This is a genomic window from Rhodoferax sp. (assembly GCF_030646845.1).
Taxonomy (GTDB): Bacteria; Pseudomonadota; Gammaproteobacteria; order Burkholderiales; family Burkholderiaceae_C; genus Rhodoferax.
This window is the reverse complement of the sequence record NZ_JAUSLE010000074.1, coordinates 1-57,671: the sequence shown is the minus strand read 5'-3', so window position 1 is coordinate 57,671 and position 57,671 is coordinate 1. Positions and strand designations below refer to the sequence as shown.

General features: G+C 60.9%; 47 protein-coding genes (1 of these 47 running past the window's edge). 25 read left to right on the top strand and 22 right to left on the bottom strand.

What is annotated here, in order from left to right:
* The 20 genes from Q7T10_RS18650 to gspG form a co-directional block, all read right to left on the bottom strand.
* On the bottom strand, positions 1 to 1,315 hold the 5' portion of the coding sequence (locus Q7T10_RS18650; RefSeq protein WP_304751095.1) for a putative porin. It extends 245 nt beyond the left edge of the window; only the first 1,315 of its 1,560 coding nucleotides appear in the window; it begins with the start codon at positions 1,313 to 1,315; its stop codon lies beyond the left edge, outside the window.
* Positions 1,316 to 1,340: 25 nt separating this feature from the next.
* Positions 1,341 to 2,012, bottom strand: coding sequence for an energy transducer TonB (locus Q7T10_RS18645; RefSeq protein ID WP_304751092.1), 672 nt, complete (start codon positions 2,010 to 2,012; stop codon positions 1,341 to 1,343).
* Positions 2,009 to 2,419 carry a biopolymer transporter ExbD gene (locus tag Q7T10_RS18640; RefSeq protein ID WP_304751091.1) on the bottom strand — a complete coding sequence of 137 codons (411 nt, stop codon included), beginning with the start codon at positions 2,417 to 2,419 and terminating at the stop codon, positions 2,009 to 2,011. Before Q7T10_RS18640 ends, Q7T10_RS18645 begins: the two co-directional genes overlap by 4 nt.
* A 2-nt stretch (positions 2,420 to 2,421) precedes the next feature.
* A complete protein-coding gene (locus Q7T10_RS18635; RefSeq protein ID WP_304751090.1) occupies positions 2,422 to 4,143 on the bottom strand; it encodes a DUF2341 domain-containing protein in 1,722 nt (573 codons plus the stop codon).
* A gap of 94 nt (positions 4,144 to 4,237) precedes the next feature.
* On the bottom strand, positions 4,238 to 14,494 hold the full coding sequence (locus Q7T10_RS18630) for a filamentous haemagglutinin family protein (protein ID WP_304751088.1): 10,257 nt from the start codon (positions 14,492 to 14,494) through the stop codon (positions 4,238 to 4,240).
* A 22-nt stretch (positions 14,495 to 14,516) separates the two neighbouring features.
* Complete coding sequence (locus Q7T10_RS18625) at positions 14,517 to 16,082, bottom strand: ShlB/FhaC/HecB family hemolysin secretion/activation protein (RefSeq protein WP_304751085.1); 1,566 nt, start codon at positions 16,080 to 16,082, stop codon at positions 14,517 to 14,519.
* Between the two features lie 179 nt (positions 16,083 to 16,261).
* The gene (locus Q7T10_RS18620) at positions 16,262 to 17,737 is read right to left on the bottom strand and encodes a hypothetical protein (protein ID WP_304751083.1); all 1,476 of its coding nucleotides are present in this window, start codon (positions 17,735 to 17,737) and stop codon (positions 16,262 to 16,264) included.
* A gap of 113 nt (positions 17,738 to 17,850) precedes the next feature.
* A complete protein-coding gene (locus Q7T10_RS18615) occupies positions 17,851 to 18,855 on the bottom strand; it encodes a PEP-CTERM sorting domain-containing protein (RefSeq protein WP_304751081.1) in 1,005 nt (334 codons plus the stop codon).
* 270 nt (positions 18,856 to 19,125) lie between these two features.
* Positions 19,126 to 19,905 carry an XrtB/PEP-CTERM-associated transcriptional regulator EpsA gene (epsA, locus tag Q7T10_RS18610; RefSeq protein WP_304751080.1) on the bottom strand — a complete coding sequence of 260 codons (780 nt, stop codon included), beginning with the start codon at positions 19,903 to 19,905 and terminating at the stop codon, positions 19,126 to 19,128.
* Positions 19,902 to 20,393 carry a type II secretion system protein gene (locus Q7T10_RS18605; RefSeq protein WP_304751079.1) on the bottom strand — a complete coding sequence of 164 codons (492 nt, stop codon included), beginning with the start codon at positions 20,391 to 20,393 and terminating at the stop codon, positions 19,902 to 19,904. The genes epsA and Q7T10_RS18605 overlap by 4 nt, the downstream gene beginning before the upstream one ends.
* Positions 20,380 to 20,736: a type II secretion system protein gene (locus Q7T10_RS18600; RefSeq protein WP_304751078.1), complete on the bottom strand. Its 357-nt coding sequence runs from the start codon at positions 20,734 to 20,736 to the stop codon at positions 20,380 to 20,382. The genes Q7T10_RS18605 and Q7T10_RS18600 overlap by 14 nt, the downstream gene beginning before the upstream one ends.
* A gap of 1 nt (position 20,737) precedes the next feature.
* Entirely contained in the window at positions 20,738 to 21,214 is a 477-nt protein-coding gene (locus tag Q7T10_RS18595; RefSeq protein WP_304751077.1) for a type II secretion system protein, read from the bottom strand.
* Positions 21,211 to 23,202, bottom strand: coding sequence for a secretin N-terminal domain-containing protein (locus tag Q7T10_RS18590; protein WP_304751076.1), 1,992 nt, complete (start codon positions 23,200 to 23,202; stop codon positions 21,211 to 21,213). Before Q7T10_RS18590 ends, Q7T10_RS18595 begins: the two co-directional genes overlap by 4 nt.
* Positions 23,199 to 23,663: a hypothetical protein gene (locus Q7T10_RS18585; RefSeq protein ID WP_304751075.1), complete on the bottom strand. Its 465-nt coding sequence runs from the start codon at positions 23,661 to 23,663 to the stop codon at positions 23,199 to 23,201. The genes Q7T10_RS18590 and Q7T10_RS18585 overlap by 4 nt, the downstream gene beginning before the upstream one ends.
* Before the next feature lie 15 nt (positions 23,664 to 23,678).
* Positions 23,679 to 24,221, bottom strand: a complete 543-nt coding sequence (locus Q7T10_RS18580) for a hypothetical protein (RefSeq protein ID WP_304751073.1) — start codon at positions 24,219 to 24,221, stop codon at positions 23,679 to 23,681.
* Positions 24,218 to 24,742: a PilN domain-containing protein gene (locus tag Q7T10_RS18575; RefSeq protein WP_304751071.1), complete on the bottom strand. Its 525-nt coding sequence runs from the start codon at positions 24,740 to 24,742 to the stop codon at positions 24,218 to 24,220. The genes Q7T10_RS18580 and Q7T10_RS18575 overlap by 4 nt, the downstream gene beginning before the upstream one ends.
* A gap of 5 nt (positions 24,743 to 24,747) precedes the next feature.
* Positions 24,748 to 25,557, bottom strand: a complete 810-nt coding sequence (locus tag Q7T10_RS18570; protein WP_304751070.1) for a hypothetical protein — start codon at positions 25,555 to 25,557, stop codon at positions 24,748 to 24,750.
* Positions 25,544 to 27,226 carry a GspE/PulE family protein gene (locus Q7T10_RS18565; RefSeq protein ID WP_304751068.1) on the bottom strand — a complete coding sequence of 561 codons (1,683 nt, stop codon included), beginning with the start codon at positions 27,224 to 27,226 and terminating at the stop codon, positions 25,544 to 25,546. Before Q7T10_RS18565 ends, Q7T10_RS18570 begins: the two co-directional genes overlap by 14 nt.
* Positions 27,223 to 28,410 (bottom strand): type II secretion system F family protein, encoded by a 1,188-nt coding sequence (locus Q7T10_RS18560; protein ID WP_304751066.1) that lies wholly within the window; start codon positions 28,408 to 28,410, stop codon positions 27,223 to 27,225. The genes Q7T10_RS18565 and Q7T10_RS18560 overlap by 4 nt, the downstream gene beginning before the upstream one ends.
* Before the next feature lie 2 nt (positions 28,411 to 28,412).
* Positions 28,413 to 28,844 carry a type II secretion system major pseudopilin GspG gene (gspG, locus tag Q7T10_RS18555; protein ID WP_304751065.1) on the bottom strand — a complete coding sequence of 144 codons (432 nt, stop codon included), beginning with the start codon at positions 28,842 to 28,844 and terminating at the stop codon, positions 28,413 to 28,415.
* Between the two features lie 180 nt (positions 28,845 to 29,024).
* Here gspG and Q7T10_RS18550 point away from each other — a divergent pair, with 180 nt between their 5' ends.
* Complete coding sequence (locus tag Q7T10_RS18550) at positions 29,025 to 29,699, top strand: lytic transglycosylase domain-containing protein (protein ID WP_304751063.1); 675 nt, start codon at positions 29,025 to 29,027, stop codon at positions 29,697 to 29,699.
* Positions 29,700 to 29,712: 13 nt separating this feature from the next.
* Here Q7T10_RS18550 and phoB read toward each other — a convergent pair whose 3' ends face one another.
* On the bottom strand, positions 29,713 to 30,405 hold the full coding sequence (phoB, locus tag Q7T10_RS18545) for a phosphate regulon transcriptional regulator PhoB (protein WP_304751062.1): 693 nt from the start codon (positions 30,403 to 30,405) through the stop codon (positions 29,713 to 29,715).
* A gap of 211 nt (positions 30,406 to 30,616) precedes the next feature.
* On the opposite strand from phoB, the gene Q7T10_RS18540 reads away from it, so the two are divergent.
* The 8 genes from Q7T10_RS18540 (at position 30,617) to epsG (ending at position 39,819) form a co-directional block, all read left to right on the top strand.
* Positions 30,617 to 32,158: a PhoX family phosphatase gene (locus Q7T10_RS18540; protein WP_304751060.1), complete on the top strand. Its 1,542-nt coding sequence runs from the start codon at positions 30,617 to 30,619 to the stop codon at positions 32,156 to 32,158.
* Positions 32,159 to 32,234: 76 nt separating this feature from the next.
* Positions 32,235 to 32,846, top strand: a complete 612-nt coding sequence (locus tag Q7T10_RS18535; protein ID WP_304751058.1) for a PEP-CTERM sorting domain-containing protein — start codon at positions 32,235 to 32,237, stop codon at positions 32,844 to 32,846.
* 172 nt (positions 32,847 to 33,018) lie between these two features.
* Positions 33,019 to 34,440 (top strand): undecaprenyl-phosphate glucose phosphotransferase, encoded by a 1,422-nt coding sequence (locus tag Q7T10_RS18530; protein WP_304751057.1) that lies wholly within the window; start codon positions 33,019 to 33,021, stop codon positions 34,438 to 34,440.
* Positions 34,441 to 34,443: 3 nt separating this feature from the next.
* Positions 34,444 to 35,652, top strand: a complete 1,209-nt coding sequence (epsL, locus tag Q7T10_RS18525) for an XrtB/PEP-CTERM-associated polysaccharide biosynthesis outer membrane protein EpsL (protein ID WP_304751056.1) — start codon at positions 34,444 to 34,446, stop codon at positions 35,650 to 35,652.
* A gap of 12 nt (positions 35,653 to 35,664) precedes the next feature.
* Entirely contained in the window at positions 35,665 to 36,624 is a 960-nt protein-coding gene (locus Q7T10_RS18520; RefSeq protein ID WP_304751055.1) for an EpsD family peptidyl-prolyl cis-trans isomerase, read from the top strand.
* A 57-nt stretch (positions 36,625 to 36,681) separates the two neighbouring features.
* Complete coding sequence (gene epsE / locus Q7T10_RS18515) at positions 36,682 to 37,500, top strand: polysaccharide export protein EpsE (RefSeq protein WP_304751054.1); 819 nt, start codon at positions 36,682 to 36,684, stop codon at positions 37,498 to 37,500.
* Positions 37,501 to 37,528: 28 nt separating this feature from the next.
* Positions 37,529 to 38,932, top strand: a complete 1,404-nt coding sequence (epsF, locus tag Q7T10_RS18510) for a chain length determinant protein EpsF (RefSeq protein WP_304751053.1) — start codon at positions 37,529 to 37,531, stop codon at positions 38,930 to 38,932.
* Positions 38,929 to 39,819, top strand: coding sequence for a chain length determinant protein tyrosine kinase EpsG (epsG, locus tag Q7T10_RS18505; RefSeq protein WP_304751051.1), 891 nt, complete (start codon positions 38,929 to 38,931; stop codon positions 39,817 to 39,819). Before epsF ends, epsG begins: the two co-directional genes overlap by 4 nt.
* A gap of 1 nt (position 39,820) precedes the next feature.
* Here epsG and Q7T10_RS18500 read toward each other — a convergent pair whose 3' ends face one another.
* Positions 39,821 to 40,231: a VanZ family protein gene (locus Q7T10_RS18500; RefSeq protein WP_304751049.1), complete on the bottom strand. Its 411-nt coding sequence runs from the start codon at positions 40,229 to 40,231 to the stop codon at positions 39,821 to 39,823.
* Here Q7T10_RS18500 and xrtB point away from each other — a divergent pair.
* The 16 genes from xrtB to Q7T10_RS18420 form a co-directional block, all read left to right on the top strand.
* Positions 40,224 to 41,126: an exosortase B gene (gene xrtB, locus Q7T10_RS18495; RefSeq protein WP_304751048.1), complete on the top strand. Its 903-nt coding sequence runs from the start codon at positions 40,224 to 40,226 to the stop codon at positions 41,124 to 41,126. The two genes, Q7T10_RS18500 and xrtB, sit on opposite strands and share 8 nt — an antisense overlap.
* A complete protein-coding gene (gene epsI, locus Q7T10_RS18490) occupies positions 41,127 to 41,816 on the top strand; it encodes an exosortase-associated protein EpsI, B-type (RefSeq protein ID WP_304751047.1) in 690 nt (229 codons plus the stop codon).
* Positions 41,817 to 41,892: 76 nt separating this feature from the next.
* Positions 41,893 to 43,398, top strand: a complete 1,506-nt coding sequence (locus Q7T10_RS18485; RefSeq protein WP_304751046.1) for an O-antigen ligase — start codon at positions 41,893 to 41,895, stop codon at positions 43,396 to 43,398.
* A complete protein-coding gene (locus Q7T10_RS18480; RefSeq protein WP_304751044.1) occupies positions 43,395 to 44,534 on the top strand; it encodes a glycosyltransferase family 4 protein in 1,140 nt (379 codons plus the stop codon). Before Q7T10_RS18485 ends, Q7T10_RS18480 begins: the two co-directional genes overlap by 4 nt.
* Positions 44,531 to 45,805, top strand: coding sequence for an O-antigen translocase (locus Q7T10_RS18475; protein ID WP_304751043.1), 1,275 nt, complete (start codon positions 44,531 to 44,533; stop codon positions 45,803 to 45,805). The genes Q7T10_RS18480 and Q7T10_RS18475 overlap by 4 nt, the downstream gene beginning before the upstream one ends.
* A 65-nt stretch (positions 45,806 to 45,870) precedes the next feature.
* Positions 45,871 to 46,929, top strand: a complete 1,059-nt coding sequence (locus tag Q7T10_RS18470; protein WP_304751042.1) for a glycosyltransferase family 2 protein — start codon at positions 45,871 to 45,873, stop codon at positions 46,927 to 46,929.
* The gene (locus Q7T10_RS18465) at positions 46,926 to 48,080 is read left to right on the top strand and encodes a glycosyltransferase family 4 protein (protein ID WP_304751041.1); all 1,155 of its coding nucleotides are present in this window, start codon (positions 46,926 to 46,928) and stop codon (positions 48,078 to 48,080) included. The genes Q7T10_RS18470 and Q7T10_RS18465 overlap by 4 nt, the downstream gene beginning before the upstream one ends.
* Positions 48,077 to 48,541 carry a serine O-acetyltransferase gene (locus tag Q7T10_RS18460; RefSeq protein ID WP_304751039.1) on the top strand — a complete coding sequence of 155 codons (465 nt, stop codon included), beginning with the start codon at positions 48,077 to 48,079 and terminating at the stop codon, positions 48,539 to 48,541. The genes Q7T10_RS18465 and Q7T10_RS18460 overlap by 4 nt, the downstream gene beginning before the upstream one ends.
* On the top strand, positions 48,531 to 49,988 hold the full coding sequence (locus Q7T10_RS18455) for a hypothetical protein (protein WP_304751037.1): 1,458 nt from the start codon (positions 48,531 to 48,533) through the stop codon (positions 49,986 to 49,988). Before Q7T10_RS18460 ends, Q7T10_RS18455 begins: the two co-directional genes overlap by 11 nt.
* Positions 49,989 to 50,035: 47 nt before the next feature.
* Complete coding sequence (locus Q7T10_RS18450; RefSeq protein WP_304751035.1) at positions 50,036 to 51,049, top strand: glycosyltransferase family 4 protein; 1,014 nt, start codon at positions 50,036 to 50,038, stop codon at positions 51,047 to 51,049.
* On the top strand, positions 51,046 to 52,998 hold the full coding sequence (locus tag Q7T10_RS18445; RefSeq protein WP_304751033.1) for a heparinase II/III family protein: 1,953 nt from the start codon (positions 51,046 to 51,048) through the stop codon (positions 52,996 to 52,998). The genes Q7T10_RS18450 and Q7T10_RS18445 overlap by 4 nt, the downstream gene beginning before the upstream one ends.
* Positions 52,999 to 53,091: 93 nt before the next feature.
* On the top strand, positions 53,092 to 54,201 hold the full coding sequence (gene wecB, locus Q7T10_RS18440; protein ID WP_304751031.1) for a non-hydrolyzing UDP-N-acetylglucosamine 2-epimerase: 1,110 nt from the start codon (positions 53,092 to 53,094) through the stop codon (positions 54,199 to 54,201).
* Positions 54,198 to 54,941 carry a WecB/TagA/CpsF family glycosyltransferase gene (locus Q7T10_RS18435; RefSeq protein WP_304751029.1) on the top strand — a complete coding sequence of 248 codons (744 nt, stop codon included), beginning with the start codon at positions 54,198 to 54,200 and terminating at the stop codon, positions 54,939 to 54,941. The genes wecB and Q7T10_RS18435 overlap by 4 nt, the downstream gene beginning before the upstream one ends.
* A gap of 51 nt (positions 54,942 to 54,992) precedes the next feature.
* Positions 54,993 to 56,276: a nucleotide sugar dehydrogenase gene (locus Q7T10_RS18430; RefSeq protein ID WP_304751028.1), complete on the top strand. Its 1,284-nt coding sequence runs from the start codon at positions 54,993 to 54,995 to the stop codon at positions 56,274 to 56,276.
* Between the two features lie 119 nt (positions 56,277 to 56,395).
* Positions 56,396 to 57,247, top strand: coding sequence for a D-hexose-6-phosphate mutarotase (locus Q7T10_RS18425; protein WP_304751027.1), 852 nt, complete (start codon positions 56,396 to 56,398; stop codon positions 57,245 to 57,247).
* A gap of 30 nt (positions 57,248 to 57,277) precedes the next feature.
* Positions 57,278 to 57,671 (top strand): SDR family NAD(P)-dependent oxidoreductase (locus Q7T10_RS18420; protein WP_304751025.1); only part of this gene is annotated, 394 nt, incomplete at its 3' end.

Genomic DNA, 57,671 nt, shown 5'->3' with positions numbered 1-57,671 from the left:
GCATGGTGGGCATGCCCACCGCCACGCGGGCCAGGTAACCGGTGGTTTCCGGACTCACGTTTTGGCCGGAGCGTGCCAAGATCTTGCTGCTGCTATAGCCCACGTTCTTGACAAAGTCGCCCGCAAGAATCACATGAACCGGGTTGTACAGGTTGAAGTCGACCATGCCGGTCAGATTAACAAGCTGGTAGTCGGCGGCCAATGCGTACAAATTGGTATTGATATCGCCGTCATTGTCAATATCAAACAGTGTGTTGCCTTTTTGCCTGAAGGCGGGGGCAGTGTCGTTGTAGATCGAGCTTTTGTAATCGTTGCGGATACCGCTGATGTTTTTGTAGTCATACACACCCAGGCCCACTTTGGCGCGGGTCGCATTACTCGGCACCCACTCCAGGCCGATCTGCGCGCCAGCCAGCCACTTTGACTTAGCCTGGTTACTAATAGACCTCTGGATGTCCTCCAGCGGGAAAATTCCTATGGTGCCGAACGGACGCCACACCTTGGCTGAGGCAACACTGTCTTCGAACTGCAGAGCCAGGCCCTCAAAGTTCAGGTCGTCATCCCAAAGCAGATCGGTACTGAAGAATGGATTGGGAATACGCCCAGCAGAGGCGGTAAGCCAGGGCAGAAAGGTGGGCGAATGCGCCTTGAGATAAGCGCGGTCCAGCACAAAACTGTACTTGTTGCCGGTTTGGCCTAGTGTCTGATTGGTAGAAACAGGCTCAGTCGTGTTGCCAGTTGACAAACGGAACGCGGCCGAAACATCGGGCGTGACCTTGGCGGTAATGCCCAGGCGCGCGCGCAGGCGGGTGCGCTGCCGGTCTTCGGTGGTGTTGGCTATGTTTTGCCCCGTCACCTGAAAGTAGGGCTCGGGCGCATTTGAGTCGGAAAAACTGTCCACCTGGTAGCCCAAGCGCAGGTCGCCATCGAACTTGAAGCGGTCAACCCATTCAGGAATGGCGTTGGCGTCGCCCCAGCGCTCCACCTTGGCCTGGGCAACCACTTCTTCGCGCACCTCGTCGGCAATCTGCTTTCTCACCGATTCCGGTATGTACTGAACCCGTACGACACCAGCATCGGCCTTCTTTTGCGCTGCCACGGTTTCCTGTGCCTTGACCTCGGCCTGCTTGACTAGCTGGTCAGATTTTTCCTGGGTTAGCACACCTTGCTGCACCAGAATCTGGATCAGGTTCTTCGTCGTCTGGCGCAGTGTTTCCAGTTCAGCGCGCTCGTCCGCCTGCGCCGTGGTTGCGCCAAATGCCATCGCCACAGCAAGGCTTGTCGATGTCAGGCGGGTCTGAAAATTCTTTTTCATTTATCTTCTCATCAAAGTTCGCTCATCAACGAGCAGTAATCCGCAATTTGATCGGTTGCGGCATATCGCTTGGCGCACCTTCCCTCAGCGGCGGCAAATTGCGCAGGGCTACCTTGAGTGCACTGTCCAGTTCCCCATCGTTGGTGGAGTCAATCAACTCCGCCCGAGTCACCGTGCCGGTGGCATTGACCCATACATTGACCATGATCCGGTAGTCCGACTTGCGCAACTTCTTGTCCTTGGACATCATTTCCTGTATGCGCTCCTGAATGCGCTCCTTGATCAATGCGCCGTACCAGGCAAAGCGGCTCCCGCCGCCACCGCTGCCGATCAAGTCACTGCCACCCTTTCTACCCACCAACCCAAAACCGTCGCCACCCGCACCACCTGCCGCATCCACGGCCAGATCAGGGCCGGGCGGTGGTGTATCTGCCGGCTTGTCGGGCTGCTGATCCGGCTTGGGCACGTCTATTTTTTCCTGAACATCCACCTTGGGAGGTGGAGGCGGCGTCTTGGGTGGCGGTGGTGGTGGCGGTGGCTTCAGCAGAGAGATCTCCTGCACCGCTCGTTTCTTCTTCACCTCACCGGGGGTAGCCAGCTTCTTGACCAGCAACCCCAAAAGCACCACAGCCAGCACCAGCCCGATGCCCACTGCAGCCCGGCGCCAACGCCGGGAGGATTTGCCCTCTGCACTCACTTGACCAACCGCTGCGTCACAAGGCCAATCTGGGTCAGCTCAAGTTTGCCGAGCAAGTCAAGCACCTCAACCACCTTCTCATACTGCACAGTGGAGTCGCCTTTCACCACGATCGGAAACTCCTTGAGGCTGGCCTTGTACCCCGCCAGGCGTGACTCCAACTCTGCCAGTGAAGCAACCGGATAGGCATCCAGATACAGCGTGCCGTTCTGGGTGATGGTGATCGCCTTGGTTAGCGGCTTGGCCAGGCTCGGCGTGTTGCTCGCCTTGGGTAAATTTACCTTGATACCCTGCACTGAGGCCGTGGTCAACAGGATAAAAATAATAAGCAATACATAGGACAGGTCCAGCATCGGTGTGATGTTGATGTCATCGTAGACTGCGCCGTCATCTTGGACTTTCGACATGATCAGCCTCCGTAGTTCTCGGCCATTTTGGTGACGAACTCATCCACAAAGACATGCATGTCGTTTGAAACTGACTTGATCCGCGTTGTCAGGTAGTTGTAGCCAAACAGTGACGGAATCGCCACCCCCAGACCAGCCACCGTCGCGACCAGTGCCGCAGCAATACCGGGCGCAATGGCGTTCACGTTGACGTCGCCCGCGGCAGCAATTGCCGCAAAGGTAATCATCACTCCGACCACGGTGCCCAGCAGCCCAAGGAAAGGGCCGCCAGAAATTGCAATGGTGAGCAACACCATGCCGCTATTCAAACGGCTTCCTTCACGGATTAACTGGGTGTCAAGACTGGCACGCACTGCGTTAAAGGAGCGGGAAGAGATGACAGGCAAAGCATGCTCCCCTTGGCTTGCGGGAAAACGGTGCTTCAACTCCGTCACACCGACGTGATAAATCCTGTACAACGGCGAGTGCTTGAAGGTCTCAAACATGGTGGCCAACTGATCCATCTTGCCCGTATGGGCCGCTGCGCTATCGTCCAGCTCAGCCAGTCCGCGTGACATCTTGCTGAACTCTTCGGCAAAGACCCGGTTTGATTTTTCGATCCGCCCCAGCAGCCTGACTTTGCTTGCCATCACCCAAATCGCAACAAAGAACATGAAGACACAGATGATGACCACCACCCAGCCGTCCACCGTCAGGTTGTTCATCGTGGAGGCGAAGTAGTTGGCACCCTCGGCGCTTTGGGTGGTCTTGTCTTCGCCGTACTTCACCAGCCTGCCGGCCTGCCCCTGCGACTCGAATTGTGCCGCCAGCCATGCGCCAGAACGCGCCACCGTTGAAACCTGCACTTCATCCATTTCCCCGACCAGGCCGCCGCCAATGCGGAGACTGGCCGCTGGCGTAAATGCACCCGCCACCGTGGCCACCGACTTGCCATCTACATACACGGTAAACCCCGCTCCCCCCGTGACTGCGATGTGATGCCATGCGTTCACTGAAACAGGTGCGGCAGCCCGCGTCTGCACCCCGTTGACGGCCAGCACCGGCACACCGCCAGACAGCCCGAACGTCAAGCCGCCCACTGCCAGCAATTCACCATCAAGCTGGGCAGGCTTGATCCAGGCAGAAAAAGTGAATTCCTTGGCTGCCTGCAGCGCCGCATTGCCAACCACAATGCCGCCATCGCCAGCGAGCCTGGCTGAGCCGGCTATCAAGCCACCGGTCACGTAAGCGATATTGGCCTGATTGGCATGGATGGCATTGACGGTGGCATCCTGCGGCATGCCCTGCGTCTCACTCAGGTGATAGACCAGCAATTGCGCCGCGTCATAGCGGCTTGTGCTGTCGGCAGCAGTGGGCGCAGTTTCATTGCCGTAGTAGAGCCAGATATGCTGAGAAGCGTTGTTACCCGCCACTTTCGGAACTTGCACCCAGACGAAAGCCAACTCGTTAATTTTGTCAAAGCGCTCGACATGAAACTCAAGCGGTGTGATGTCGTCTTCCGCCATGAAGCGGATGTCGGAGCCATCCTCTTTGGCAGAAAGAAAGTCGAAATTTCCGGTAGAAAGCCGTACCAGAACCGGCACGGCATTGGCCTCGATCGGCACACCAGCAGCCGTGGTATCGAGCGTGATCTGCTTGCGCATCGTCCAGTCCGTGTTCCACCACGCCTGGGCTGACGCGGGCAATACCAATAAAAAAGCAACGAGAGCGATGAGACGTTTCATATTATTTGAGGAAGATGGTTGGCAGATTTGGACCGCCAACATAGAAGGTTACAAAATGTCTGTGGCAAAACAGTGACAAAGGGTCGAGGCGAAATCATTCTCCAAACCCAAGTACATCCACACGCACAAATGACGGTTTCAGGGAGTCAGCCAATGACTGCGCGTTCTTGGCGGAATCAGCGGCAGACTGACTCAACGCAGCGGTGGTTTTGGAGAGGTCATCGCCCGCCGAAGTTGCCCCTGACGCCGATGCAGTGACTGCGCTGGTGTCTGCTACTGGCGTACCAGCCGACTTGCCCGACACCGAGATGTTTTCCGACCCAAGTACCACCTGCGCGGCGATGTTCAAGTTGCCCGCACGAATACCACCGTCGCCTGCGTTGACCGTACCCTTGGGCGCGATCAGGTCCACGTCGCCGGCGGTGATGCCGTTGGTGGACAGGGCCCCGATACCCGAGCCTGCCGCAGCGGCCTGGATCTCCTGGGTCACATTGCCATCGCTGTCTGTCTTGATCACCGGGGGCGGCACCGCCGTGGCCGTCTTCTTGCCCTTGCCGGCATCGATGTCGCCCTCGCTGGACCAGATCAGGATGTCGCCACCGGCAGCCGTCAACACGCGCGACTGGTTGACGAGCACATCGTCGCGCGCCAGCATGCGGATGTCACCAGCCCCCACGGTGATGATGCCCAGCGGGCCCGTGTCCTTGCCGCTGCCCAGCGGAGTGACCAGCGCCTCGGGCGTGTTGCTCAGACCGACCACCACCCCGCCGCCGGGCACCAGCAGCTCGATGTTTCCCCCCTGCTCCGTCTTGATGCGGCTGGCGAACACGTCGATCGTGCCCTGGTAGGCACCCGTGGCCAACGAGGTCCCCATGCCTGGAAACACCATTTCCAGAGCCAAGTAGGCGCGAGAGAAATTACCCGCGTACGGGTTGGGTTTCTCCGGTTTGTTCGGTATGTTGGCGATCCGACCAGTCTGCCGGATGCCGTTGAACAGCATCTCGCGCACCCGGGTTCGCTGCACATCGGGGGCCGCCGCAGCGACCTCCTGCACCCGCTGCAGGGCCTGCTCGCGTGAGAGCGTGTCGTCGCCCGTCAGCCAGCGCGCCAGCCACAACGTCGCGTCGCTGAACACCCCATCGGCCAGTTCATTGGCGAGCCGGTTCACGGCACCTGCAGGGTCCAGGCCTGCGGCGCCCACACCCGCTGCCAGATGCAGGTCTGCACCACCATCGGGCAAAGCCGGGTTGTCCAGCGTGCCCCGGCTGAGCACACCGGCAGAAGCGCCGAGGTCAATGTCATGCCCCGCAGTCATCTCCAGTCGGCCGGGGCCCGACACCGCCACGTAGCTGTTGCTCGATCGCACAGGACTCAAGGCAATGTCGTTCCCGGCCTCCACCACGCTGATGTCGTTGGCCGACACATGCTGAATGTCCATCGGCAGGTTGAGAATGTCCTCCCCAGCGCGAACACTCACCCGCTTGGCCGACTTGAGCACCTGATTGTTACCAAGGATCGACCCGTTCACTGCGTAGAGCCGCACCGGATCGGCGTCGTTGGCGTGCACCGGCACCGCAGCATGGGCCTGCGTCGATTTGGCGCTGTACGCGTAGCTGAAAACACCCGCGGCCTTTGCATCCGAGCTGGGATTCACAGCATTGGGCAGGGGCACGGTGTCCGACAGCGTGATCCTGGCCGGCACATTCAGGTTCTCGCTGGCCAGCAGCTCCAGCTTGCCCTGCGCCGCCGGGCTGAGCAGCGCGCCGGACAGCAGCGATACATCTCCGGAAAGCGCAACGGCCGACAAGGAAGGCGGCAAGACCGCCAGGAGCACCTCATCCGCGTAGGCACCCAACGACAGGTTCACCGGTGCCTTGTAGGCGTTGGCCAGCGACTGCACCTGCGCGCTGCTGCCAACGCCACCGCCGAAGAGCCGGACGTCCCCGGTCGCACTCAGCAGTGATGCCGAACTGTCTTCGGCGTAGGTGGAGAACACACTCCACTGCGCATTCGATGCCTGGGTCGTTCCAATGTTGAACCCTGCCGTGGACGATTGAACCACCAGGTGCGGGTTGATGATGGCGTGCACATCCACATCGCCCAGCGCCGTGGCCGTGACGGACCCATCGCCCACCGCCAGGATGGTGTGCACGGGTCGGCTTGAGACCGCATAGCCGCTGCGGATGCTGCCGCCGGCCTTCAGATTCACGTCTCCCAGATCGGCGTAGTACTGACCGCTCAGCACATCGCCGCCCGCCGTCACGTTCACATCGCCACCGCCGGTCCGAACCGCCGCCGAGACATCGGCCACCGCTGACGTGATGTACCCCTGCGTGGCCGCAGACGCCGACAGGTTGGAGACCTTGCCGCCCGCGGTAATGTTGACATCGCCTCCAGCCAGGGTGGCCACACCCTGCTCGAACTTGTCAAAGCGCACCCACCAGGCGGGCTGCGCATTCGCGACATAGCTGACGCCATCGGCGCCCAGCTTGCCCTGACGGAACAGCCAGTTGCTGTACAGCTGGGCTGAAGCGACACCCAGCACATCGCGCTGCGCCGTCATCTCGATGTCGCCGCCACCCTGGCTGAACTGAGCGAGGCCCGGCACCACGAAGCCCGCGGACGGCGTGTACCTTGTGCCTGCGGTGTAGACGGCCGATGTGTTGGCCTTGAGCACGATGTCCTGCCCGGCCGCCATGCGGATATCGCCAGAACCCGTTCGGATGAGCTTGGCCGCGGCCAGCGTCAGGTCGCCTCCCCCTGCCTGGGTGTTCATCACGTCGGCCGAGCTGGCATCGGCACCCGCCACCAGATTGAACGACCAGGCGTTGCCGCCCCTGACCGAGGCGTCCTGCAGCGTGGCGGGGTTGGCACCGTCCAGCTTTGTCGCTGTGGAAAAGCCGTCCGACAGGTTGTTGTTGATGTTCAGGTTGCCGCCGGCCCGCAGCGTCAGCACACCGGCCTCGCCGCCCGCGGTGGCGTCCTTGAAGTTCCAGTCAGCGCCCAGCGTCATGGCACCCGCAGAACGGACCTCCACACCAGAGACCACATGGAAATCCGCGTTGTCTGCCTGGTCCAGCCGATTCTTGATCGCACTGTTGTTGCTGGCGTATGCGTTGTTGTCGTTCTTGATCTTGGTCAGCCCCAGCGTGGTGCCAGAATCCGTGGTTGACGCATTGAGGGTTGTTTTGTTGTCGTAGACCCGCACCGCCTCCAGCGTCACCTCGCGGGCGCCTTTGATCGTGCTGTCCAGCGCGGTCACGGCCACATCGTTTCCTTTGCGCTGGGCGCGCAGATGCACCTCGCCGCCCGCGCCTCCGCTCACGTCGATCACGGAGCCGGCCTGCAGGTCAATGCCCTGCGCTGCGGTATCGCTGGCCTGGGTTGCCGCGCCGATCACGACCCGGCCACCATCGCCGCCCGCCGAAGTAGCAGCTGCCTCTACCCGTGCCGTCCCGGTGAGCGTGACCGACTGGCCATACAGCGCCACCTGGCCACCTTCGGCGCCCGAGGCCGATACCGTTCCGTTCACGGTGAGCGCGCCGCTATCGGCGGTGAGCGTCACCTTCTGCGCCCTCACCATATCGGTGGCGGCCACCGTCAGTGCACCGCTCCGGGCACGCAGGCTGCGTTCACCCTCGAAGCCACCGGCATTCATCTGCGCATTGAGCGCGGAGAAATTGGCCAGCGATCCCGCGTCGATGCGCACCTTGGCGGCCTCACCGGTGTGGCCGTCCGCATCGGCGGAGGTCTGGCCCACCAGCGTCGCCCCGTCGAGGTCCACGGTGCCTTGCACCGCCGTCGCCACCAGCGTGCCGCCGTCGGCGCCCGCACCCCCCGAAACATCGATGCGCGCCGACCGTCCGGTGAGTGCATCGGTCTGCGCCACGACCTTGCCGGTCGCGCTGCTCAGCGTCACCTTGCCACCCCCAATGCTGCGGGTCTGGTCGAAGAAAGTCACCGAGCGACCGGACACGTCGATGTCGGCGTTCGCGCCCAGCGTCACATCGCCGCTCACCGCCGCCAGGGTCAGCGCGCCGCCGCCCAAGTCGGCCTGGGTGTCAAACCGGACCGAACCCGCCTTCAGCTCCCAGGCAGCGCCCAGCGAAGACGTTTCCGCCAGCGCGGCTGAAGGCGCCATCTGGCCCAGGATCAACGCCTGGGTGCCGGCGTCCAGCTTCTGGCTGGCGCCGGTGGTGCCGGTCAGGCGGGCGGTGGTGACCGAAGCCCCGTTGTCGAGCTGGGTGCTGCCGGTGCCCGAAGCCACGAGCTCGTCGGCGGTGATGCCCACGTTGGCGAAACCGCTCACCGCCTTCTGGCCTTCGCCCAGGGTGAGGGTCTGCGCCAACACCTCCAGCGATCCGCTACCCAGGGTCAGGCCAGCCGGTGTGGCGTAGGCCACGCCCGCGGTGTTGGCCAGGGTCAGGTTGCGGGCGCGCAAGCTGGCGGTCTGGCCCGCCGCACCGAAGCCCGCGAGGCCTGCGCCTTGCAGCGTCAGGTTTTTGATCAAGGGTTGCCCATCGCTGCCGACACCGCCGACGTCCACATCACCGTGGAAATCAAACGTGGAGTAGCTGGTCAGCGCCAGGCTGTCCAGGCTCTGCAGCCCTTCCAGTTCCGACTGGCTGAACGTCAGCCCATCCACCGACTTGGCTGGGCTGCCGAAGTTGATGCGCGAACTGCCCGCGCTCAATTCGCCGGCTACGGCGACGCCCTCTTTCACAAATGCCAGTTGACCGGCAAACGCATTGTCCTGCGTGGCATCGATGGCGATCGCCCGGGCCGCCTGAAGCACGCTGTCGGCAGCGCCGATCAGGGTGCCCTGGCTGCGGTCGGGCGAGCCGGTGCGCGTGAAGCTGGCCGACGAAGATGCGGCCCGCACGAAGGCGCCGTTGCCCGCCGTGCTGTAGCTGCCGGCGTTGCCGACTGCGCCTTGTGCGTTGATGGCGCTCCCCGCAGCCAGCGTCAAGGTGTCCCTGGCTACCAGCATCACCTCCGGCGCAGACAAGGCGCTCTGCGCATCGTTGGCCAGGGTCACGGTATCAGCCAACACATCCAGCACCGCACCGGTCTGCGAGCGGGAGCGCGTACCACCCAGCAGCAGGCTCTCAGCACCCAAGTCGTTAAGCCAGCCGGTCGCCACCCAGGCCTCGCCCGGGGCCGCTGCATCGGCAGAGCCGGAGACCCGCAAGTTGGCGGCAGCAATGTCAACGGCCGCTCCCGCACCCCCGGCACCGCCCTGCGCAGCCACCACACCATTGAGTCGCAGGCTGTCCGGGCCGGTGCCCAGGCTCACCACAGCCAGGCGCCCGGCGTCCTGGGGCGAGAAGCGGGAGTCCGCAAAGAACGAAGATGCGGCCGAGAGCGTGTATTCGGACCGGTCCCGCACCTGGTCACGCGTGAGCACCTGAATACCCTGCCAGTCCCCCGAGCGGGGTGCTCCTGAGCGGCTGTCAGTGAGGTAGCCCGAAGCCACCTGCACACCGTCCGCACGGGTGTAGCCGCTTCCGGGCAACACCGGAAACTCGTTCTGGTTCAACCGCACTGCAAACGCACCCGGCAACAGGGCGTAGTGCGCTGGCAGCAAGGTGTACACACCGTCGGGCAGGCCGTTCACGCCACGCAGGTAGACAGCGGCACCGCTGTCGAGTGCAAATCCCTCTTGCGCATCGTTCGGTGCGAAGCCACCGGTGTAGCCCGGCATCACCGCGAAGGTGTCTGCCTGGGCCAGGAAGTCCTTCGAACCCCCGGGCCCCACGGTGAACTCGTAGGCCTGGGCATCACCACCGCCGGCCACCGAAACCTGGGCACCGGACTGGAAGTCCACCTGGGCGCCTTTGAGACTGATCGACTTCTCGGGCAGGTCTGACAGGATGTCACCGTACGACCACTCGCGACCGTTTTCCAGCGTGCCAAAAGGCAACACGGTGCCCGCCTGGGCAGATACTGATGTCAGGCTGCCCGGCGCCAGGGTGAGCGATCCGCTGGCCTCCAGCTCGATCCGGCCCAGGGGTGCCCAGAGAGTGCCTTTCTGCTCGATCTGGCCCGCTTCGATGCGCAGGCGACCAAAAGCGGACAAGGGCTGTTGCGCCACGCCCGGTGCCTGAACGATGTTCACCGTCTGACCGGGCGCGGACACCTCGAAGTCGCTGTAAGTTGCCGGAGCAAGCACCTTCGCGGTGAACGTCAGATCGCCCGCCGTGTTGAGCGCACCGGCGAGAGGGCCCACCGAGTCCACATTGACCCCCGACAGCTCGATCTGCCCGGAAGCGTTCAACCGAGTCTCGGCCACGCCGCTCAGCGTGGACTTGCCCACCACCTCGATGCGCGTGGCATCCACGCTCAACACCCCGCCGCCGGCCACCGGCGTGTTGACCACGCTCTGGCGCAGCGTGGACTGATTGCCCATGCGGACCAGGGCAGCCGTCACACGGGCGGTGCCTCCTGCCATGTCGATGAGAGGGGAGTCCAGGCTCACCGAGCGCAAGGGCATGGTGCGACCGCCCCCGATGTTCACACCGTCTTGCAGGCGGATCGCATCTTTGGACCCAAGAGCGATCTGCTCAAAACCCGCCGCCTCGATGCGGTCGATGTCCAGGCGCGTCTGGTCACTGAACGCGACCGGTATGGCCTGCCCGGCTTGCAGCGCCTGCGCCTGCGCGGGTAAGGATGACTCGACGCTCAACACACTGGGAGCCACCGGAAAGGGGATCGGGCTTGGCGTGGGCGCGTTGTCATTGCCCAGGCTGATCGCCAGGCTGCCGCCGGACTGGTCTGCTGCGCCGGCCCGGGCCAGCAGCGTGCCATCAAGCGCCAGGCCTTCACGCGCTGCAATGGACACCGAACCCGCGCTGCTGGCCACGTTGCGACCCAGACCACCCGCCTCGTTGCGCTCGGCCAGGTAGACCGGCGCAGCTCCGGAGACATTGATGCTGGAACCCTCCTTGGCGATCACATAGCCGGTGGACGCGTTCAGGCGCACCGATCCCCCATCCAGCACCTTGCCGACCGGCTGGCCTGTGGCATCGGCATGCGTCAAGGCCGTGCCGGACACATCCAGGCTGGCGGCTTCACCCAGGAAAATGCTGCTAGAAGCGTCGAAGTCCTTGTCGAGGGGCGCGGACAGCTTCGCCGCGAAGTGACCCGCATGGGCCTGCACCGAGCCGAGGATGCTGACCTGGTGCGCCGCATTCAGGGTCAGCGAGCCACCGGTGTCCAGGACCGTGCGCGAGCCCGTACCCAGGGTGACATCGCCCAGCAGATTGGAGTCGGCCACCAGGGTCAGGTTGACGGGGCTGCGCTCATCGGGCGGCAAGACCCGCAGCGACGCCATGGACGCCACATCGGTGCCCGATGTCTGGACCGCAAACCCCGGATTGAGCTCGCGCGACCGCAGCTGTGGCGCCAGCACGGCGCCATCGGCCAGCGTCACACCCTCACGGCCGGTGATGGTGATGTTCTCGAAACCACCGGTCGAAAACCACTCGGGCTGCAAGAAAAGCGCGTTGCTGGCACCCGTGGGTTGGCCACCGATCTGGACCGACCCCGACGACAGGTTCAAAGTGCCACCGCCCTCGAAGCCGAAGCCCAGCAGGCGGCCGTTCAGCTCGACCCGCCCCGCCAAGGGGCCATCGGTCTTGAGCGTTTCGTTGGCTACCACCGTGGCCGAGCCACCGCTGCCGTACTTCAGGGTTCCGTCCTGCTGCAACCAGGCCCCACCCGATACATCGACGGTGGAGCCGCTACCCAGCACCGTGTCACCAATGGCCGACAGCGTGACGGAGCCGCCGTCGATCACCGCGCTGCGGCGCGCCGGATCGTCGAAACCTACCCGTTCGTTGACCCATTTTCCGGCGGTCGAGAGCGTGACCCCGGGCGCCACCACCACATCGGCCGCTTCGAGCACGAATGCGTTGTTTGGGTCGGCCTGGTTGCCCCGCGCGTTGAATTTAATGACACCACCCGCGGCACTGACGTCGGCGTTGACCGCGACCGCGCTGGCTGTGATCGACAACGATCCCACGTCCGGCAGGCTCACCGGCTGCTCCACCACAGCGTTCTTGTTCGAATAGATGGTAAGCCCGGCGATCAGGTCTTCACCGAGCATGCCGGTGTCGATGAGCAGCTGGTTCTTGAGGTCGGCCGACAACACGTCGCCAAAGCTGAAACTGATGGGCAGCTGCTGGAACCCATGCCCCAGGCGCACCTGCTGAAAGTTCTTGTAGTCACCTTCAGCGGATGCCGACCCCACCTGCAACCGCGCTCCCTGCGGTGCGGTGCCGGCAGCCAGTTGCCGCTCCCCCACCACGGTCTTGCCCTGGATGGCCGACTGCAGCACCGTGCCGCCCATGCCCACGATGTTCAGCGCGCCCGCGGCCTTGCCATCGGTGTAGCCGGGGTCGTACTTCGTGTACTCCCCCAGGTCGATGACTTCCTTCACGTTCCAGAGTCCGTGGTCGATCACGTAGCGCGAGGCGATGCCGTCGTACTTCACATTGGCATCCGCCTCGCTCACTTCGACCCGCTTGCCATTGGCAAACAGCAGCGTGGACTTGACTGTGGCGGGCGTGTACTCGACGGTGCCCCCCGAAAGGTTGATGGTCGAACCCGTCTCCAGGATCACCTCGCCTTGCGACTGGATGTTTACCGTGCCACCCTGGGTGGACCGCTCAGCCACCGTGCGCCCCAGGCGGGCCTGGTAGGCCAACAAGCTGTCCTCGGCGATCAGGGTGGACTCCCCACTCCGGGCGCGCGCGAGCGCTCGCTCCACGTCCAGATACACCTTCTCACCGCGCAGCGCACCGTTGCGGTTGACGGGTGAATCCTTGAGCTCATCCCCCCGAAGCTCCGCCTCCACCGTGTTGCGCTCAGCCGAGACCTGCACACCCGACAGGCCGGACACATCGATCACGGCACCATCGGCCACGTGCACGCGCGCCGTGCCCGACACCTGGTCGATGCCACCCGTCGTGAACGGGTTGGTCCCCTGACCATCCACGTTGAGCGGTTTGTCCACGGCGGTGATGTCCACCACCCCGGCCGGTACGCGAACCGTGGAGCCGGTGGCCAGGCGCACGTCGTTGCCCAGGATCTGCACCCGGGACTTGTTCTGCAGATCGGACTTCAGCGTCTTGACCGCGCCCACCGTCTCGGTCCAGTCCAGCGAGGTGGTGGCGTCAGCCACTTCGGGCACCACCTCGGTCACGCTGCCGGTCCCCAGGGTCACACGCCCGGCGCGCTCGCTCCGGCTGCCCGGGCTGTTCAGGTTGGCGGCGCCCGGGCTTTTGTAGGTGTCGCTGGCCATCAGGTACACCGTCCCATTGGCCACCACCGAGGTGGTGGCCCGGGCCAGACCGAGCTGGTTGACGGCCAGGCCCACCATGGTCACGTTGCCGGTGCTCGCGGTTAGCTGGCCCAGGTTGGTGGCGTTGCCCAGCAGGTCCAGGGCCGGGTCCGTCAGATCCACCGTCTGGCCATCCAGCACGATGTCCTTCACGCTGGTGTTCGCAGCGTCGTAGCTCGCCAGGCCCGCAGGGCTGTCCACCTCCACCACCAGGCCACGCACATCGCTGTCGCCATAGGCCGAAGCCGTGCGCAGGTAGGCCTTGGTGCCCGCCGCCAGCACCACCTGGCCGCCCGCCGCCGAGAGGCTGCCCTGGTTGATCACCGTGGGCGCGATCAGCATGATGCGCCCCTGCTCGCCGGCCGTGATCTGCGCGCCCTCGAACACCTTGACGAAACCGCCCGTGCCCTGGTACTGCGGCTGGTCGTCACCCGGCAACAAAGTGTTCAGAATGTATTTGTCGGCAATGTCCAAACTCGATGCCGTAAAGCTGTTCAGGTTCACCTGCGAGCCGCCCATGAAGGCAATGCCATTCGTATTGACCAGAATGATGTTGCCCTTTTGCCCTTCGCCCTGGGTAATGTTGCCGTAGATGACGCTGGGGTTGGCATCCCAGATGCGGTTGAGCGTCGTGAAGCTCGCGCCAGGAACCAGATTGCCGGTGGCCAGGCCGTCCACCTGGCGGAACTGCACGCCATGGCCCGGGGCGATGTTGAAGTTCTGCCAGTTCAGGATGGCCTTGTTGCCCACCTGGTTCACAAACGCCTGGCTGCCGTTTTGCAGGTAGTTGGCCTGGCCATAGGTCACGAAGGCAGGCAAGGCGCCGCCCGGGCTGATGGTCGGCAGCTTCTGCGCAAAAGCCGGTACGGCCAGCAACGCGCCGGCCAGCAAAGCACCGGCACGACGCGTGCCGCTGGCGGCCTTGCCGCGGCCACGTGCACTTTCGGCAACGGCCACCAGGGCACCGAGGCTGGTAGAGAAAACAAGGCGGTAACGTTGACGGTTCATGGCTTACTCCGGGAGTCGTGCATCACCACCCGTAGGCGACGTTGAAATGGAAACGGTGGTCGCCGCTGCGGGTGTTGCCCACGGCTTTGAGCGGGTAGGCCCAGTTCAGTGAAACATCCAACCCGCCCCAGCCCTTGAGGCTCAGGCCCAGGCCCACGCCCGCGAGCGTGAAGCGGTCGGTGGCGCTGATCGGGTCGATCACTCGCACGTTAGCGGCGTCGATGAATGCCAGGGCGTGCAGATCGGTGACGGAATCACCCAGCGACGGGAAACGCGCGGCCAGGTTGGGCGTCTTGGCTTCGAGGCTCAGGGCCAGGCCGCGGTCGCCCATCGCGGCCGATTCGAGGTAGCCGCGCACGGTGTCCACGCCGCCGATGGCGAACTGCTCGTTCGAGACAAGCGGCTGACCCGCCAGCTGCCAGCTCGCGCGGGCGTTCAGTCCATAGGCCTGAGGCAGCTTCCATTGCTGCGAGGCGTTACCGCGCAGGTAGGCGTACGACGGGCGGCCCTTGAAGCGCTTGTCGGCAAACTCCCGCTCATTGCCCACCATGCCCTGCAGGTGGAAGTTGAACGACAGGCCGAGCTTGCTGGTGCTGCCCTCCTTCAGCCAGGTGGCGTCCCACCCCATGGTGAAGGGCAGGTATTTGATGGGGGTGTTGAAGCCGCCGCTGTCGATCAGCTCGACCGACTGGTCAAAATCTTTGTAGTCCACGCCAAACGACGCACTGTGGAAAAACGTCTCACTGCCCGGCAGCGGACGGATATAGCGCATGCCCAAAATGGTGCCGCGCCCGACCACGCTCAGCGTGCCCACGGCCGACACATCAGAGTCGGACTTCACACCGTAGAGGGCCAGAAAATCCCCGCCGCTGAGCGGCACGGTGTAGTTGGCTGAAAACACCTTGCTTTCTTTCGGATCGCTGGGCGAGGTCTGCATCGTCAGGCCCAGGCTGTGCTGCTTGTTCCACAGGTTGTCCCAGCGCATGCTGGCGCTCAGGCGGGTGTGCGAGGTGTCCTGGCTGTAACGGTCGTTCAGCTCCACGTTGCCGTGCAAAGGCAGCTCGTCCTGCACCTTCAAGTCCACCTCCACCGTGCCGGGCGTCTTGCCCGGGCGCAGCACCGGCGTGATACGCCGGTCAGGGCTGCGGTTGAGCGCGGCCAGTTCGGTCTGCATGTCCTGAAAATTGGGCACATTACCCTCGGCCAGCTCGGGCACACCGGCCTTGATGTCGCTCGGCAAAAAGTAGCGCGACTCCACCACGCGCAGGCGGTCCACCGGCGCTTCGGTCACGGCCAGTTTTACCAGGCCGTCGTTCACCTTTTGCTGGGGAATCGTCACCAGCACCGTGAGGTAGCCCGAAGCGTGGTAGGCCTTCTCCAGCGCTTCGCGCGCCTTCTCCACATCGGCCAGGGTTTTCTGCTCGCCCATGTGGGGGTACACGGCCCGCTCCACGGCGGCGGTGGGCAGCAGGGTGGTGCCTTCGACCCGGTATTCAAAGACGTCGAACTTCGCGTCTTGGGCCAGGGCGGGAGCCGCACACAAAAAAGCCCCGGCCAGCAGGCAGAGGGCAGACAGGGCGTTGCGCATAGGTACGGAGAGTCGTTCTTGCGACGGGTCAGAAGAGCACAACAACATGAAACGCCTGTGAAAAGAATCGGGGTTCACAAAACAGGATCGGGACAGCCATCTCTGGCTGTCCCGGACACCGGTCCAAGAAACCAGCACCCGGGCGCGTAGCACGCCCAAGTGCTGGTCAGGTCGTCGGATTACTGGATCGACACCGCGCAAGCGTTGCCGCCCTTGTAGCCCTTGGACACTTGGTTCGGGAAGGTGGCGTTGTCGAAACCAGACAACGGGGTGGCGAACAGGCCGCGCAGGTCGGTCACGCTCGGGTCGCTCAACACCGTGGCAAGGCCGGTCATCAGGCCAGCGCCTTCGGCCGGTGCAGTGGCAGCGGTGAAGGCCACCAGCTCGTACCAGAACTCGTAGTCGCCGTCGATGGCGGTCTGGCGCTGCTTGGCGTCAGCCGTGGGCGACACGCCGTTCAGCTTGGTGAAAGCAAACTTCTCGGTGCCGGCGGGTGCGTTTTCCAGCGACAGCACGCCGATGGCGTAAGCATTCGCATTGGAAGCAGCGGTGATGTTGGTCTTGACGTCGCCCGAACCGTTGTTGGAACGGATGGTCACTTTCGGGTACGCGGTGGAACCCACCACGTTGGTGCCGTCAGGCGTCAGCGCACCGGCCGCCAGACCCGTCGCGCAAGGAGCGTTCAGGAAGAAGGCGTTGGAAGACGACTGCGTACCCGAAGTGCCGACACGGCGCTCGACCTGCAGCGCAGAGCCGGCCAGCGTGCTGGCCAGCAGGCCTGCGTCTTTGTCACCAGCGTTACCACCCACCAGCGAGGTGTACTTCTGACGGCTCACGTTGGGCTGGCAGGCCGGGGTGGTGTTCACCGCAGTGATGGCAGCACCGGAGCCGGTGGCGGCGCAGGCGGCGCCGACGATGAGGCCCTGGGACTGCTGCATGGCCACGTACAGCGGGTAGCTCACGGCCAGGCCAAAGCCCTGGGCCACGTTGGTGGACACTTCGCTGCCGATGTCGGCCAGGTTGGCGATCACACCCAGGTTGAGCTGGTTCAAGGTGTATTCCGTGTCCGACACGCCGCCCACGGGCAGGGTGGGCACTGCGTTCACGCTGGCGTTCGGCGCCACGGTGACAGACAAGCTGCCGCAAGCAAGGTAGGTGGGATCTTGCGTGGCAAATGCGGTCAAGGCGCAGGTGTTGCCGGTAGTGGCAGCAATGTTCTTCAGGCGCTTGACCGAGCCGCTCACGCTGGGGTTCGCCTCACCGGCCAGGAACAGGTGGGGCGTGTAGGCTTCGAAAGAGCCCACGTCGAAGGTGTGGTAAACGACTGTCTTCTTGCCGTCCAGGTCGCCACCGGCTGCGGGGCCCATGGTGCAGGCATAAGCAGCGAATTTGCCAGCGGCGCTCTTGCCCGGGGCAGCATCGGCAGCGGTGGTCACGGTCTTTTCCAGGTACACGTGCAGGTCATCAGGACTGCCGTTGCTGTCAGCGTCTACGCACATCTTGCGGATCCCGCCGTACACCGAGGCGGTGGGGGCGGTGGCACCGTTGATCCACAACTGCACGGTGGCAGCGTCAATCTGGGCAGGGGTCAAAGCGAATGAAGAAGAAGCCACACAGACCAAGGCTGCGGCCAGTGAAATGGAACGGATTTTCATGATGGAGTCCAATAGGTTAAAAGTTGGATAGACGAAAACAGGGGGAGAGGAAGGCCAAGCGCCCGATGGCGACCAGCCCTCCCGGAAACTCGGAAACTTCAGGCAAGCGCGATTCAGGCGCCCTTGTTGTTACGGCGGCGGGCGATGGCACCCATCAGGCCCAGACCGGCCAGCAGCATGGCGTAGCTCTCGGGTTCCGGCACAGCTGTCACAGAGAACTTGAGCACATCGCCCTGCAGGGTCCACAGGCCGTACTCAGTGCCACCCAAGGAGGCACCGTTGTTGTCAAACTCGATCACGCCGTCCATATCAATGTCGTAGCCGATGGCCGTCAGTTTGGCCTTGGCGGAGCCGGTCAAGCTGCTGGAGACCTGGTTGAAGAAAGCCACGCCCTGCTGCTGCCCCGCGAAGGTGGTGCTGCCGGCGGCGTACTGGCCGTTGTACTGACCGTTGGTGTCGAACATGCCGGTGTTCGCAACCTTCTCCATCCCCGAGCCGTTGTTAAAATAGGCGGCACTGCCAGCGCTGGCCAGATGGGCGCCATTGACGTCGGTGGCGTGCGTACCGCTCACGTTCACGTTGTTGAAAAAGCCAACCACCGTCGAACCTCCTGCGAGACCGTTGTTAACCGTGTTGGTCGACGCGGCCACTGCCAGAGCGGCACCGGTGGTGGCGTGGATGGCGTTGCCGGAGGCATAGATGCCACGCGAGCCCACTGTGGTGCCGAGGCCGTCAAGAGCCATCACCTGCAGTTGTGCCGTGCTGGTGGCGCCCGCAGTGGCAGCGGCGGCGTTGAAGTCGGCCAGGATGGAGCTATAGGTGCCCACGGCGGCAGCGGTCAAGCCCGTGCCGCTGTAGACGCCGGTGCTGAGATTCCACGAGCGGTACCACTCGGTGGCACCACCAGCCAGGGTGGTGTTGATGTCGGCTTGCCAGGTGGCCACTTGCGAAAAGGAAAGGCCCAGGTCAAAAGAAGCCGAAGAGCCGGCAGCGGCGTTGCCGTAGGCCACAGAGGCCAGGAAGGTGCCGTCGCCAGAAGCGGCGCCGGAATCGACACCAGCGTTGGCCAGGCCGGAGGCAGCAAGAACGGCGGCCAATGCGATAAGTTTGAGTTTCATATGTGTTGATCCTGATAAGTTGGCAAATAAAGGGAACGATGCTTTCGGGTTGCGACAACACAAAAGAATTTCTGTTGCCTGGGAACTAATTTAATTTGCGGGTGTTACAGCACGTGTTGAACTTTGAAACGTTTTTCTAGTCCGTTCAGCCATCGGCAATGACGTCAACTCACCGACTTCTTGAACAAAACAGGCCTTAGCCCCCGTCCAATAAGCGCTTTCAGCTATAAAACCTATAGCGCCTGGACCAGAGGAACGACGACGCCCGGATCAGGCCGATTCGCCGGGGGCAAGCAAGCGCAGCGTGGCGCCTTTGCCAACCGCTTGGGCGCGGTTGGTGACGTTTAGCTTGCGCATGATGTTCTGCAGGTGGTTCTTGACGGTGGGCGGGCTGATGTCGAGAATCTGCCCGATTTCCTGATTGGTCTTGCCGTTCTTGACCCAGTGCAGCACCTGGATTTCGCGCCTGGAGAGCAGGGCCACGGCGGCCGCTTCGTCGGTTTTGCCGCCACTCTCATTCGCCAGCATGCGGTGCAACGCCATGTGCAGGTAGGGCATGAGCAGCTCCAGCAGGTAGGCCTCGCGCATGCAAGGTGGCTTTGGCAAACGGACAAATGCGAAGAAGCTGCCAAACTCGCCCTGCACTTCCTTGGCGCCGTGGGCCGCCACATCGCCGAAGTTACAGCGTTTCAGGTCGGAGAGAAGCTGTCGCCGCCCGACCTGACCCTCGCCAGCCGGACTGAGCAAGCGCGGCACGCTGCCGCCGCGCAACCAGTCGTCAATGATGCGCGGCAGCAGCCCGTTCACCGGATCGCCGACTTCGCGATCGGCCTGCGCATTGAGCGGGCCGCGGCAGAAAGTCTCGTACTTGAAGCGCATCCGCGCGATGTCCCCATAGGCGCACAGCAATGTCTCATGGGGGATGAAGCCTTGCAGGGCACCCTGGGCCCAGAGGAAAAACTGGGAGCGATTGTTGATGGTCAGCGATGTCTCAAGCGTGACGATCAGATGTTCCAGGTCATGGCTGTTCAGGCGAACGAACTTCTTCACGGGGCACTCCCGACCGCATCCTGGCTGAATACCCACTGGTCGTAGCGCGCGGCTCCGGAAAACGCTGCATCGCGTCCCGCAAAGGCGGTCTTGAGTGGCGTGGCACTGGAGAGACTGTGCACGCCGACGATGCGGTCGCCCGCCTTCACCAGCCCCCATTCCGCGCTGCCGGTCATCGGATCGCGATAGAGCTGGCGCAGGTGGCGGCGTACCATGGGAAAACGATTGTCCTCAAGCAGGTCCTCCAGCTTCACCGGGTACTGCCTGGCCGCGTTGGGCGTCTGTAAATAATAGGAGGCGATCGCCTGGCGAAACTGGTTGCCGATGAACAGGAGTTCAGCTTCCTTCTCGCGCTGTGAACTGGTGTGCCAGACCTGGCCCGCACCGGCCAGCAGAAGCCCCATGGCAGCCAGCGCGAACAGCACCAGGAGATAGCCGAACCCGCGCTGACCCCGTGGGCTCGGGCGCCGGGCGTCACCATTGCGCATACGGTCTCTCCTCGCCACCGGCACCGCTCTTGACGTCCCACACGCCCGTCACCTCGTTCGGCGGCGGCACGATGACCCAGGTCTCCGCGCTTTCGCTGACGGGGTCTACAGGCAACCGGCGCAGGTAGCGCTTCGTGACCAGTTCGTCCAGTTCGGCGGGATAGCGGCCGGTGTCGGCGTGAAACTTGTCGATCGAATCGCGCACGACGGACAAGGTTTCCCGCAGCGCGGCTTCGCGTGCACGGTCCAGATGCGCAAAGTAACGGGGCGTGGCGATGCTGAGCAGCGTGGCGATGATCGCCATCACCACCAGCAATTCAATCAGCGTAAAGCCGCGGCGCATGTCACCACTCACGGTAGGCAATGCCGTTCAGGCCGACCCGCTCGGAGCGCGAGTACACATCAAACACGTCCTCGCCCTCGGACGGCGCGTCGGGCGGGCTGGCGTAGGCTCGCTTGCCCCAGGTGTCGGCCGCTGGCACGGTGGAGTCCGGATGGAAGGGATCGCGCGGCAGGCGGCGCAGGAAGAAGATTTTTGACTGGACCGCATTCTTCGCGTCTTCGACGCCACCGGCCAACTCGTCCAGCGAGCGCGGATAACCCGAGCCGTCAGCGCGACGCGATATGCGGCCCTCTTCCGCCGTCCGTTTGTAGGTGTCAAGCGCCTCGCGGATTTGCCTCAGCGCGCTGCGCAACTCCTGCTCCTTCGCCCTTTGTACGCTGATCTCCCCCAGTGGCACGGCGATCGAGGCAAGAATGCCCACGATGGCGACCGTCACCACCAGTTCGATCAGTGTGAACCCGGAGGCGCGCCGCTTCATGGCGTCGCTTTTTCCGGCGTCACGGGGGCGGGGGCTGGCGGCACAGCGGGCACCTGCGCTTGCTCGGCAGGTGTCACAGGAGCCACGGGTGGATCCTGCGGCTCGGGCTCAGCCACGGGGCGCGGTCCGCCCGCTGGCCTGGACGAGAGCGACAACCCACGCAGCTCTGCCTTCTTCACCTGCAGGGCCGGTGCCCCTACCGCCGACTCGGAACCAGCCGGCGTGGTGGCCGAAATATCCTGCGGCCGCGTCAGATTGCGCACGATGCGGGGCGTGATCAGCAAGACGATCTCGGTCTTGCTGCTGTTGTCCATCTGGCTGGAGAAGAGCCGGCCAATTAGCGGAATCTCGCCCAACCCGGGCAAGCGATTGGCACTGCTGCGCTCCTCATCGCTGATGAGCCCGGCCAACACCTGGGTTTCGCCGTTCTTCAACCGCAGCACGGTAGACGCACTGCGCGTGCCGATCTGGTAAGCCAGCGAATTGGCCGGGCCGGGAACCTCCTTGACGATGCTGCTCACCTCAAGCCCTATCTTGATGGACACATCGTCATCCAGATAGACGTTGGGCTCGACGTCGAGCTTGAGGCCCACGTCCAGATACGACACTGAGGCAGCCACGCCGACATTGGCGGTGGACGTGGTGGTGAACACCGGCACCTTGTCACCGATGTGAATCTTCGCCTTCTCGCGGTTCTTCACCCGGATGCGCGGGTTGGCGAGCAGATTGCCGTCGCCGGCCTGGCTCTTCAGATTGAGCATCAGCGCCGGGTTGGAAACGAAAGAGGTCATGCCCCCGGTGTTGCGCAGATCCACGAAGCCGGATGCCAGCGTACCGCCCAGGGTGGTGTTGGTCTGGGTGACGCCGTTATTGATGATGGTCGAACTGGTGGTCGGCTGCAGCAGCCCGTAGCCGATCTGGTCGGGGAAGCGCAAGCCCAGCTCCTGCAGTTTGCTGCGGGTCATCTCAAGCACTTCCACGTCCAGCATCACTTCCGGCTCGGCCATGTCCAGTGACTCCAGCAGACGTTCAGCCAGGCGCACTGCAGCCGGCGTGTCCTTGATCACCAACAGATTCAGCTTCTCGTCGGCAAAAATGTCCTTGGTCTTCACCAGCGACCTGATCAGTGCCTGCGCCTGCTTTACGTCCGCATTGGCCAGATAGAAACTGCGCGTCACCAACTCCTGGTAGTCCTTGGCTTTTGCCGGCGTGTTCGGGTAGATCAGCACCGAGTTTTCGTTGAGCACTTTGCGCTCGAGCTGGTTCGTCGCCAGGATCAGCCTCACCACTTCGTCAATGCCGGTGTTGCGCACGAAGATCGTCACCTTTGTATCGGCCTTGACGTCCTTGTCGAAGACGAAGTTCAGGCCGGAGCTGCGCGAGATCACTTCAAATACAGTCTTCAAGGGCGTATCGCGAAACTCCAGCGTGATGGGCTTGTTGAAAGTCGACTTGAGCGCCTGCGCTGGCGCCTCAGAGCGCGCCACCTGTTCGCGCAGCTTTTGCATCAGCCTGCGCGCATCGCCGTGTGCCGGGCTCTCAGCCAACACGGCACGCAAAATGCGCTCCGTCGCGACGTCGTCGCCCTTCCCATGCAGCGCCTCAGCCTCGCGCATAAGCGTCTCATGCCGCCGCAGCGTCACCATCGCGGCGAGGCCATCGCGCACGCGCGGATTGTTGGCATCAAGTTTCTGCACGCGCCGGTAGATGGTTTCTGCCGCATCAAAGTGCCGCGCCGCCAGCTCCGCCTCGGCCGCCCCCAGCAACTGCCCCACTGCAAGGTCGCGCTGGCGGAAATACTGGGCGCGCAATTCGTGATCATCGGGATAGTCGCGAATGGCCGTCTCCAGACGCAGCACGCTGTCATCCGTACGGCCCTCGGCCAGCAGTTGACGGCTTTCCTTGAGTGCCGGGTTTGTAGCGCAGCCGGTCAGAATGAGCATGACCGTCAATGCGGTCAGTCGGACGATAGGTTTGACGAGTTTCAATTTGCACTTCCAATTGTCAGACTTTGTTTTTCGTTGAGCGGCACGTAGATAAAGGTCATCACCGACGTCGTGATTTCCTCAACCTTGTAGTCCGCGAGGAGGTCGCCCTTGCGCACCAGATGGGTGCGAGCGCTCTGCTCCAGAAAGACCATGATCTCGCCTTCGTCCAGTACCTTGCCCAGGTAACGAAAAGGCAGCGGCGGCGCTTTGGGCGCTTCCGCCTTGCTCGGTGGAGGTGGCGGCGGTTGCCAGCTGCGGACCGGAAAGAGGTCCGCCGCCTGGGACTCGAAAGGCGCACGCAGCGGCTGCGCCACCTCCGCTGCGATCGGCTTGGGCGGAGCCGGCACTGCGCTCGCTGCCGCCGCTACACCAGCCCTCTGCGGCTCCACGGCGTCAAGCGTCGACACGTCGAATAGAGAAGCAGCGATGGTCGCGGCCAGGGCCACGGCGAGCACTATCACGCGCACCGGCAACATTCAGGGCACCCTCAGGAACAGCGTCAGGCGCACGCGCGCCTCAACCGAATCGCTGCCGACGTCATCGCGCCGGAAGCTGATGTCATCCAGCGCCGCCGCCGGGACGGCGTTCATCACGTCAGCAAGCCAGGCGCGAAGATGCGGATAGCTGGAGCGCGCCGGCAGGGTGATCTGGTAGCGCAGCAACTGCGCGCTACCCTCGCGCACCAGCCGGTATTCGCCATTGGCCAGCTTGACTCCGTTGGCCTCGGCGGCGCGATGGACGATCTCAACCGCCTCAAGCGCGCCATTGGAGACAGGCAAGCTGGCGTAGATGGCGGCGAGTCGTTTGATGGCCGCTTCCTCCTGGTTGGGCTGCTGCGCCTGGCGCTGGCGCAGCGCCGCCGCCTCGGCGCGCAGTCCGGTGGCGTGCGCTCGTGCTTCCTCCACGCCAAAAAACTGCAAGCCCATGGCACTGGCGATCAGCGCCAGCCCGACCGCCGCTGGCCAGCCGTGACGCTCGAGTTGAAAGCGCAGATGGGCGACGATATTTCTCAGCGTCACAACGGCACTCTCCATGTGGCATCCACTGAAAAACGGATTACCCTGACTGCGCCCGCTTGCCTTTCCTCATGGTGCGAAAGATATGCCGCGTCGATCAAGCGCGATTCCCGCAGGCGGCTCACGTAGGCCACCACGTCCGCCATCGCCTTCGCCTCACCGGTGAGGCGCAACTTGCGCGTCTGGCCCTGGCCTTCCAGGCTGAGAAGCGCCACCGAGGAATCGGTCATCATCTCGGTCTCGCGCAGCACCGCGTCCCAGGGCAGGCGCAGCTGCGAAACAACGCGTCCGATCGCTTTTGAATCGTCAGATACCTTCGGTGAAACGGTCTCGCGCTTGCGCGGGGCCGCGTCAGCCCGAACCAGGCGAGCCTGCCGCGCCTCGACGCGTTCCAGTTCTGTGCGCGCCTCAAAATAGTCAACGGCAACGGCACCCGCTGCCACGATCCCCGCCGCCAACAGCAACAGACCCAGCGGCGAAACCAGTCGGCGGCGCCGGACAAAATTGATATTCAGAGCGTGCATCGGCCTCAAACTCCCAACGCCATGCGGCAGTCTGCCACTGCGCGCGGTGCCTGCGCCTTCGGCCGGAGCCAGGCAAATGGCAGACCAGGGTCGGGCAAAGGTGCATCAACACCACCCGCGAGATACAGGGGCGGCGCGGCCTCCGTCAGGCCGGCCGAAATGCCGATCTGCGCCATCATGCCGGGCAGCACATGGCGCCAGTCCCCATCCAGGCGCTCGGTGTGCAGACCCATCCAATTTCCGTCGCGCAGCAGGCCGAGCGACAGACAATCGGGTTCAATCAAACCGAACCACGCCGTTTTTCCATTTAGATTGCCGCGCCAGTGGTCGAAGGCGGAGGCGAAATAGGGTGTCACCGCAGCAAGGCTTGCCCCGCTGGTCTCACAGGTGCTGCGCAGAGCCTCGATCAGGGCCGCATCGATGGCGCAGGCCGGCACGGTCTTGCCCGGCGCCTGCGGTGCATGCAGCACCTGCCAGTCCTGGGCAGCCTTGCCAAAGGTCTCCCGGAAGCGCAGCGATGCATAGGCCGACAGTTCCCTGGCCTGGGTCAGCTCAGGCCGCCACGGCAGAAGTTGCCAGCGCACAAACCGTCCGGACAGCACAACATGCAAAGAGGTCTTGCCACGTCTTTGCGCCGCGAGCAAACGCGACAGCGCTGTCACCGCCGGACGCCACGACTCTTCGTCCGCCACTGCAACGCAGTCAATGCGCTCACAAGCCACAACCTGGCTCCGCCACAGACCCGCCGTCCTGGCATGAATGAGCCCTTGCGCTGACAGGCCGACGTGCAATGACTGAGATCTAGGCGACCACACGATTCAACTCCTGCAGTGTGGTTTCGCCACGGCGTACCAGGTCCAGCCCGACCTCGCGCAACAGCCGCGTGCCCTTGCGGTAGGCGGCCTCTTTGATGCGGCGTACCGGCTCGCGGGTAACAATCAGCTCACGCAACTCGTCATCCAGAATCAGCACTTCGGCCACGGCCTTGCGACCCTTGAATCCGGTGCCGCGACAGTGGGCGCAACCACGCCCGGCGCGAAAGTGAAAGCCGGTCACGTCGCTGATGCCGGAGAGTGCCAGCAAGGCAGCGTCGGGCACGTCATCTTCCACACAATCGAGACAACTCACGCGGACCAGACGCTGCGCCACAATGCCGTTCAGCGCCGCAACCAGGCTGTAGGGATCAACCCCCATGTGCGTGAACCGGCCCAGCACGTCAAAGACATTGTTGGCGTGCACGGTGGTCAGCACCAGATGGCCGGTGAGCGCGGCCTGCACGGCAATCTGCGCAGTTTCGCCGTCACGGATTTCGCCCACCATGATCTTGTCGGGGTCGTGACGCAGGATAGAGCGCAAGCCGCGCGCAAAGGTCAGTCCTTTTTTTTCATTGACCGGAATCTGCAGCACGCCTGGCAATTGGTACTCGACAGGATCCTCGATGGTGATGATCTTGTCCTGCCCATGGTTGATTTCATTGATCGCGGCGTACAGCGTGGTGGTCTTGCCGCTACCGGTCGGGCCGGTCGCCAGCAGCATGCCGTAGGGCTCGGCGGAAAGCCGGTGCAAGGCGGACAGTGTCGCGGCATCAAAGCCCAGCGCCTCCAGCCTGAGCCCCACCACCTTATCGGACAGGCGCTGCTTGTCCAGAATACGCAGCACAGCATCTTCGCCGTGAATGCTTGGCATGATGGAGACGCGGATGTCGATCTCGCGCCCGCTGGCGGCCACCTTGAAGCGCCCGTCCTGCGGCACGCGCCTCTCGGCGATGTCAAGCTCCGCCATGACCTTGATGCGGGAGATGATCTGTTCGGCGTTGTCCGTACCCTGGGTACCGCCGACGCTGGCCAGCACACCGTCGATGCGGTACTTGATGAACAGGCCCCCCGGTGCGGTTTCCAGATGGATATCGCTGGCACCCGTCTTCAGCGCGTCGTAAAGCGTGGAGTTGACGAGGCGCACCACAGGGCTGGCGTCTTCACTGATGCTCTTGAGCGAGATGTCCTCCGCGCCACTGTCTTGCTGCGCCGACTGCTGCATCGAAACAATGCCGTCCATGGCGCGCAGGGTTTCCTCATGACGGGCGAAGTAGGCGGCGATGTCACCTCGGTAGGCCAGCCGAATGTCCAGCCGGGCGCGCAGGCGCTCCACGGCCCAGTCGCGCAGGCCCAGATTGAACGGGTCGGCAATCACCAACACAAGACCGTCGTCCCCAGCTCGAAACAGCAGGCATTCGCGTGGCAAGGCCTCGCCATACGGCAGCAGGTCAAACGCCGGCGTCATCGCGTGCATCTCGCTCATGCCCACGAAGCGCAAGCAGACCGTCGCGGCAAGCCGCGCTGTCAATGCCGAAGCAGGCATACCATCGGCTTCGTCCAGCGCATCGATCAGGCGACAGCCACGTGTTTTCGCGAGCGCGCGTGCGGCAGTGATTTCCACCGGCGAAAACGGCTCGGCCAGGTGATGCATGTCGCGTGGACTGTTCATCGGATGCTTTCGGCCAGCTGGAAAATCGGCAAGTACATGAGCACCACCACAGCGCCGATCACCAGGCCCATCAGCAGCATCAACAAGGGTCCAAGCAGACGAGTCACCCATTCGGCCCAGCGCGCCATCTCCTCGTCGTGAAAGGCGGCAATGCGCTCCATCATCTCGCCCATGTTCCCGGCACGCTCACCCACGCGCAGCATGCGCAAGGCAACGGCAGTAGTCAAGCCGGTTGCCTCGAAAGCGTGTGAAATCGCGTTGCCCTCGCGTATGCTCTGCGTGGCACTCGCCAGGCGGGTCTGCAAAGCGGCAGAGAGCAGCCCAGTCACCATGTCCAGCGCCGGCACAATGGCAATGCCGCCGCGCAGCAGCATGCCCAGCGTACGGTACAGGCGCGCCAACTGGAACACGCGCATGCGCTCACCCGCCGCCGGAAAACGCCACATCAGGCGAACCAGCCGCTGCCCCACCATTCGCCCACCGCCCTGCACGGCCCCCGCGACAAGCGCTGCGGCAAGACCAAGAATCACGGGCCAGTATTGCTCCACCGCCAGCCCCCACTGCAGCAACAGGCGCGAGAGAAACGGCAAATTGCCACCCATGTCCTCGTAAATATGGGAAAAGCGAGGCACGACGTAGCCCATCAAGAAGAGAATGACCAAACCGCTGACGGCGACCAGCAATACCGGATAGATCGCCGCGCTGACCAGCCGTCCGCGCAATGTTTCAAGTTGCGTGGCGTATGCAATGTAGCGGCCAAGTGCCTCGCCAAGGCCGCTGGTGCGCTCGCTGGCGCGTACAGTGGCTACGTAAAGTGGAGGAAACGCCTGCGGCGCATCCTCCAGCGTGGCTGAGAACGGCCGCCCTTCGCGCAAGGCCGAAACAATCCCCTGCAGAACAGCGCGCACTGCGGGGCGGTTTTCCTTCTCCGACAAAGTCTCGATGGCCTCCACGATGGTGATGCCCGAGTTCAGCAGCGACAGCAGTTCCTGGCTGAAGAGCAGGAGGGGAAAACGGGACTTGCCGGGTGCACGCAGGCGACTCAGCACCGACGCAGGCGCCACGGACAGAACGGCGTGGCCTTGCGACGCAACCTGGCGCTCGGCCTCGGCGGCGCTGACGGCGTCCAGCATCGTGATGCCGACGCCAGCGTCCGGCTTCAGGGTCTTGACCAGAAATTGCATGGTCACCAGCTGACAATGTCTTCCGCGTCGCCGCTGCCACCTGGCTGACCGTCCTTCGCGTAGGAGAGCAAATCGTATTCGCCGTGCTCGCCAGGAAATTTGTAGACATAGGCATGCGCCCATGGATCCAGTGGCACCGTCTTCTTGAGATAGGGGCCCGACCATTTGGCTTCGCCCGCCGGACGCTCGTTCAACGCCGCCAGGCCCTGCTCGCTGGTCGGATAGCGGCCCACGTCGAGGCGATATTGATCGAGCGCCTTCTCCAGCGCGTCAATTTGTGCACGTGCCGTCTTTGTCTCGGATTTTCCAATCTGCGCAAAAAACTTCGGCGCAACAAAACCGGCCAGCATGCCGATGATGACCATGACCACCAGCAGTTCGAGCAAGGTGAATCCGGCGTCGTGCCTGGTGAATTGGGGTCGAGTCAGTTTCATATGCGGTCGTGTCATCGTAGGCATGAACCCATCTTGTTGGTAGCAAGGCTGCGCTACGGTGTCTGAGAAAACTCTCAAACGTTGATGGGCAGTCTATGTACCTTGTGTGACGGAGACGTTACACAACTGCGAGTGAGCGTTGAAATATTTCCGCAACATCACGGTGTCAGAATCAACTTCGTGACCATCGCTTATTGTCAAAACCTGTCGAGCGTCGAACAGCTGCATCGCACCAACCATCTGCTGGCGGCTGCGCTATTCACTATCAGTCTGTGCGCGACGACGCCTGCGGCAGCCGACGTCTTCCATTTCGTAGCCGAAGACGGCACGTCCCATTTCAGTGATCAACCCTCGGATCCCCGCTTCCGCCTGCTGCTTCGCACTGGCGTGGAAGCGCGTCCATCGTCATCGAAGTCGCTGCCACGCCGAGACCCGCATGATGCGAGACGCCACTTTGCCCTGGAAATCTCGGCTGCGGCACAGGCCAGTGGGATCGAGGCCGACCTACTGCACGCGGTCGTCAAGATCGAATCCGGATTCAACCCGAATGCCGTTTCACCCAAGGGTGCGCTCGGCCTGATGCAGCTCATGCCGGCGACCGCGCGCCACTATGGCGTAGCTGATCCGTTTGACGCGGCGCAGAACTTGCGGGGCGGCGCACACCACCTTCGCAATCTGCTCAATCAGTTCTCCGACAACAAGGAACTGGCATTGGCCGCCTACAACGCTGGCGCCGGTGCCGTGCTAGCGCATGGCCGGCGTATTCCACCTTACGCAGAGACTGCCCGCTACGTCCCGGCCGTGCTCCAGACCTATGAACTTTTGCGCAAGAGAAATCAAGGATCAGTCAACTGATCGCAGGTGAATCTCATCGCGCGCGCGCCGAGAAGCTGTAGCCGCTGCCACGCACTGTCTGGATCAAGGCATCGTGACCACCCTCTTCCATCGCGGCGCGCAAACGACGGATGTGAACGTCTACCGTACGCTCCTCACCAAAGAATTGATCGCCCCACACCTGATTGAGAAGCTGCGCGCGGCTGTATACCCGATCGGCGTGGGTCATGAAGAAATGCAGCAATCGAAATTCTGTCGGCCCAAGCGCAACCTCGGCCCCTGCGGCGGTAACGCGCTGGGCCGCCGGGTCGAGGCGTAGCCCACCAATCTCGACCGAGCCTTCGGTGGCTTGCGGTACGCGGCGGCGCAACACGGCGGTGATTCGGGCGAGCAGTTCACGGGGGGAGAACGGCTTGGTCATATAGTCATCGGCGCCGGCCTCGAGTCCGGTGATCTTGTCGCGCTCCTCGTCGCGCGCCGTGAGCATGATGATCGACACGTCGCGCGTGCGTGGATCGGATCTCAGCATGCGGGCCAGGTCGATGCCCGACATGCCAGGCAGCATCCAGTCGATCAGCATCAGGTCCGGCACAGCCGCACGTGCCAGGCCGTGCGCAGCCTCGGAATCGGCGGCGCACTGAACAATATGGCCGGCACGCCTCAGGTTAACCACGATCAGCTCCTGAATGTCCGGATCGTCTTCCACTACAAGAATTTGCGCTGCCATGAATGGTTCTATTTTTCTGGGAAAACCGTGAGCCTATTGCATGCAGATGACGGTTTCATGAATTCAACAAGCCAAGCCCTTGCGCGGAATTGATGGTCAGCCGGTCCGTTCGGACTATGCGCGGCCAAGACGGCGTTCATCCGTTCGTAATCCTCCAATTTGACAATCGTCAAGCAATGTTTCGCATCTCAACCCAATCAGGAGTTTCTCTGTGCACGAATCCGACATCTCCCATTCACGCCGTGGTGTTCTCAAGGGCGGCTCGGCCGCCGTATTTGCCGCCTTCGGCGGGCCGATTGTCGCCATGGCCAGCCGCGTTGCCGAAGCCTCGACCTGCGTGCCGGCCACTGCCTCAACGCTCGGCGCCAGCCCTTATGGCGCAGTGGCTCCCGTTAACGATCTGACCACCGGCCTCCCGCTGATTCAGCTGCCGGCGGGCTTCAGCTACAAGTCCTATGGCTGGACCGGTGACGTGATGTCCGACGGGCTGCTGACACCTGCAGCGCATGACGGCATGGGCCTGGTGCGCACTCGCAAGGTGGGCCGCAGTACCGAGATCGTGCTGGTACGCAACCACGAGCGCAGCTACAGCACAAGCGCCTCTGGCATCCTGGGTGCAGGCAAATCGTCAGTCGCCAAACACGACATCGGCCTGACCGGCACCAACTACCAGGCGGGTGGCACCACCAACCTGGTATTTCGTGATGGCAATTGGGTCGAGAGCTACGCCTCGTTCGGCGGCACGTATCGTAATTGCGCGGGTGGTTCCTCCAACTGGGGCTCGTGGTTGACCAACGAAGAAATTCGCACCAATGCCGTCAGTAGCACCGGCAAGAGGCACGGCTATGTCTTCGAAGTGCCAGCCGACACCAGCATGACTGCGGCAAACACCGATCCGATTCTGGACATGGGCCGCATGGCACACGAGGCCTCGGCGCTCGATCCGGACACGGGCTACTGGTATCTGACCGAAGACCAAGGCAGCGCGAATACGCTCTACCGCTTCCGTCCCACAGATCTTGACGGCGGTTTGAACTCGCTGCACAGCGGTGGCGTGCTCCAAGGGCTCCGGGTCAAAAACGTGATGAATGCAGATCTGCGCCTGCCCACGCTGTGCCAGGAGTTCGAAGTGGAATGGGCCGACATCGCCAACCCCGACCAGGACGGCGCGACGCTCGCGTCGGTTGTCGGCAACGTGTCGGCCAGCGGTCCTTACCTCCAGGCGTATGCCAACGGTGCGGCCATCTTCGGGGCCACGGAAGGCTGCTGGGTCGCCAACGGCACGGTGTTTTTTACAGACAAGCAGGTCACCTCAAACCCCATCCGCGCCGGCCGTATTTGGGCGTTGGATCTTGAAAGCAATGTGCTCAAGGCAATCTTCGTCAGCAACGACATCACGGTGGGCAACTCGCCCGACAACCTGTGCGTGAGCCCGCGCGGCGGCATCCTGTTCAACGAGGACGGCAGCGGCTCCGGTCTCAACGCCAGCGGCCAGACCATCAGCGTGTCGGCGCAGCGCCTGATGGCATTGCGCCCGGATGGCAGCTCTTACGAGTTTGCGAACCACAACTTCAACTTCACCGCCGCCCAACTGACTGCTGCAGGCAAACCCAACGTCGCCGCCGGCAACCGGCGCAACACCGAATGGGCTGGTTCGGTTTTCAGCCCCGATGGCCGAGTGCTGTTCGTCAATCTATACACCCCCGGCATCACGCTGGCAATTACCGGCCCATGGGCAAAGGGCACGCTGTAAATCCGGAATCGTCCGGCGACAGCGTCTACGCCGCTGCCGGACACCCTTGGCAAGACTTCTTAAAGGAACAATGGTTATGAAATCGTCAATTAAATCTCTTCTGTCCGGCGCAGCCCTGCTTGCCGCGGCTCTCGCGACTGCACCAGCGCATGCGGTGCAGTACACCGGAGCGACCTTCAGCAGCGCGTCGGCGAGCAACGCCGTCGTGTCCTACGGCGCCGATGCCGCGCAGTCGTTCGATATCAACTTCGGCGTTTTGACCGCAGCAACCCTGAACTTCATCACCATTGGCGATGAAGTGGCGTCGACCATGAGCTTCAACGCCCTGATCAACAACTTCGCCGGCTACAACTTTGACGGTCTCACCGTCAAGCTGACCGGTGGTGCGGTGTTCATCACTCCGAACGGCACGGTTACTCCGGCGTTCGGCGTGGTCGGCGGTACCGGCGTGACGGCAGATCTGGTTTCGAGCTGGTTCTCGACGGGCGAGGGTTATGCCGTCAACTTCGGCAATCCGTTGGCACAGGATGGTCAGGCTGACTGGGCCATCGATTTCTCCGCCGTCACTTCAGGCTCAACCTTTGGCATCACGGTCACCGCAGTGCCAGAACCTGAGACCTACGCCATGTTGCTGGCCGGTCTGGGCATGATGGCGGGCATTGCTCGTCGCCGCCGCAACCGCATGTAAATTCCCCTTGGGACATTCCTCAGTCCCGAAACAAAGGGCCGCAGCTTGCTGCGGCCCTTGCGCTTGCAGGCCCTGTTTCAGCATGACACACCCTTGTCACATGCAAATGATTTACTGCAGCGCTTAGCCGAAATCATGCGATACGTAGCCTCGAGCGAAACCCACGTCAACAATGTCCAAGACCCACCTCACGCTGTCGGCTGCGGCACTGAACAAGCAGCCAGTGCCTGCCTCACTGGGCAGAGACAATCTGCTCAGCATTTTTGAATCCGTCGTCGGCCCAGGTGCGTTTGTCTTTTCGTTGTGGGCACTGGCCTACTACTTCGAGGGTGAAATCTATCCGCCCTACCTGATTCTCTCTGTCATCGTGTTTGCCCTCACCTTTCCCGGTCAAGCACGGCTGCAATCCTCCATACCTGCACTGATTGCCGACATTGCCATTAACTGGGCCGGAGTCGCCGGCTTGCTGTTGATTACCGGCTTCGCTACCGGCTATCACCGGGAGTTCTCGAAACAGGCGCTGATCACCTGGCTGTGGCTGGCACCACTGACCGAGTTGGGCGCCTGCTTTGTGCTGCGCATCGCCGCACCAATGCTGCTCGAACTACAGGGCCCCCGGCAGCGCGCCATTATTGTGGGCATGAATGAGCAAGGCCTGGCGCTGGCTGAAAAAATCAAGAATTCGCCCTACGCCCGAATCGAGCTCACCGGCTTCGTCGACAGCCGCAGCGCCGACCGCCTCACTTCCCCCTCGCCACAGAGCCTGCTCGGCAAGCTGAGCGACTTGGCCAGCCTGGTACAGGCCAACCGCATCCAGCTAATTTACCTCTCGCTGCCAATGGCCTCGCAGCCGCGCATTCTGCAGGTTCTGGATGAACTCAAAGACACCACAGCGTCAATCTATTTTGTACCTGACATGTTCGTCACCGACCTGATCCAGGGCCAACCAGGCTCTGTTTGCGGCATGCCGATCATTTCCGTCTGCGACACACCATTCAAAGGTGCCAACGGTGCACTCAAACGCATCAGTGACATTGTTCTGTCACTGCTGATCCTTGTATTGATTTCTCCCTTGCTGCTCGTGATCGCGGTTGCAGTCAAGATGGACTCGCCCGGGCCCGTCATTTTCAAACAGCGCCGCTACGGGCAGGACGGTGAAGAAATACTGATCTACAAATTCCGCTCAATGACCGTCACCGAAGACGGCGGCACCATCAAGCAGGCGGAAAAAAATGACCAGCGCATTACCCGTCTGGGCGCGTTTTTACGGCGATCGTCACTCGATGAATTGCCGCAGTTTGTCAACGTGCTCCAGGGCCGAATGAGCATTGTGGGTCCGCGCCCCCATGCCGTTGCCCACAATGAACTCTATCGCAAGCTCATCAAGGGTTACATGGTGCGCCACAAGGTCAAGCCGGGCATCACCGGCTGGGCGCAGGTCAACGGTTATCGAGGCGAAACCAGAACACTGGACAAGATGCAGGGTCGCATTGACTTTGACCTCGATTACCTGCGCAACTGGTCGCTGCGGCTGGACATCCACATCATTCTCAAAACCATCCGACTGGTCCTGAAAGACCAGCAGGCGTACTGAACCATGCGGCGGCCCCCTCGCTCCTGGCTGACTTCGGCCCTGCTTACTGCGTTCAGCGCCGCGCCTGCATTGGCACAAGTTGAAGACACATTCAAGCTCAGTGCCGCCTACTCGCAGCAGACCGACAGCAACCTGTTCCGCCTGCCCGCTGATGCCAATGTCATGGCACTGATTGGAAAATCCAGCGCTGCGGAGCAGATCGGCATCACCTCGCTAGCCCTCAGCGTCAACAAGGCCTACAGCTTGCAGCGCTTCGAGTTGAACCTCAACCTGATTGACTACCAGTATCAGAATTTCAGTTATCTCAGCTTCGCCGCACACAACTACAACGCTGCCTGGCGCTGGGCACTGACCCCTCGCCTGCACGGCAACTTCACATCTGAGCGCAGGGAAACCCTCAATAGTTTTTCAGACTACCAGGGCTTCTCCGTACGCAACCAGCGTACCAACACCAGCACTCGCTTTGACGCCGAGTATGAGATCGACGGACCCTGGCGCCTGCTTGGGGGCCTATCGGAATCGGCCCAGACCAACCAGCAAGTGTTACTGGCAGAGGGTGACTCCAGCGCAACGTCGGCAGACATTGGCCTGCGGTATTCCTTCGCCTCGGGCAGCTCGATAAGCTACTCATTCAAGAATGCCAATGGCACTTACCTGAACCGGACGCCGTCCGCGACGGGGCTTTACGACCATGGCTTCAACCAGACCGACAACGCGCTGCGCTTGCATTGGGTCATCAGCGGCAACACTACAGCAGACGTCAGCACAGCCCATATCAAGCGCACGCACCCGCACTATGCCCAACGAGACTACAGCGGCAACAATGTCGCGGCCAGTCTCAACTGGACCATCACCGGAAAATCGACGCTGACAGCAGGCTGGGTGCGCGAGATATCAAGCTACCAGACTGCCAGCAGCAACTACTCTCAGACCGACCGCCTTTCAGTAGGTCCCAACTGGCAGGTCAGCCCCAAAGCAGTTGTTCGCCTGCGCCATGAAGTGGGCCAGCGCGACTATCTGGGGCCGCCCACAGGCCAGGCCGCAACCCGGCGCAGCGACACCACGCGCGATACCAGTCTGTCATTCGACTGGCAACCCTATCAGAGCCTCATCCTCAGCGCCTCGCTGCAAAACGCCTCACGCGTCTCCAACCTGGCCGGGCTTGACTACGACAGCAACATGGCCACTTTATCTGCTCAATTCACTTTCTGACTTCAACACATCATGACTTCATCAAAATCCCGTCTCGCGCTATCCGTTCTCGCCACCACTCTTGCATTGGGGCTCTCCGCCTGCGGCAAAAAGGACGACGAAAAAGTGGCCACCCAAGTGGCGGCCAGGGTGGGCTCTGAAGAGATATCGGTGCATCAGATCAACCAGGTGCTCAGCCGCACCAACACCGCGGGCGCCACGCCCCAGGCCGTGCAAACCATGAGCCGCGAAGTGCTGGAGAAACTCATCGACCAGCAGCTTGCCGTGGAGCAGGCCACTGAGTCCAAACTCAACCGCTCGCCCGAAGTTGTGTCGCAGCTCGAAGCCTCCCGCCGCGACATTCTGGCGCGTGCCTACATGCAGAAAATTGCCGCTGCCCTGAGCAAGCCAACCCCCGAAGAGATCAAGAAATACCACGTCGAACACCCCCAGCTGTTTTCAGAGCGCCGCGTTTTCAACGTCCAGGAAATCCTGGTTCCTGCAGCAGCAGGCGTCACCGAGCAGTTGCGTGACTTTGCCTCAGCCGGCAAATCGATGGAAGAAGCTGCGGCCTGGCTCAAGGGCAAAGACATCAAGTTTGGTGGCGGTAGCGCCACACGCGCCGCTGAGCAAATTCCTCTGGAACTGCTTGCGCAAATCCACACCCTGAAAGACGGCCAGAGCGTGGTGATTCAAGGGCCCCAAGCGGTCACCCTGTTGCGCGTGGCATCGTCGCAGCTATCACCCATTCCCGAGGCAGCCGCACTGCCCCGTATCGAGCAATTTTTGACCAACCAGCGGGCCAGCGAAGCCGTGGCCGCCAACATTAAGCAGCTGCGCAGCGCTGCCAAGATTGACTATATGGGTGAATTCGCCAAAGCCGAGGCTAGCCCCACCGCCGCAACACCCGCGGCCCCAACCACAGCGCAAGCGCCTGCCACCGATGGCAAAGCCACGACAGCGCTCGAAAAGGGTGTCGCCGGTCTCAAGTGACGCCGAAACGTTCCGCCTCCGAAAGCCTTTCATCCGTTTCCTATCTGGACCTCTCCAATGACACAGCGCTTGTTTCGTATTTCGCATTTTCTGCTGGCCACCGTTCTGGCCCTGGCGGGCCTGAGCGCGCAGGCACAGGCCCAGGCCAAGCCTGACTATCCACTGGGTGCAGGCGACGCCATTCGCGTGCAGGTGTTTCAAAACCCCGACCTCACCATTGAAACCCGGGTCTCCGAAAACGGCTCCATCACCTACCCGCTGATCGGCGCCGTTGATCTGGGTGGCATATCGATTGCTGCGGCTGAGAAGAAAATTGCCGACGCGCTGCAAAAAGGCGGCTTCATCCAGAAACCGCAAGTCAACATTGTGCTCACGCAGATCCGCGGCAACCAGGTAGCCGTACTGGGCCAGGTCAACCGCCCTGGCCGCTTTCCTCTGGAAACTGCCAACACACGGCTGAGCGACATGCTGGCCAACGCAGGCGGTGCCACACAGGGGGGTGACGACGTCGTCGTGGTCAGCGGTGTGCGCAACGGACAGCCGTTCCGAAAGCAGATCGACATTCCGTCCCTCTTCCTGTCTGAAAAGATACAGAACGACATCGTGCTGCAAGGTGGCGACAGCATCTATGTGCACCGTGCCCCGGTGTTCTATATCTACGGCGAGGCCCAGCGCCCCGGCTCGTTTCGCATTGAACGAAACATGACCGTCATGCAGGCCCTGGCACAAGGTGGCGGCCCCACCGCACGCGGCAGCGAAAAGCGCCTGCGCCTTCACCGCAAGACGACCGACGGCAGCATCCAGCAAATCGAACCCCAGTTGACTGACCCAGTGCTATCCGATGACGTTATTTACGTCAAAGAAAGCATTTTCTGATCCGGGCACTGACGCGAAAACCACAGCCATGACACTCCAACAATTCCTGCTCATCCTTCGCGCCCGCTACAAGGTCGCGCTGCTCACCCTGCTGCTGACGGTAGCCACCACCGTGGTGGTCAGCCTGCTGCTGCCCAGGCAATACACTGCTGGCGCTGCCGTGGTGGTGGACGTCAAATCCCCCGATGCCGTTAGCGGCCTCATGCTGCAGGGCATGATGGCACCCGGCTACATGGCCACACAAATCGACATCATCAACAGCGACCGCACGGCCAAAGCCGTGGTCAAGCTGCTGCGCATGGACCAAAGCCCCGCCATTCAGCAACAGTGGCAAGAGGCCACGCAAGGCAAGGGCCAAATGATCGATTGGCTGGCCAACCTGTTGCAGAAGAACCTGGATGTAAAGCCTTCGCGTGAGAGCAACGTCATCAGCATCAACTACACCGGCACCGACCCCGACTTTGCCGCCGATGTAGCCAATGCCTTTGCCCAGGCCTATATCAACGTCAACCTCGACCTCAGACTGGCCCCAGCCCGCCAGTACGCCGCTTTTTTTGACGAACAAACCAGGGCGGCACGCACCAAGCTGGAAAAAGCCCAGCAGGCCCTTTCTGCCTACCAGCAAAAAAATGGCATCACCTCGGCGGATGACCGGTTTGACTTTGAAAGCGCCAAACTCAACGAGACCTCCAGCCAGCTCACTGGAATACAGGGACAAACCACCGACAGCCAGAGCAAACGCCAAAACGCCAAGGCTGACACGGTGGCCGAGGTCATGCAGAGCCCGCTGGTCAACGGCCTGAAGGCCGACATTGCCCGGTTCGAAGCCAAGCTGACGGAGAGCAACATCAACCTGGGCAAAAACCACCCCCAAACCCTGCGCTCCGAAGCCGAACTGGCCACCCTCAAGGCCCAGCTCGAGGCCGAAACCCGCAAGATCACGAGCTCCATAGAGACCACCTACCAGGTCAGCAAACAGCGCGAGCAGCAGTTGCAAGGGGCCCTGGGCGCTCAAAAGGCCCGCGTGCTGGTGCTCAACAAACAGCGCGACGAACTCAACGTGCTGCGCCGCGATATTGAATCCGCCCAGCGCACCTTTGAAGCCATGAGCCAGCGTGCCTCTCAGTCCAGCATTGAGAGCCAGACCAACCAGACCAATATCGCGGTACTCAACCCGGCATCTGCACCTTCCGTCCACTCCAAGCCCAGGGTGTTGCTCAACATACTGGTCTCCATCTTTTTGGGAACCCTGCTCGGGGTCGGCGTGGCACTGATGCTGGAGCTCGCCAACCGCCGCGTGCGCTCGGCACAAGACCTGGTTGAAGCGCTTGACCTCCCTGTTCTGGGCGCCATCAGCTCGGCCGCAGGCATGCTCCAGCACGCCACACAAAACACATTGGCCAAGACTGCCACCACCGGGGCACACGCATGAACACCGTCACCAGCATCACGTCGCACCACGCTGCCGCCACGGGCGCGGCACGGTCCATTGGCGACATTCTGGTAGCCACTGGCCGTCTCAGCACCACAGACGCCGCGCGCATTCTGGAGCGCCAGCAACAAGGCAATCTTCAGTTTGGCGTCGCCGCAATTGCGCTGAAGGTGCTCACAAAGGAAGACATTGACTTTGCCCTGTCCAAGCAATTCGACTACGCCTACCTGTCTGCCCAGGACACCAGCCTCAGCCCCGAACTGGTGGCCGCGTACAAGCCCTTCAGCCGCGTCGGTGAAAACTTGCGCGCCGTACGCAGCCAGCTCCTGCTGCGCTGGTTCAACGGCGACCCCCTTCATAAAGCATTGGCTGTGGTGAGCACTGGCACTGGCGATGGCCGCAGCTTTGTTGCTGCCAACCTGGCCATTGTGTTTGCGCAGCAGGGCCAACGCACCTTGCTGATTGATGGCGATCTGCGCGCCACACCCGGGCATGGCCAGCATGCCCTGTTCAAGCTGGGCAAGGGCGCTGGCTTGTCGGGCATCCTGGCCGACCGCGCGGGCCTGGAGGCCGCCCAACAGGTACCGGGTCTGTCCGGCCTGGCCGTGCTGCCCGCAGGCGCCGTGCCACCCAACCCCCAGGAATTACTGGGCCGGCCCAGCTTTAGCCAGTTGTTGCTCACCGCCAGCGACCAGTTTGATGTGATCCTGATCGACACACCGAATGGAAGCGACTTCGCCGATGCGGAAATCATCGCATCCCGCGCAGGCGCTGCGCTGATGGTGGCCCGCAAAAACAAAAGCCTGGTGCCTCAGGCCGCCCTGCTGGCCCGCCGCCTGCAAGACAGTGGCGTGGCCCTGGTGGGCTCGGTGCTCAATGATGCTTGAACTATTGCCCGAACGGGTTCTTGAACAGCCTGTTTTCAAGACGCTCACGCCACAGCAGGGCAACGGCACCCAGCGCGGCCCCAAAGGCGTCTGCGGCCAGGTCGTCCCAACCCGCACTGCGGCCGGGAAGCCGCATTTGATGCAACTCGTCGAGAACACCCACGGTCAAGGCGCCGAAAAAAGCCAGTGCCGACGCGCGCCTACCCCGCAAGCCACTGGCATAGCCGATGGCCCCGGCCAGCACTGCAAACACGGCCGCGTGCACCAGCTTGTCCCACGGCGGGGGCACCAGACCAACGGCCACTGGCTGCGCACCGCCAATCAACAAGCCCAAAGGCAGGGCAATGGCGAGCAGCGCGGCTGCCAGCCTTAGCACGCGCTGCAAGTATCGAAAAGAGATTTTTGTGAACACCTACACTCCCAAAATTTACCGCGGCAAGCCTGTTCCTCACTGGCGCGCCGAACTGTTGACCTGGCTGCCGATCATTATCGGGCTGGCGGTGTTGTATGGGCCCAGCCTGTACGACCTCTTCACGGGTATTTGGAGTCAGGACGAACAAATGCACGGACCCATTGTGCTGGGCATATCCGTGTGGTTGCTGTACCGCAACTGGCCTGCCATGGAAGCAGCCAGCCAGTGGGCGCCCACCAGTCAATGGGGCTGGCCCATTCTTGTCTTTGGCTTGCTGTTGTACGTATTGGGCCGCTCGCAAGACATCGTCCTGTTTGAAATCGGGTCCGTTGTCTGGCTGCTGGTGGCTTTGCTGCTGCTGCAGCGTGGCACCGCAGCGCTCAAGGCCCAATGGTTTGCATTGTTTTTCATGCTGTTCATGGTGCCCCTGCCAGGTCCGGTAGTGGACACCGTCACCATGCCCATGAAAATGGCCGTCTCGTATGTAGCCGAGCACGTGCTGTATTGGGCGGGCTACCCCATTGGCCGCAACGGCGTGATTCTTCAAATTGGCCAATACATGCTGCTGGTGGCCGACGCCTGTGCCGGGCTGCACACACTGTTGACACTAGAGGCCCTTGGCTTGCTCTACTTGAACCTCATGCGGCATGACTCGTTTGTCAGAAACGTGGGACTGGCCGTCATGATCGTGCCGATTTCATTTACTGCCAACGTTATACGGGTTATGACGCTGACTTTGATCACCTTCTACTTTGGTGATGCAGCAGGCCAGGGCTTTTTGCACGGCTTTGCAGGAATGGTGCTATTCCTATCTGCATTGCTGCTAATCATTGGGGTAGATACGGTCCTTCAATATGCTGTCAAGCGGCAGCAAAAACCACTCATGGATAAGTGAATGTTTGCCATGAATCATTTAAAGTCTTTCGGCTTGTGCGCTTTGATGCTAGTCGCATCCTATGCCTCAGTTGCGCTCACCCCACAACATCGTTTGTCGGACACTGCGACACCAATTGATCTTGCCAGCGCAATTCCAGTCGCCTTTGGGGACTGGCTGGTCGATCCAAATGTCGCTCCAGTAAGACCATCCCCTGAGCAACAAGAAACGCTGGATCAAACCTACGACCAGATTGTCAGCAGGACTTACAAAAATTCTCAGGGCGCGCGGATCATGCTATCTGTGGCGTATGGATCGGCGCAAACCCGAAAAATGCGAGCCCATCGCCAAGAGGTATGTTATGCGGCACAGGGCTTTGAAATACAAGGGCTCCGGCAGGACAACATATTGGTCACCGGGACTGAGATACCCATGACCCGAATGGTGGCGGTACAGCGCTCTCGGGTTGAGCCTGTCACCTACTGGTTCACCATAGGCGATTCTCTGGTGCGCAGCTATCTTGATCGCCAGATTGTCCAATTGAAGTACGCATTTTCAGGCTTCGTGCCGGACGGCTACCTTTTTCGGGTATCGAGCCTTTCCTCAGACACTGACACTGCTTTCTCCGACCAGATTTCCTTTTCAAGCGAGTTGCTTCGGTCGATGGATCGCCGTCTGGCCGAAAAACTGATCGGCAAAGCACCCATCTAGCAACCGGACTGGCGGCCAGGCACCTGTCAAGACCTCTCATATCGAAAATTTTGTGCTGAATACAAGAAATAAAAATATGGCTAGTCTGATGAATTCTCCAGGCTTCATTGGAAACGCCATTCAGCGTTTGCCGCCCGCTCGCTGGATATTCCTGGCCATCGTCTGTTCACTCATGATCGTCATCCTGGGCATGGCAGTTCCCGTCTTGGGAATTTGGGTACCAGCCTTTGTCCTGGTTGTGATGATGCTGGCCTGGACTGCTCTAGATTTCCGCGTTGGTGCGGTTTTGGTCCTGATCCTCATACAGATATCGGGAACCGTATTTATCCCCAGAGAGCTGCTCGGAATTCAGGGCTTGAACCCAATCAATCTCCTCATTCTGGGCACCATCCTGAGCTACGTCATCAGCCATAGCGGTTCCAGAAGGCTCTCAATTCCGTGGACGCCCTCGTTGGTGTATTTCTATGTGTTGCCCTTCATGCTGGCAACGCTTGTTGGCATGACCAAGGTTCATCTGATCCCCGGAGCCTTCGAGACCATGAAACTCGTCAGTTTTACTTCGGGATTTGGATATTTCCGGGATCTATTCATCAAGCCGAGCTTTGCCATCCTGGCTGCGATGCTGATGGCTCTCGTCATTCAGGAGGCCCGTCAACCGTCCAGATACATCCACGTCATTTCAGCTGGTTGCGTACTGTTGTCGAGCGCCGTTCTTGGCGCATTCATTTATTCCGGCGCCTCCATCAGTCTGTTATCCAGCAGTGGCGCACGCGGTTTTTTGTCAGTTCTGGGCATGCACGCCAATGAAATCGGATTAGCCCTCAACCTGGGTTACTCCCTGCTCATATTCTCCTTGATTGGGCAAAAAGGCTTGTCTCGCGCGCTGATTTTTCTTGCGCTGATCGTCATTGCCATCGCGATCCTGATTACTTTTTCCCGGGCCGCGATCGCTGCTTTCCTCATCGTCAATATCATCTTCCTGGTCCGACGACGGCAGATCGGCACCATCATTGCGTTCGGAGTCATTGCCTTGATGGTTGGCCTGTTCTTCTTCGAACCCATCATGGAACGATTGGGAACCGGTGTTGACACGGCCAACCGGGCGCAGATATCGGCCGGGCGTCTCGACAAAATCTGGTTGCCACTTCTCGACGACTTTTCGGCTTCCTGGCTGTTCCCGCACGGCCCATCGGCCATCATGTGGTCGAAGCCCATGTTGAACGGATCGATTCTCTTCGTCGGTCACACACATAACGCCTATCTCGGACTTCTCTACGACTATGGAATCCTGCTTGGATTCCTGATTGCTGGGTTTCTGATCTACCTCTTCAGGCAGTTCATCCGCTTGTCCAGAGAAGATAGCGATCCTGGACTGCGCCACCTGTTCGAAGGTGCAGCCGTCGCGATGGTGGTCCTTGCGGTACAGGGGATCAGCGATGACCGCTTCACGCCCACCGTCGCACAAACACCGCTTTGGTGCGCGGTCGGAATTTTGATCGGACGAGGTGGTTTGAAGAAGATTGCCGAGTCAAAGTCTGCTGCCATGCGTTTCAACGCCAATCGACTGAGCCAGCCAAAATGAGCAAAATTTGTCTGGTTAACTACTTCATGTGGCCGGTGTTAAGCGGCAACACCGTCGCCGGTGTCAGCACGGGTGGCGAAGAAGTCCAGCACTCTCTATTGGCCAAAGCGCTCAGCGAATCGGGTGCTGATGTTTCAGTGGTCACTGGTGATTTCGGCCAAATTGACGGCAGTACGCACCACGACATCAAACTCTTCAAAACTTTCAAGATGTCGTCGGGGTTGCCGGGCGTTCGAATGCTCTATCCCCGGCTCACCCATTTAATGCGTGCACTTAAAAGAGCCGATGCGGACGTGTATTACGTCAGCTGTGCCGGCCCGATTGTTGGATACGTCGCGGCTTTCTGCAAACTGTTTGGGAAGCGCTTTGTCTTTCGCGCCGCCATTGATGCCGATTGCGAGTTGCGGCCCCTCTACCTGCACCACCGACATGAGCTACCGCTTTACCGCTTTGGATTGCGAAATACACAGACACGTCTCGTCCAGTCAGAGAAGCAACGCGCCAGCCTGACGCAAAACTACGGGCTTGACAGCCAGATCGCTGGAATGCTGGTCGATTGGCCGGAAACAGTGCCGCCCATTGACGAGCGCCCAATCGATGTCCTGTGGCTCGCAAACCTCAAACCCGCCAAGCGTCCGGACTGGATTCCCCCGGTTTGCGATCTTTTGCCTGACTTTGCCATCCAGATTGCTGGCGGGAAGGACCACCATCGGCCCGATCTCTATGACTTGGTCAGCGACTACGCGGCTGACCATCCGAATGTCGAATTCCATGGTGCTGTTCCCTATACACAGTCGATTCGCTTATTCGACCAGACCAAGGTCTTCATCAATACGTCGGAGTTCGAAGGCTTTCCAAATACCTACCTGCAATCCTGGGCACGAGGTATTCCTGTCGTCGCCACTTATGACCCCGACGGCCTGATTCAGAAACGAGGCCTCGGCGTTGCGGTCTCCACGCCTGCGGAACTGGCCCATGTCGTGCGTCGTTTGCTATCTTCCCCCAGCGAGTGGCTTGAATGCAGCCAGCGCTGCATTCAGTTCATGGAAGAGCGTTACCGCAACGATATCGTCCTGCAACCCTACCGTCAGGCATTTGGTTTGCCACGCAGTGATTCCTGGAACCGCTCAGCGTGAAACTTGGAAGCACATTCCTCCTTTCATCCGTCGCCAATATGGTCCGGATCCTTTCCGGCCTGGTAACAACAAAGGTCATGGCGGTGCAATTGGGCCCATCAGGCGTCGCACTCCTTGGACAGTTCAGCAACTTTCACGGACTCTTGTGTGTACTCTCGACTTGCGCTACCTCACAAGGCATGACTCGTCTCAGCGCCGAGAACCCGGTCGGTTCAAAGCCCTTCGCGTCAGCGATCAGCACGGGACTGAAAATAGGACTGACAAGTGCAGCGGCAATCGGGCTCCTGACGCTCTTGCTCGCCTCTCCACTCGCCAGCCTGCTGCTACAAAGCGCCGATTATTGGCCTTACATCACACTGGCTGGCGCGACACTCGTATTTCACAGTGCATCTATTGTCATTCTCACGATCCTCAACGGCCAGCACGACCCCGCAACCTACACCCGTATCAGCATTGCCCAGGGTCTTGTAGCCTCGGCCTTTTCCATCGGCGGAGCACTGCTGGCAGGCCTCAAAGGCGTGTTCTCGGGCATGGCGTTGTCCATTCCGTTCTCGCTGTTCATCGGCATATTGATGGTCCGGCATAAAGACTGGTTTCGCGCTTCCAACTTCACCAGCGCCTACTCCCCGGCGGTCGCAAAACAGTTTGTAAATTTTGGACTCATGTCGGTTGCCACGGCCGTTTCAACGCCGATCGCCCTCCTCTTCGTTCGTGACATGCTTATCAACGCCACCAGCCTCGAAACGGCAGGGCAATGGCAAGCCGTCTGGCGAATTTCTGAAATCTACCTTGGCATTCTCGTCACCACCATTGGGCTCTACCTCTTACCCAAGCTCGCCCGCGCGACGGCCAAGGCCAGCTACATTGCCGAGCTCAAACGCACTGCTCTCCTGGTAGTGGCACTGTGCGCCTGTGTGTCAGCCGTGCTCCTGCTCGGCAGCCATTGGGTTGTTCGTTTGCTCTACTCGCCGGCCTTTGATCCCATGCAGGCTCTCTTTCCACTGCAACTTGTTGGTGATTTTTTCAAAGCTCTGGCACTAGTTCTGAACACGGTCTTGATCGTTCGTGTTCAAGTAAAACAGCAAATGTTTGGCGAACTTTTCTTTGCAGGGCTGTTTGTCCTGACTTCAATGGTGTTGATCAAGGACACGGGCACAACTGGCCTCCAACTCGCCTACGCGGGCTCCCAGTTCTGTTGGGCCGGCTACCTATTGGTTTGCGTGATGCGCACCCTCCAAGAAATGCCCGAAAAAGCAGAGGTGTCCGGATGACGCACCCTTACCCTGTCAAACATGGCACGGCGTCCGATTTGCATATCGCTACATCAGGAATCCCAATGAAAACCCCGCGCGTCAGCATCATCATGCCGGCCTACAACACGGCCCCATTCATTCGCGCAGCGATAGACAGCGTGTTGCGCCAGACCTATCAAGACTTCGAACTGGTCGTCGTGGACGATTGCTCGCCCGACGACTGCAGCGCCATCTGCCGCAGTTACAGCGACAGCCGAGTCCGACTTGTTTCTCTGCCCAAAAACAGCGGCCTGGCAGAGGCACGCAATGCGGGTATAGCAGTGGCACGCGGGCAATTTATCGGATTCCTGGACTCTGACGATGTCGCGGTGCCGGAGCGCATAGCACTGCAGATTTTGTATTTCGATAGCCATCCAGACTGCATCCTGCTCGGTGGCGGCTATCGACGCATGCACGCCGACGGTGAACTACTCCCCGGACAAAGCCTGTTCCCGCTGCCGGTCCGTGCCATTCGACCGTTGCTGTTGCTCAGGAACAATTTCAATGCATCCACAGTCATGCTTCGCCGGTCCGCCCTGCCTACCGGCGGGTTCCGCACGATGTTTGCAGAGGACTACGACTTCATCACCCGTATAGCGGCCAACTCGACCGGAGAATTCGCCAATCTGCAGAAGGTGCTTGCCTATTACCGTATCAACCCCGGCAGCCTGAGCAACACGACACGCCGGGTTGCTGTGCGCGACGCACTGTGGGCCATCCAGCAGCCGATGCTTGGCCGGCTTGGCCTGCGGGCTAGCAAGGAAGAGCGCGAGGCGCACCAGATCATTAGCTTTGCTGCTTACGACGGTATCGATTTTGGGATGCTCCAGCGGGTGAACGACTGGTTAAAAAGACTGATTGAGGCAAATACCCGTACCAAGGTATATGACGATCACGCATTTCGCGTCGCACTGGGTGACGCCTGGTTCCGGCTCTGCTATGCCAGCTCCGGCGCAGGCAGCCGGGTAATCCGAAGCTACCTGGCAGGTTGTGTTCACGGTGTGCGCAAAGACACCCGCCTGGAACATCTGCGCTTTTTCGTCAAGGCGTTGCTGGGCCGTGCCCACGCGTCCCAGGGAAAAATGAAGTTGGGCGTGAAATGAACCAAGAAGACAACATGCGCATACTGTTCATTGCCGACCACCTCAAATTCGGTGGCGCCGAACGTCATTTGGTGGCCGTTGCCACCGGGTTGGCGGCACTCGGGAACGAAGTGGCGGTCGCTTACATGAAGCCCCACGACGAACTCGTGAGCGAATTGACTGAAGGTGGCGTCACGAAGGTCATCTGCTGCAACTCGCGCGGCGGCATTGATCTGGCAGCCATTCGCCGCCTGGCCCTGCTGATTCAAAACTTCCGTCCCACCCTCTTGGTCGCCACGTCGCAGTATTCGCTCATGCTGACGGTGCTGGCCCGGTTTTGGACCCGACGTCACACGCCCTTGCTGTTCGTCTGCCACAGCATGGAACATGTCCAGCGCGCGCGCAGTGATCGCATTCGCTTTGCGGTGTATCGCCAGTTTTATCGGAGGGCCGAACATGTTGTCTTCGTCAGCGCCCTGCAACGCACCTACTTTCAGGAACTCGGTGTTCACCCGCGCAACGACGAGGTCATTCACAATGGCATCGATCTCGACCGCTTCTCAGCCGCCACGGTGGCGTCTGCAAGTTGCGAGCTGCGCCGCACGCTGGGTTTTACCGACAGCGATCTGGTCGTCGGCATGTGTGCTGGCTTCCGTGAAGAAAAGCGCCAGGTAGACCTGCTCGAGGCCCTGGGCCGACTGCGCGACAGTGGTTTTCCGGCCAAGGCGCTGCTGGTTGGTGATGGCGTCATGCGGGGACAGATCGAAGCCCGCCGCGATGCGCTTGGTCTGCAGGATGCCGTGGTGCTGTGCGGCTTCCAGCAGGATGTGCGGCCCTATGTCGCCGCCTGTGACGTGATGGCCCTCACCTCGCACGCAGAAACCTTCCCGATCGCCACGCTGGAGTACATGGCGCTCGGCAAGCCACTGGTGGCCAGCAATGTCGGCGGGCTCAGCGAGCAGGTAAACGATGGCCACAACGGCCTGCTCTACCCCGCTGGTGATATCGATGCCCTGGTTAACTGCCTCAAGCAGTTGTCCGACAGTGCCGTGCGCCAATCATTTGGCCGCATCGCCCGCCAGCATGTCGTCGCGCGCTTCTCGCTACCGGCCATGATCGAGCGATTCCGCGCAACGTGTCTCTCGCTTGCTACACAGGGGAGGCAACCATGACCATTTGGCGTATTTCAGATCGACTTCACCGGTGGCGTGTTCCTGTATTGCCGCAACTCTGCTACGTCTTCAACCGAATTGTCTTTTCCACTGTCGTTCCACCTGGCGCACGGATCGGCAAGGAGGTGTTGTTGGGCTACAAAGGACTTGGCATCGTCATTCATCGCAGAGCCGTTATCGGCAATCGCGTCAATATTGGTGCGAATGTCACGATCGGTGGGCGGGGCGAACATCATGGAGTTCCCGTGATAGGGGAAGACGTGATGATAGGCACAGGCGCCAAGATTCTTGGGCCCGTAGATATTGGCAAAGGTGCGCGCATTGGTGCCAATGCCGTGGTGCTGTGTGATGTGCCGCCGGGTGCTACGGCCGTAGGAATCCCCGCAAGAATTCGTGACGGCTCAGAGAATCCTTCAAATAGATCCGAAGTAGACCCCGGGAGCTCATTCCATGCCAATTGAAGACCTCATCCATCCGTTTTTGAAACATTACACCGCTGCTCCCCAGTGGGTAAAAAGCACGCTGGGCGGCGCTTACGCGCGCATTCCAGCCGGTTTGCGCTACGGCGCGAAGTACGCTGAATTCATGGCAGAAATTGAAAGCAGTGCCGATGTGCCCTGGCTACGCCAACGTGCCGATGAAAAACTCATGGCAACCTTGCGTTGGGCTGCTTCAACCGTACCGGCTTCTTCTCCCCTGGCCGTGGCAAGCAAACGTGATCGCTCACCGGATGAACTGCTAGCCGAGTTTCCTCTATTGCCCAAGGAGGATATCAAGGCAGATACCAGCCGCTATATCTCCCGGGCGATGGGCGCTAAAACTCATTTGCTGACCCATACCGGTGGGTCGACCTCGGTGCCGATGAAGCTTTACCTTGAAAAGTACGTTTCACGCTCCAAGGATTTTGCCTACAACGGCACGTTTGACACCATCGCGGGCATTCGAACGGGTGACACGATTCTCGCGCTACGCGGACGCACAGTGCCCGGCGCGGACAAGCCGGGCGGACCAATCTGGATGTTCGACCCGATCAAGAGCTACCTTCATCTGAGCTCGGACCATCTGGAGGCTGAGCACATGCCTCGCTACGTCGAGGCGGCACGGCAATGGAAACCCACGTTTATCCACGCTTTCCCGTCTGCTCTGGTGCCATTGGCAAAGTGGTTGCAGGCCAACCCGGCGCCTGACATTACCGAACGCATCCGGTGTGTTCAGCTGTTCTCGGAAAACATTTATGACTATCAGGTTGAATTGATCCGTGAGGTCTTTGGGTGCCCGGTTTTACTGGACTACGGACATTCCGAGCGAGCTGTTAAAGCAATTTCGACTCCAGGTGATCCTCGCTATTTCTTCTGGCCGCTCTACGGCAAGGTCGAATTGATTGACTTCGATGGTCGGCCGATTACCCAACCCGGGGTGCTCGGAGAGATTGTCGGTACCGGTTTCGACAACAAGGTCATGCCGTTGATCCGTTATCGGACGGGCGACCTGGCCATGTGGAGCAGTGCGCCAAACCTGGTGCGCCCGGGCTTCCCGGTCGTAGACAGGATTGAGGGGCGTTTGCAGGAGTTCCTGGTGTGCAGCGACCATCGACTGGTGTCTATCTGCACAATCGGTGCCGCGCATTTTGAGGAACTGGCCAGTGCAGACCGGATGCAATTTGAACAAACGGCGCCTGGTCGTGCTGTGCTCAAGGTATTGTCCGAAAACGACCTCTCTTCGCGTGCCAAAGAGGCACTCGCAGCGGGCATCCGTGCCAAGACTCAAGGCGGGCTGGAGATCGAGGTTGTGCGCGTGGACGAGATCGCCCGTACCGTCTCCGGCAAACACAAGCTCCTGGTGCAAAAGCTGGACCTTTCCAACTACCTTGGCGCCGCCCACCTCGACACCGAGGAGCAAGCAGCATAGTGAAAGCGGTCGTGATGATCGGGCCGTGCCCGGATGCAAAAGGCGGTATGGCTTCTGTGGTGGCCGTCTATCGTGCCAACGGCCTGTTCGCATCCGGTGACTGCCGTTATCTGACGACGGCGACGGAGGGCCACGGTCTGCGCAAACTTGTGGTTGCTGCATCTTCGCTTTTGCGGTTTTTCGCTTTGTTGCTGGCCGGCAGAGTGGCCTTGCTTCATGTGCATGGTGCATCCCATGGGAGTTTCTGGCGAAAATTCGCCTTCATGCGCCTGGCCCGGTTGTTCTCCGTGCCGGTGATTTTTCACCTGCATGGCGGAGAGTTCCGCCAGTTTGTTGACCAGCGCCTGGGCTCGGCAGCTAGACAACGGGTTGTCGATACGCTGGCTGCGTGTCGCCTGATTTACTGCCTGAACGAAGAAGTCGGCGACTGGCTGCACACGCTGGTTCCTGGTGCCCTTGTGCAGGTGATGCCCAATCCGATAGATCTGCGCGCCGGCGCCGCAAGCCATGCGAAGCGGGCGCCCTGCGTACTCTTCCTCGGGCGACTGGAGCGGGGGAAAGGGGTTTTCGATCTTGTTAAGGCGGTCGCAGCCATTGCCCATCAGGTGCCGGGAATCCGGCTGACCTTGTGCGGAACCGGTTCAGCCAGGTGCGACATAGAGCAGCTGGCAATTCAGAATGGCATCGGCGATCTGGTGGACTTCCCCGGCTGGGTAGACGATGAAGTTAAGGCTGATTTGCTGCGCCGGGCCGGCGTGTTCGTTCTGCCTTCCTACGCCGAGGGGATGCCCATGGCAGTACTGGAAGCGATGGCAGCACGTACGCCAGTGGTGGCCAGTCGGGTCGGCGCCGTTGCGAACATGCTGGAAGACGGCGCAAGTGGTTTCATCGTCGAGCCGGGGAACGTCGCCATGCTGGGTGACGCGATTCTGGCCGCCCTGACGGACGGCAAGACGACCCACCTGATGACCGAACGCGCCGCAGTGCGGGTTCGCACCCTGTATGCGGCGGACGTGGTCATTGAGCGGCTGCGCCAGCGTTATTCCGAGCTTTCAGCGTGACCGCCTGGCTGCGGCTCCTGCTGGCTTTTTGCTTGCTGGCAAAAGTCATTTCAGCCACTGCCGCCGAGCCGGATTTCAGCCCCGCTGCACTGACGGCCGCGCTTGCTGCTGTCAAGCAAGGGCCCCCAATGGGCCACCCGCGCTTATTCAAGGGTCAGGCGGATTTCGCCGGTATCGTTGCCGCCGCATCGAGCGAGCGCGCTCCCGGCATGAAAGCATTGGAAGACTTCTTGCATCGCACTTCGGTGAGAAGCACGGACACGTCGTTCCTGAGAAAAGCCCCGGGAACCGAAAACATTGCCAGCCTGAGCAACTGGTTCAAGCAGGAGCGCGCCCTGGAGGGTATGGCCGAGTCGGCGCTGGCGTGGTATCTGACACGGGACGCCTGGTATCTGGATGAGCTCAGAGCGCGGGCAGCCATTTTTTCGCCGCAAATCATGAGCAGCCGATGCAAGGGAGAGCCCACGCAAACGCGGGCCTACGCGTGGTACTTTGCGCTGGCTTACGACTTTGCCTTCACTGCACTGGCCCAGGATGAGAGAACACGCTTCACGGACATCATCAAGGCTTGCGCCAATGCCTCGCTCAATTCGATAGTCAAGGATGTCGTTGCCAACCCGCGAAACGGTGTCGCTTTTCATTCACTGGGCAAGTTCGTCGGCGCCCTGCTGATCGTTTTAGGGGACATGCCAGAAGCCCATGACTGGCTGATGCCTGCGCTGCAAACCTATGCTGCCAACCTGAGCCCTTGGGGCGGCATCGATGGGGGCTATTCCAACGGCACGAGCTATGCGCACTGGGATAGCGGCGAATCGCTGCTGATCTGGGATCTGCTGGAACGGGTGTTGGCGGTGCCGATCTATCAGAAGCCCTGGCTTGCGGAGTTGCCCCGCTTTATCGCCTATACCTTGCCCCCGGGTACGCCGGCAGGGGTTTTCGGCGATGGGGCCGAGATCAACCGCAAGGAGGAGTGGGCACGTTTCGGCAAGGCACTGATGAGCCGTTACGACATGCCACTCGCACGCTGGTACGAGAAACAACTTTTTGGCGACGATCCTTCGCGGCTGCATGCCCTGCTCAGTCCTCGCTTGCCGGCAGGGGCCGCTGTGTGGCCCTTCGGCGAACCAGACAGCAGATTGTTCCCGTCGGTCGGGTGGGCGGCCCTGCACAGTTCGATGGCAGACCGCTCGCGAGTCTCGGTGTACTTCAAGAGCAGCCCCTTTGGATCACTTAACCATTCACACGCCGACCAGAACAGCTTCGTGGTGTATGCCCATGGTCGGGTGCTGGCCATGGATAGCGGCTATTACGACTACTACAACTCGCCTCATTGGCGCAATTGGTATAAGCAGACCCGCGCCCACAACGCCATTACCTTCGATGGTGGCAAGGGGCAAAACCTGGGTGAAAATGGACTTGGAACGAACGCCTACTCTGGCAAGATTACCCAATTTTTAGCAACATCCGAATACGACATCGTTGCTGGCGATGCCACAAGCGCGTATGGCGGCCAGGCTTCCATAGCCAAGCGAACACTGGTTTTTTTCAAGCCGGCAACACTGGTGGTGATTGATCAGCTGGCTAGCACCACGCCCAGACAGTGGGAGTGGAATCTGCACACGACAGCGCCACTAACACTGAAAGGCCAGGGCTACAAACTCGCCCTGGACGGAGCGGAGATGTGCGCGCAGGTTAGCGCACCGGAGCTGCTTTCCATGCAGGCCGAGTCCGGCTATATACCCATGCCACAGATAAGCACGCCTGTTGGCCCCCATTACGGAAACCGCTTCTCCTACCGGACCCCGAACGTTTCTGGCCTGTTTGTTTCTGTGCTCCGAATGGATTGCTCCACCGTGGGGCCCGCCCTTGATTTTGGTGCGGGCGAAACGAGGGTGAATGTTGGATTTCGGACGGTTGTCATAACGACCGACAACGTCGTTGTGAAGTAGTCATCTACATCAGAACCTCCCAACGGATATCCAAATCGCGAACGTTTGACATATACGTTTGGTATAAGTTTTTAACTTGTTCAGGAATGAGATATGCCTTTGATTTATCTGGTCGCCGGCGCGCGCCCCAACTTCATGAAGATCGCCCCGATCGTGCGTGCATTGCAGGCGCATGGGGGCCTGACCTTCAAGATCATCCATACCGGCCAGCATTACGACCGCGAGATGAACGATGTCTTTTTTGAAGAGCTGGGGATTCCAGAGCCCGATGTTTTCATGGCGGCCGGCGGTGGCAGCCACTCGCAGCAAACAGCCAGGATCATGATTGCGTTTGAAGAGCTTTGCCAGGACCAGAAGCCCGATGCGGTACTGGTGGTAGGCGATGTCAATTCGACGTTGGCCTGCTCAATTGTCGCGAAGAAGCTGAACATTCCGGTGGCACATGTTGAGGCCGGTTTGCGTAGCGGCGACATGAGCATGCCGGAGGAAATCAACCGGCTGGTCACCGACAGCATTTCAGATTGGTTCTTTGTGACGGAGCCAAGTGCGGTTGCGCATCTGCAGCGTGAGGGCAAGGCGGACTCGGCAATTCATTATGTCGGGCATGTCATGGTGGACAACGCGCTCTTTCAGGCGGAGAAACTGACCCGCACCGATACATCCGGTTTTGAAACGAGCGCCTTCAAGGCGGCGAATACGGCCAACGGTGCACGCTATGGCGTCATCACGCTGCACCGACCAAGCAATGTGGACAGCGGAGAAATGATGGCGCGCATTGGCGGCGCGCTGAAGGACATCGCGGCCGATTTGCCCTTGATCTTCCCCGTCCACCCGCGTACGCGGGGCAACCTGGAAAAGTTTGGCATCGATCTGGGGCCGAATGTCACACTGGTGGGACCGCAGGCCTACATGGCCTTTCTCAATTTGTGGAAAGACGCTGCGATGGTGCTGACCGACAGCGGTGGCCTGCAGGAAGAGACCACCGCGCTTGGGGTGCCGTGCATCACGATACGAGAGAACACCGAGCGCCCGGTCACTGTAGAAGAAGGCACCAATGTGTTGGCGGGCACTGACCCGGCGCGCATCGTTGCCGAGGCGCACAAGGTACTGCGTGGTGAAGGCAAACTGGGCCGTCGCCCTCACTTGTGGGACGGCATGGCCGCAGAGCGGATTGTTGCGGTGCTGGCAAGGGAGCTGTCATGAACAAAAGAAACCGCATCGAGATGATGGGGTGCCAGATCGACAACCTGACGATGGAAGAGACACTGCAGACTGTTGAGGGGTTTATCAAGTCAGGTCAGCCGCACCAGCACGTGGTGGTTAACGTGGACAAGCTGGTCAAGGCCAGCCGCGACCCGAAGTTGCGCAGCATCATCAACGAGTGTGCGCTGATCAATGTGGATGGGATGCCGGTGGTGTGGGCCTCGCGTCTCGTCGGCAAGCGGCTGAAGGAGCGAGTGGCGGGCGTTGATCTGTTCGAGTCGCTGATGCGACGCTCCGCAGACAAAGGCTGGCGCGTTTTTCTGCTGGGTGCGCGAGAGGAAGTGGTCGCCGGGGTGAAGACGACTTACGAGAAGAAGTACCCCGGCCTGGTGGTGGCGGGCTACCGCAATGGCTACTGGAGGCCGGAGGAGGAAGCTGGTGTGGTCGAACAGATCAAGGTGGCAAAAGCCGACCTTCTGTTTGTGGCGATCAGCTCGCCCAAGAAGGAACATTTTCTCGCCCGTTATCAGGAAGAAATGAAAATCCCGTTCGCCATGGGTGTCGGTGGCACATTCGACGTCGCCGTTGGCAAGGTCAAGCGTGCGCCGGTGTGGATGCAAAACGCCGGGCTGGAATGGTTCTACCGCTTCCTGCAGGAGCCACGTCGCATGTTCAAGCGCTATTTTGTCGATGACATGGCTTTCTTTTGGCTGCTGTTGAAGGAAGTGGCGCGCCGCTAGGCGTGGGCCCACGAGCATGCGACCCCAATTTTTTGCTTTAAGGTTTTCCCCATGACTTCTGTTGTCGCTGTTATCGGCCTGGGTTACGTCGGCCTGCCACTGGTTGTCGAGTTCGGCAAGCAATCGCGCACCATCGGTTTCGACATCGCAACCAACAAGGTGGAATCGTGCAAGCGAGGGATTGATCCTTCGCGCGAGTTGGCGGATGAGGAAATGCGCGCCGCAGTGCATGCCGAATACTCGACCAACCCGACAATTCTGGGCGAAGCCGACATCATCATCGTCGCGGTGCCGACACCTGTGGACGAGGCGCATATCCCGGACTTCGCGCCGCTCATTGGCGCGAGCAAGAGCGCTGGGCAAAACATGAAGAAGGGCGCCATCGTGGTGTATGAATCCACGGTGTACCCGGGTGCCACTGAAGAGGTGTGCGTCCCGGTGCTGGAGCGTGAATCGGGCTTGAAATGGAAAGAGGACTTCTTCATCGGCTATTCGCCGGAGCGCATCAACCCGGGCGACCGCGAGCACACGCTGACGAAGATTCTCAAGGTGGTCTCGGGCGATACGCCGGAGACTCTGGAGAAAGTGGCTACGCTGTACGAGCGCATCGTCCAGCCCGGGGTGCATCGGGCGTCCTCGATCAAGGCGGCGGAGGCAGCGAAGGTCATCGAGAATACGCAGCGCGATCTGAACATCGCGTTGATGAACGAACTGGCGATCATCTTTGACAAGATTGGCCTGGATACGTCTGAAGTTCTAAAGGCAGCCGGCACCAAGTGGAATTTCCTCAAGTTCAGCCCGGGCCTGGTGGGCGGGCATTGCATTGGTGTCGATCCGTACTACCTTACGCACAAGGCCGAAATGATCGGTTATCACCCGCAGGTCATCCTTGCCGGGCGGCGCATCAATGACGGTATGGCCAAGTTCATTGCGGAACAGACCATCAAGAACATGATCGCCTCTGGCAGCTATGTGAAAGGAGCGCGCGTCAACGTGCTGGGCCTGACCTTCAAGGAGAACTGCGGTGATTTGCGCAACTCCAAGGTGGCGGATGTGATCAGCGAGTTACAGAGCTACGGCGTCGAGGTGTTCGTGCATGATCCTTATGCCGATGCGGTAGACGCCATGCATGAATATGGGGTGCGCCTCTGCCTCTGGGACGAGTTGCCTCGCGCCGATGCGATCGTGGCCGCTGTGTCGCACCATCAATTCACTGCAAGGCCGGTTGAAGATTTCCAGAAAAAATTGATCAAGGGCGGATGTTTTATTGATGTCAAGGCCTGCTTTGACAGGGCTGTTCTGGAGGATGCAGGGATCAGGGTTTGGCGGCTGTGATTTGCGATGTCCCTGATGGTGGCGCTCTGTGTCGAACCCTGGCAATTTTCCACGCGGAGGCTATTTTGCTATTAAAACAGAAGCTGCTCACGCAATATCCACGGGGGCTAGAGGTCTAAATGACTAAATTCTTTGTCGTGCCGGATGATGTTGCTGCCACAGTACCCAAGCTTGAGCACCGGGGCCTGGGCGCGCAGGTATTGCAGGCTGGCTTGGGCAAGGTTGCTGCCATTTTCTATCTGGGTCCCTTGTCTATGGGCGTGCCCTGTTCCCCGCTGGCCGCAGCGCCGGCGCGCGGTGGGGTGCCGGTGCTGTTCCCCCAGTTTGCGGACAGGGGGCTGTTGCCCAAGCATGGTTTTGTGCGCACGGCGCGTTGGAATTTGGTGGAGGAGCAGGTGTTGCAGGACGCACACACGCTGCGCTATGGTCTGAGCATTCAGCCAGATGACTATCCTGCCTGGCCACATGCCTGCGAATTGAATCTGATCGTGGAGGCCAAGCCTGATGCGCTGGTTTTTGCGCTGCAGGTGCGTAATTCAGGGGCTGACCCTTTCAATTGGACCGGTGGCCTGCATCCCTATTTCTCTGTGCCCGATCTGCTGACCTGCAGTGCCTTGGGTCTTGAAGGTTTGGGGGTTCAAGACCGCTACGACGCGCATCTGCAAATCGAGTCGCAAGGAAAGCTGCGATGGACTCCATTCCCCTTTGAACGACTGTATGACGCCTGCCCACCTGTAATCCTTGATATGGGCAACTATTCACTTCTACTCAGCGCCAGCGGTTTTGACCAATGGATGATCTGGAACCCGGGCGAATCGGGAGCTGGCGCTTTGGCAGATCTGCCGGCTGGCGACTGGCGGCGGTTTGTGTGCGTGGAGCCGGTGCGTGTGGACAGACCCGTCGTGCTTGCGCCCGGGGAAACCTTTGACGGGCATTTGCGCATCCAGATAACCGAACGCGACAGACATTAATGGCACATCACAAATGAGAGGCAAATTCCCATGATCTTCGTCACTGGCGGTGCCGGGTATATCGGCACGCACACCTGCGTCGAGTTGCTCAATGCGGGGCATGACGTCACCGTGTTCGACAACTTCTGCAACAGCCAGCCCGAAGCGCTGGCGCGGGTGGAGCGCATTACCGGCAAAAAACCTGCCCTTGTGCAGGGCGACATTCGTGATTCGGCGGCACTGGTCGCCGTCCTGCGCCACAGCGGCGCCACCGCCGTGGTCCATTTCGCCGGTCTCAAAGCGGTGGGCGAGTCCGTGCAAAAGCCGCTGGCCTATTACGACAACAACGTGGTGGGTACGGTGAGGCTGCTGGAGGCAATGATTGCCTGCGACGTGAAGACGCTGGTGTTCAGCTCGTCTGCCACCGTCTATGGCGACCCGCAGC

What these genes read in the sequence shown, in the direction of transcription:
- Q7T10_RS18455 (WP_304751037.1), top strand. Translation starts at nt 48,531, where the DNA reads ATGCCAATTGAAGACCTCATCCATCCGTTTTTGAAACATTACACCGCT.
- Q7T10_RS18520 (WP_304751055.1), top strand. Translation starts at nt 35,665, where the DNA reads ATGACTTCATCAAAATCCCGTCTCGCGCTATCCGTTCTCGCCACCACT.
- Q7T10_RS18425 (WP_304751027.1), top strand. Translation starts at nt 56,396, where the DNA reads ATGACTAAATTCTTTGTCGTGCCGGATGATGTTGCTGCCACAGTACCC.
- epsE (WP_304751054.1), top strand. Translation starts at nt 36,682, where the DNA reads ATGACACAGCGCTTGTTTCGTATTTCGCATTTTCTGCTGGCCACCGTT.
- Q7T10_RS18435 (WP_304751029.1), top strand. Translation starts at nt 54,198, where the DNA reads ATGAACAAAAGAAACCGCATCGAGATGATGGGGTGCCAGATCGACAAC.
- Q7T10_RS18620 (WP_304751083.1), bottom strand. Translation starts at nt 17,737, where the DNA reads ATGAAAATCCGTTCCATTTCACTGGCCGCAGCCTTGGTCTGTGTGGCT.
- Q7T10_RS18485 (WP_304751046.1), top strand. Translation starts at nt 41,893, where the DNA reads ATGGCTAGTCTGATGAATTCTCCAGGCTTCATTGGAAACGCCATTCAG.
- epsF (WP_304751053.1), top strand. Translation starts at nt 37,529, where the DNA reads ATGACACTCCAACAATTCCTGCTCATCCTTCGCGCCCGCTACAAGGTC.
- epsI (WP_304751047.1), top strand. Translation starts at nt 41,127, where the DNA reads ATGTTTGCCATGAATCATTTAAAGTCTTTCGGCTTGTGCGCTTTGATG.
- Q7T10_RS18635 (WP_304751090.1), bottom strand. Translation starts at nt 4,143, where the DNA reads ATGAAACGTCTCATCGCTCTCGTTGCTTTTTTATTGGTATTGCCCGCG.
- Q7T10_RS18595 (WP_304751077.1), bottom strand. Translation starts at nt 21,214, where the DNA reads ATGAAGCGGCGCGCCTCCGGGTTCACACTGATCGAACTGGTGGTGACG.
- phoB (WP_304751062.1), bottom strand. Translation starts at nt 30,405, where the DNA reads ATGGCAGCGCAAATTCTTGTAGTGGAAGACGATCCGGACATTCAGGAG.
- Q7T10_RS18605 (WP_304751079.1), bottom strand. Translation starts at nt 20,393, where the DNA reads ATGCGCAATGGTGACGCCCGGCGCCCGAGCCCACGGGGTCAGCGCGGG.
- Q7T10_RS18600 (WP_304751078.1), bottom strand. Translation starts at nt 20,736, where the DNA reads ATGCGCCGCGGCTTTACGCTGATTGAATTGCTGGTGGTGATGGCGATC.
- Q7T10_RS18430 (WP_304751028.1), top strand. Translation starts at nt 54,993, where the DNA reads ATGACTTCTGTTGTCGCTGTTATCGGCCTGGGTTACGTCGGCCTGCCA.
- Q7T10_RS18465 (WP_304751041.1), top strand. Translation starts at nt 46,926, where the DNA reads ATGAACCAAGAAGACAACATGCGCATACTGTTCATTGCCGACCACCTC.
- epsL (WP_304751056.1), top strand. Translation starts at nt 34,444, where the DNA reads ATGCGGCGGCCCCCTCGCTCCTGGCTGACTTCGGCCCTGCTTACTGCG.
- wecB (WP_304751031.1), top strand. Translation starts at nt 53,092, where the DNA reads ATGCCTTTGATTTATCTGGTCGCCGGCGCGCGCCCCAACTTCATGAAG.
- gspG (WP_304751065.1), bottom strand. Translation starts at nt 28,844, where the DNA reads ATGAAACTGACTCGACCCCAATTCACCAGGCACGACGCCGGATTCACC.
- Q7T10_RS18640 (WP_304751091.1), bottom strand. Translation starts at nt 2,419, where the DNA reads ATGTCGAAAGTCCAAGATGACGGCGCAGTCTACGATGACATCAACATC.
- Q7T10_RS18565 (WP_304751068.1), bottom strand. Translation starts at nt 27,226, where the DNA reads ATGAACAGTCCACGCGACATGCATCACCTGGCCGAGCCGTTTTCGCCG.
- Q7T10_RS18625 (WP_304751085.1), bottom strand. Translation starts at nt 16,082, where the DNA reads ATGCGCAACGCCCTGTCTGCCCTCTGCCTGCTGGCCGGGGCTTTTTTG.
- Q7T10_RS18615 (WP_304751081.1), bottom strand. Translation starts at nt 18,855, where the DNA reads ATGAAACTCAAACTTATCGCATTGGCCGCCGTTCTTGCTGCCTCCGGC.
- Q7T10_RS18535 (WP_304751058.1), top strand. Translation starts at nt 32,235, where the DNA reads ATGAAATCGTCAATTAAATCTCTTCTGTCCGGCGCAGCCCTGCTTGCC.
- Q7T10_RS18450 (WP_304751035.1), top strand. Translation starts at nt 50,036, where the DNA reads ATGGCTTCTGTGGTGGCCGTCTATCGTGCCAACGGCCTGTTCGCATCC.
- Q7T10_RS18470 (WP_304751042.1), top strand. Translation starts at nt 45,871, where the DNA reads ATGAAAACCCCGCGCGTCAGCATCATCATGCCGGCCTACAACACGGCC.
- epsG (WP_304751051.1), top strand. Translation starts at nt 38,929, where the DNA reads ATGAACACCGTCACCAGCATCACGTCGCACCACGCTGCCGCCACGGGC.
- Q7T10_RS18630 (WP_304751088.1), bottom strand. Translation starts at nt 14,494, where the DNA reads ATGAACCGTCAACGTTACCGCCTTGTTTTCTCTACCAGCCTCGGTGCC.
- Q7T10_RS18530 (WP_304751057.1), top strand. Translation starts at nt 33,019, where the DNA reads ATGTCCAAGACCCACCTCACGCTGTCGGCTGCGGCACTGAACAAGCAG.
- Q7T10_RS18460 (WP_304751039.1), top strand. Translation starts at nt 48,077, where the DNA reads ATGACCATTTGGCGTATTTCAGATCGACTTCACCGGTGGCGTGTTCCT.
- Q7T10_RS18575 (WP_304751071.1), bottom strand. Translation starts at nt 24,742, where the DNA reads ATGCACGCTCTGAATATCAATTTTGTCCGGCGCCGCCGACTGGTTTCG.
- Q7T10_RS18480 (WP_304751044.1), top strand. Translation starts at nt 43,395, where the DNA reads ATGAGCAAAATTTGTCTGGTTAACTACTTCATGTGGCCGGTGTTAAGC.
- Q7T10_RS18560 (WP_304751066.1), bottom strand. Translation starts at nt 28,410, where the DNA reads ATGCAATTTCTGGTCAAGACCCTGAAGCCGGACGCTGGCGTCGGCATC.